This window comes from Bradyrhizobium jicamae (assembly GCF_018130215.1).
GTDB classification, from domain to species: Bacteria; Pseudomonadota; Alphaproteobacteria; order Rhizobiales; family Xanthobacteraceae; genus Bradyrhizobium; species Bradyrhizobium jicamae_A.
Genome location: NZ_JAFCKQ010000018.1, coordinates 55,840 through 111,833 on the forward strand (window position 1 = coordinate 55,840; position 55,994 = coordinate 111,833).

Annotated in this window: 56 protein-coding genes and 3 pseudogenes; 25 read left to right on the forward strand and 34 right to left on the reverse strand. The window is 60.5% G+C overall.

Features of this window, described 5'->3' with window-relative positions; translation table 11 throughout:
• Positions 1–198: 198 nt before the first annotated feature.
• From JQ586_RS20380 to JQ586_RS20415, 8 genes are all read right to left on the reverse strand, one after another.
• Entirely contained in the window at positions 199–807 is a 609-nt protein-coding gene (locus JQ586_RS20380) for a riboflavin synthase (RefSeq protein ID WP_212396395.1), read from the reverse strand.
• A complete protein-coding gene (gene ribD / locus JQ586_RS20385) occupies positions 807–1,958 on the reverse strand; it encodes a bifunctional diaminohydroxyphosphoribosylaminopyrimidine deaminase/5-amino-6-(5-phosphoribosylamino)uracil reductase RibD (RefSeq protein WP_212396396.1) in 1,152 nt (383 codons plus the stop codon). The genes JQ586_RS20380 and ribD overlap by 1 nt, the downstream gene beginning before the upstream one ends.
• Complete coding sequence (gene nrdR, locus JQ586_RS20390; protein WP_212396397.1) at positions 1,955–2,437, reverse strand: transcriptional regulator NrdR; 483 nt, start codon at positions 2,435–2,437, stop codon at positions 1,955–1,957. The genes ribD and nrdR overlap by 4 nt, the downstream gene beginning before the upstream one ends.
• A 39-nt stretch (positions 2,438–2,476) precedes the next feature.
• On the reverse strand, positions 2,477–3,778 hold the full coding sequence (gene glyA / locus JQ586_RS20395) for a serine hydroxymethyltransferase (RefSeq protein WP_212396398.1): 1,302 nt from the start codon (positions 3,776–3,778) through the stop codon (positions 2,477–2,479).
• A gap of 258 nt (positions 3,779–4,036) precedes the next feature.
• A complete protein-coding gene (locus JQ586_RS20400) occupies positions 4,037–4,978 on the reverse strand; it encodes an alpha/beta fold hydrolase (protein ID WP_212396399.1) in 942 nt (313 codons plus the stop codon).
• A gap of 240 nt (positions 4,979–5,218) precedes the next feature.
• A complete protein-coding gene (locus tag JQ586_RS20405; protein ID WP_212396400.1) occupies positions 5,219–5,458 on the reverse strand; it encodes a hypothetical protein in 240 nt (79 codons plus the stop codon).
• 1,481 nt (positions 5,459–6,939) lie between these two features.
• Positions 6,940–7,545 carry a DNA ligase gene (locus JQ586_RS20410; RefSeq protein WP_212396401.1) on the reverse strand — a complete coding sequence of 202 codons (606 nt, stop codon included), beginning with the start codon at positions 7,543–7,545 and terminating at the stop codon, positions 6,940–6,942.
• Positions 7,546–7,687: 142 nt separating this feature from the next.
• Positions 7,688–7,849, reverse strand: coding sequence for a hypothetical protein (locus tag JQ586_RS20415; protein WP_212396402.1), 162 nt, complete (start codon positions 7,847–7,849; stop codon positions 7,688–7,690).
• A 319-nt stretch (positions 7,850–8,168) separates the two neighbouring features.
• Between JQ586_RS20415 and JQ586_RS20420 the strand changes: the two genes are divergently transcribed.
• Positions 8,169–9,341 (forward strand): ABC transporter substrate-binding protein, encoded by a 1,173-nt coding sequence (locus tag JQ586_RS20420; protein WP_249147826.1) that lies wholly within the window; start codon positions 8,169–8,171, stop codon positions 9,339–9,341.
• A 302-nt stretch (positions 9,342–9,643) separates the two neighbouring features.
• Here JQ586_RS20420 and JQ586_RS20425 read toward each other — a convergent pair.
• A pseudogene (locus JQ586_RS20425) lies at positions 9,644–9,901 on the reverse strand (hypothetical protein); the annotation flags it as partial.
• A 451-nt stretch (positions 9,902–10,352) separates the two neighbouring features.
• On the opposite strand from JQ586_RS20425, the gene nhaD reads away from it, so the two are divergent.
• Entirely contained in the window at positions 10,353–11,627 is a 1,275-nt protein-coding gene (gene nhaD / locus JQ586_RS20430; RefSeq protein ID WP_212396461.1) for a sodium:proton antiporter NhaD, read from the forward strand.
• A gap of 575 nt (positions 11,628–12,202) precedes the next feature.
• Positions 12,203–14,047, forward strand: coding sequence for a potassium transporter Kup (locus tag JQ586_RS20435; RefSeq protein ID WP_212396403.1), 1,845 nt, complete (start codon positions 12,203–12,205; stop codon positions 14,045–14,047).
• 348 nt (positions 14,048–14,395) lie between these two features.
• Here JQ586_RS20435 and JQ586_RS20440 read toward each other — a convergent pair whose 3' ends face one another.
• Entirely contained in the window at positions 14,396–14,773 is a 378-nt protein-coding gene (locus tag JQ586_RS20440) for an outer membrane protein (protein ID WP_212396404.1), read from the reverse strand.
• A 499-nt stretch (positions 14,774–15,272) separates the two neighbouring features.
• A complete protein-coding gene (locus JQ586_RS20445) occupies positions 15,273–15,986 on the reverse strand; it encodes a response regulator (protein WP_212396405.1) in 714 nt (237 codons plus the stop codon).
• A gap of 516 nt (positions 15,987–16,502) precedes the next feature.
• Between JQ586_RS20445 and JQ586_RS20450 the strand changes: the two genes are divergently transcribed.
• The 5 genes from JQ586_RS20450 (at position 16,503) to JQ586_RS20470 (ending at position 19,734) form a co-directional block, all read left to right on the forward strand.
• Entirely contained in the window at positions 16,503–18,134 is a 1,632-nt protein-coding gene (locus JQ586_RS20450) for an outer membrane beta-barrel protein (RefSeq protein ID WP_212396406.1), read from the forward strand.
• 69 nt (positions 18,135–18,203) lie between these two features.
• Entirely contained in the window at positions 18,204–18,944 is a 741-nt protein-coding gene (locus JQ586_RS20455; protein WP_212396407.1) for an outer membrane protein, read from the forward strand.
• A gap of 13 nt (positions 18,945–18,957) precedes the next feature.
• A complete protein-coding gene (locus tag JQ586_RS20460) occupies positions 18,958–19,134 on the forward strand; it encodes a hypothetical protein (protein ID WP_212396408.1) in 177 nt (58 codons plus the stop codon).
• A gap of 30 nt (positions 19,135–19,164) precedes the next feature.
• A complete protein-coding gene (locus tag JQ586_RS20465) occupies positions 19,165–19,416 on the forward strand; it encodes a hypothetical protein (RefSeq protein ID WP_212396409.1) in 252 nt (83 codons plus the stop codon).
• A gap of 120 nt (positions 19,417–19,536) precedes the next feature.
• A complete protein-coding gene (locus JQ586_RS20470; protein ID WP_312016987.1) occupies positions 19,537–19,734 on the forward strand; it encodes a hypothetical protein in 198 nt (65 codons plus the stop codon).
• 472 nt (positions 19,735–20,206) lie between these two features.
• Here the strand turns inward: JQ586_RS20470 and JQ586_RS20475 are convergent, their stop codons facing one another.
• The 5 genes from JQ586_RS20475 to JQ586_RS20495 all read right to left on the reverse strand — a co-directional run bounded on the left by JQ586_RS20475 (position 20,207) and on the right by JQ586_RS20495 (position 25,905).
• Positions 20,207–21,226 carry a DUF2927 domain-containing protein gene (locus JQ586_RS20475; RefSeq protein WP_249147828.1) on the reverse strand — a complete coding sequence of 340 codons (1,020 nt, stop codon included), beginning with the start codon at positions 21,224–21,226 and terminating at the stop codon, positions 20,207–20,209.
• A 110-nt stretch (positions 21,227–21,336) separates the two neighbouring features.
• Positions 21,337–21,798, reverse strand: a complete 462-nt coding sequence (locus JQ586_RS20480; protein ID WP_212396411.1) for an EF-hand domain-containing protein — start codon at positions 21,796–21,798, stop codon at positions 21,337–21,339.
• Between the two features lie 816 nt (positions 21,799–22,614).
• Entirely contained in the window at positions 22,615–23,331 is a 717-nt protein-coding gene (locus JQ586_RS20485; RefSeq protein ID WP_249147830.1) for a response regulator, read from the reverse strand.
• Positions 23,321–24,862: a DUF4118 domain-containing protein gene (locus JQ586_RS20490; protein ID WP_212396412.1), complete on the reverse strand. Its 1,542-nt coding sequence runs from the start codon at positions 24,860–24,862 to the stop codon at positions 23,321–23,323. The genes JQ586_RS20485 and JQ586_RS20490 overlap by 11 nt, the downstream gene beginning before the upstream one ends.
• A gap of 440 nt (positions 24,863–25,302) precedes the next feature.
• Positions 25,303–25,905 carry a hypothetical protein gene (locus JQ586_RS20495; protein WP_212396413.1) on the reverse strand — a complete coding sequence of 201 codons (603 nt, stop codon included), beginning with the start codon at positions 25,903–25,905 and terminating at the stop codon, positions 25,303–25,305.
• A 284-nt stretch (positions 25,906–26,189) separates the two neighbouring features.
• Between JQ586_RS20495 and JQ586_RS20500 the strand changes: the two genes are divergently transcribed.
• The 4 genes from JQ586_RS20500 (at position 26,190) to JQ586_RS41565 (ending at position 29,926) form a co-directional block, all read left to right on the forward strand.
• Positions 26,190–26,723 (forward strand): hypothetical protein, encoded by a 534-nt coding sequence (locus JQ586_RS20500; protein ID WP_212396414.1) that lies wholly within the window; start codon positions 26,190–26,192, stop codon positions 26,721–26,723.
• A 368-nt stretch (positions 26,724–27,091) separates the two neighbouring features.
• Positions 27,092–27,751: a hypothetical protein gene (locus JQ586_RS20505; protein ID WP_212396415.1), complete on the forward strand. Its 660-nt coding sequence runs from the start codon at positions 27,092–27,094 to the stop codon at positions 27,749–27,751.
• A 766-nt stretch (positions 27,752–28,517) separates the two neighbouring features.
• Positions 28,518–29,015: a hypothetical protein gene (locus tag JQ586_RS20510; protein WP_212396416.1), complete on the forward strand. Its 498-nt coding sequence runs from the start codon at positions 28,518–28,520 to the stop codon at positions 29,013–29,015.
• A gap of 5 nt (positions 29,016–29,020) precedes the next feature.
• Complete coding sequence (locus tag JQ586_RS41565) at positions 29,021–29,926, forward strand: serine protease (RefSeq protein ID WP_409411004.1); 906 nt, start codon at positions 29,021–29,023, stop codon at positions 29,924–29,926.
• On the opposite strand, the pseudogene JQ586_RS20520 reads toward JQ586_RS41565, so the two are convergent.
• From JQ586_RS20520 to JQ586_RS20555, 8 genes and pseudogenes are all read right to left on the reverse strand, one after another.
• Positions 29,820–30,572, reverse strand: a pseudogene (locus JQ586_RS20520) (fumarylacetoacetate hydrolase family protein). The gene JQ586_RS41565 and the pseudogene JQ586_RS20520 overlap by 107 nt on opposite strands.
• A 143-nt stretch (positions 30,573–30,715) precedes the next feature.
• On the reverse strand, positions 30,716–31,975 hold the full coding sequence (gene fabF / locus JQ586_RS20525) for a beta-ketoacyl-ACP synthase II (RefSeq protein WP_212396464.1): 1,260 nt from the start codon (positions 31,973–31,975) through the stop codon (positions 30,716–30,718).
• A gap of 64 nt (positions 31,976–32,039) precedes the next feature.
• Entirely contained in the window at positions 32,040–33,023 is a 984-nt protein-coding gene (locus tag JQ586_RS20530; RefSeq protein WP_249147831.1) for an NAD(P)H-binding protein, read from the reverse strand.
• 33 nt (positions 33,024–33,056) lie between these two features.
• Positions 33,057–34,004 (reverse strand): alpha/beta fold hydrolase, encoded by a 948-nt coding sequence (locus JQ586_RS20535; RefSeq protein WP_212396419.1) that lies wholly within the window; start codon positions 34,002–34,004, stop codon positions 33,057–33,059.
• Positions 34,005–34,044: 40 nt separating this feature from the next.
• On the reverse strand, positions 34,045–35,205 hold the full coding sequence (locus tag JQ586_RS20540; protein ID WP_212396420.1) for an iron-containing alcohol dehydrogenase: 1,161 nt from the start codon (positions 35,203–35,205) through the stop codon (positions 34,045–34,047).
• A gap of 155 nt (positions 35,206–35,360) precedes the next feature.
• Complete coding sequence (locus JQ586_RS20545; RefSeq protein WP_212396421.1) at positions 35,361–35,555, reverse strand: hypothetical protein; 195 nt, start codon at positions 35,553–35,555, stop codon at positions 35,361–35,363.
• Positions 35,556–35,586: 31 nt separating this feature from the next.
• Positions 35,587–36,429 carry an alpha/beta fold hydrolase gene (locus tag JQ586_RS20550; protein WP_212396422.1) on the reverse strand — a complete coding sequence of 281 codons (843 nt, stop codon included), beginning with the start codon at positions 36,427–36,429 and terminating at the stop codon, positions 35,587–35,589.
• Positions 36,426–37,037 (reverse strand): TetR/AcrR family transcriptional regulator, encoded by a 612-nt coding sequence (locus JQ586_RS20555; protein ID WP_212396423.1) that lies wholly within the window; start codon positions 37,035–37,037, stop codon positions 36,426–36,428. Before JQ586_RS20555 ends, JQ586_RS20550 begins: the two co-directional genes overlap by 4 nt.
• 212 nt (positions 37,038–37,249) lie before the next feature.
• On the opposite strand from JQ586_RS20555, the gene JQ586_RS20560 reads away from it, so the two are divergent.
• From JQ586_RS20560 to JQ586_RS20580, 5 genes are all read left to right on the forward strand, one after another.
• Positions 37,250–38,359, forward strand: coding sequence for an efflux RND transporter periplasmic adaptor subunit (locus JQ586_RS20560; protein ID WP_212396424.1), 1,110 nt, complete (start codon positions 37,250–37,252; stop codon positions 38,357–38,359).
• Positions 38,359–41,469, forward strand: a complete 3,111-nt coding sequence (locus JQ586_RS20565) for an efflux RND transporter permease subunit (protein WP_212396425.1) — start codon at positions 38,359–38,361, stop codon at positions 41,467–41,469. The genes JQ586_RS20560 and JQ586_RS20565 overlap by 1 nt, the downstream gene beginning before the upstream one ends.
• 16 nt (positions 41,470–41,485) lie before the next feature.
• Positions 41,486–41,992, forward strand: a complete 507-nt coding sequence (locus tag JQ586_RS20570) for a TetR/AcrR family transcriptional regulator (RefSeq protein WP_312016988.1) — start codon at positions 41,486–41,488, stop codon at positions 41,990–41,992.
• 341 nt (positions 41,993–42,333) lie between these two features.
• Positions 42,334–42,648, forward strand: a complete 315-nt coding sequence (locus tag JQ586_RS20575) for an ATP-binding protein (RefSeq protein ID WP_409411003.1) — start codon at positions 42,334–42,336, stop codon at positions 42,646–42,648.
• 436 nt (positions 42,649–43,084) lie between these two features.
• On the forward strand, positions 43,085–43,345 hold the full coding sequence (locus JQ586_RS20580; RefSeq protein ID WP_212396426.1) for a hypothetical protein: 261 nt from the start codon (positions 43,085–43,087) through the stop codon (positions 43,343–43,345).
• Between the two features lie 146 nt (positions 43,346–43,491).
• Here the strand turns inward: JQ586_RS20580 and JQ586_RS20585 are convergent, their stop codons facing one another.
• Positions 43,492–43,929, reverse strand: a complete 438-nt coding sequence (locus JQ586_RS20585) for a hypothetical protein (RefSeq protein ID WP_212396427.1) — start codon at positions 43,927–43,929, stop codon at positions 43,492–43,494.
• A gap of 101 nt (positions 43,930–44,030) precedes the next feature.
• Between JQ586_RS20585 and JQ586_RS20590 the strand changes: the two genes are divergently transcribed.
• Entirely contained in the window at positions 44,031–44,231 is a 201-nt protein-coding gene (locus tag JQ586_RS20590; protein WP_212396428.1) for a hypothetical protein, read from the forward strand.
• Positions 44,232–44,885: 654 nt separating this feature from the next.
• Here the strand turns inward: JQ586_RS20590 and JQ586_RS40545 are convergent.
• A complete protein-coding gene (locus JQ586_RS40545; protein ID WP_249147833.1) occupies positions 44,886–45,053 on the reverse strand; it encodes a hypothetical protein in 168 nt (55 codons plus the stop codon).
• Between the two features lie 559 nt (positions 45,054–45,612).
• On the opposite strand from JQ586_RS40545, the gene JQ586_RS20600 reads away from it, so the two are divergent.
• Entirely contained in the window at positions 45,613–45,861 is a 249-nt protein-coding gene (locus JQ586_RS20600) for a hypothetical protein (protein ID WP_212396429.1), read from the forward strand.
• A gap of 123 nt (positions 45,862–45,984) precedes the next feature.
• Here JQ586_RS20600 and JQ586_RS20605 read toward each other — a convergent pair whose 3' ends face one another.
• From JQ586_RS20605 to JQ586_RS20625, 5 genes are all read right to left on the reverse strand, one after another.
• On the reverse strand, positions 45,985–46,200 hold the full coding sequence (locus JQ586_RS20605) for a hypothetical protein (RefSeq protein ID WP_212396430.1): 216 nt from the start codon (positions 46,198–46,200) through the stop codon (positions 45,985–45,987).
• 36 nt (positions 46,201–46,236) lie between these two features.
• Positions 46,237–46,584, reverse strand: a complete 348-nt coding sequence (locus JQ586_RS41570) for a hypothetical protein (protein ID WP_409334589.1) — start codon at positions 46,582–46,584, stop codon at positions 46,237–46,239.
• A 90-nt stretch (positions 46,585–46,674) separates the two neighbouring features.
• A complete protein-coding gene (locus tag JQ586_RS20615) occupies positions 46,675–47,172 on the reverse strand; it encodes a ferritin-like domain-containing protein (protein WP_212396431.1) in 498 nt (165 codons plus the stop codon).
• A 113-nt stretch (positions 47,173–47,285) separates the two neighbouring features.
• Positions 47,286–47,642 (reverse strand): PRC-barrel domain-containing protein, encoded by a 357-nt coding sequence (locus JQ586_RS20620; RefSeq protein ID WP_212396432.1) that lies wholly within the window; start codon positions 47,640–47,642, stop codon positions 47,286–47,288.
• A 708-nt stretch (positions 47,643–48,350) separates the two neighbouring features.
• Entirely contained in the window at positions 48,351–48,680 is a 330-nt protein-coding gene (locus JQ586_RS20625) for a hypothetical protein (protein WP_212396433.1), read from the reverse strand.
• 987 nt (positions 48,681–49,667) lie between these two features.
• On the opposite strand from JQ586_RS20625, the gene JQ586_RS20630 reads away from it, so the two are divergent.
• Both JQ586_RS20630 and JQ586_RS20635 read left to right on the forward strand, forming a co-directional pair.
• On the forward strand, positions 49,668–50,744 hold the full coding sequence (locus JQ586_RS20630; protein ID WP_212396434.1) for a flavodoxin family protein: 1,077 nt from the start codon (positions 49,668–49,670) through the stop codon (positions 50,742–50,744).
• Between the two features lie 116 nt (positions 50,745–50,860).
• A pseudogene (locus JQ586_RS20635) lies at positions 50,861–51,004 on the forward strand (cation transporter); the annotation flags it as partial.
• A gap of 10 nt (positions 51,005–51,014) precedes the next feature.
• Here the strand turns inward: JQ586_RS20635 and JQ586_RS20640 are convergent.
• The 3 genes from JQ586_RS20640 to JQ586_RS20650 form a co-directional block, all read right to left on the reverse strand.
• A complete protein-coding gene (locus JQ586_RS20640; RefSeq protein ID WP_212396467.1) occupies positions 51,015–51,737 on the reverse strand; it encodes a DUF72 domain-containing protein in 723 nt (240 codons plus the stop codon).
• Positions 51,738–51,879: 142 nt separating this feature from the next.
• Positions 51,880–52,395, reverse strand: a complete 516-nt coding sequence (locus JQ586_RS20645; protein WP_249147834.1) for an inorganic diphosphatase — start codon at positions 52,393–52,395, stop codon at positions 51,880–51,882.
• A 10-nt stretch (positions 52,396–52,405) separates the two neighbouring features.
• Positions 52,406–53,449, reverse strand: coding sequence for a YihY/virulence factor BrkB family protein (locus JQ586_RS20650; RefSeq protein ID WP_212396436.1), 1,044 nt, complete (start codon positions 53,447–53,449; stop codon positions 52,406–52,408).
• Positions 53,450–53,605: 156 nt separating this feature from the next.
• Between JQ586_RS20650 and JQ586_RS20655 the strand changes: the two genes are divergently transcribed.
• From JQ586_RS20655 to JQ586_RS20670, 4 genes are all read left to right on the forward strand, one after another.
• Positions 53,606–53,830 (forward strand): hypothetical protein, encoded by a 225-nt coding sequence (locus tag JQ586_RS20655; RefSeq protein ID WP_212396437.1) that lies wholly within the window; start codon positions 53,606–53,608, stop codon positions 53,828–53,830.
• A 170-nt stretch (positions 53,831–54,000) separates the two neighbouring features.
• Positions 54,001–54,645 (forward strand): phosphatase PAP2 family protein, encoded by a 645-nt coding sequence (locus JQ586_RS20660; RefSeq protein WP_212396438.1) that lies wholly within the window; start codon positions 54,001–54,003, stop codon positions 54,643–54,645.
• Positions 54,642–54,992, forward strand: a complete 351-nt coding sequence (locus tag JQ586_RS20665) for a DUF3147 family protein (protein ID WP_212396439.1) — start codon at positions 54,642–54,644, stop codon at positions 54,990–54,992. Before JQ586_RS20660 ends, JQ586_RS20665 begins: the two co-directional genes overlap by 4 nt.
• Positions 54,989–55,471, forward strand: coding sequence for a DUF3147 family protein (locus JQ586_RS20670; RefSeq protein ID WP_212396440.1), 483 nt, complete (start codon positions 54,989–54,991; stop codon positions 55,469–55,471). The genes JQ586_RS20665 and JQ586_RS20670 overlap by 4 nt, the downstream gene beginning before the upstream one ends.
• Positions 55,472–55,994: the final 523 nt, after the last annotated feature.

Sequence of the window (55,994 nt, forward strand, 5' to 3'; positions counted from 1 at the left end):
TCCGTTTCATTCTGGTACCGGCGCGTTTTGTAGTCGCCGGAGGCAGTGAAGCCAAGCAGGAATGCATCGAGCAACGTCATTCCGGGGCGATGCGCAGCATCGAATTATGGCACGCGATTGCGTGCCTGAGAATCTCGAGATTCCGGGTCTGGTCCTTCGGACCATCCCGGAATGACGTGCTACGTGACGGCTCCGCCGTCACTTCATCTCGGACAGCCGCGCTGCGTAGCGGGCCATCAAATCGACCTCGATATTGACCTCGCTGCCGGCCTTCCAACCGCCGAGCGTGGTCACGGCAAGCGTATGCGGGATGATCAGCACCGAAAAGGCCACGTCATCGACCGTATTCACGGTCAGCGACACGCCGTCCAGCGTCACCGAGCCCTTCGCCGCAACGAAGCGCGCCAGTTCGCGGACGGTTTTCAGCTCGAACCGCGCCATGTCGGGCAGGTCGTCGCGCCTGACGATGGTGGCGATGCCGTCGGCATGCCCGGCCACGATATGGCCACCGAGTTCGTCGCCGATCTTCAGCGCACGCTCGAGATTGAGGCTGGTTCCCTTCCCCCAATGCCTGGCCGTTGTCATGCCGAGCGTCTCGGCCGCGGCATCGACGTCGAACCAGGTCTTGCCCTCCTCCTTGCCGGAGGCGACCACAGTGAGGCAGACGCCGTTGCATGCGATCGAGGCGCCGTCCGCGATCGTGGTCTGGTCGTAGTCGCAGGCAATCCGCATCCGGTGCAGCTGCCCCTGCGCCACCTGGTTCAGGCGGGTGATCTCACCGACATCGGTGACAATTCCGGTAAACATTATGCGCGCTCGTAGATGTCCAGGCTGTCCTTGCCGAGCGTCTCGCTAGCACGAAGCCGGAAGGCCTGCGACTGCGTGATTGCGGTCAGCGGCAATGCGTCCAGCGCGGGAACACCGTCGGCGCCGACGCTATCAGGGCCGCGCAACAGCCAGATTTCGTCGACGAGGCCGGCTGCGACGAAAGATCCGGCGACCCGCGAGCCGCCCTCGACCAGGAGCCGCGTGATCCCCTTCTCCGAAAGCGCATGCAGCACGGCCGGCAGATCGAGCCCGGGCGGCGTCGCGCTCGCGGCCACCCGGATCACCTGCGTCCCGGCGGCGCCGAGCTTCACCGCGGCCGGCGCTTCGGCCAGATCCGATGCCATCACCCAGAGCGGCGTCTCGCGCGCGGAATGCACCAGGCGGCTGTCGCCGGAGATCCGCAAGGACCGGTCGAGCACCACCCGCACCGGGGAGCGCGCCGCCATGCCCGGCAGGCGGCAGGTCAACAGCGGATCGTCGGCCTTGACCGTGCCGATCCCGACCAGGATCGCATCGCACTGCGCGCGCAGCAGGTGCACGCGGGTGCGCGCGGCCTCGCCCGTGATCGCAACCGGTTTATGGTCCGCGGCGCCGATCTTGTCGTCAGCGGAGACTGCGAGCTTCAGGATCACATGCGGACGCTTGCTCCCGATGCGGCGGAAGTGCCCGGCATGGTCGCGTGCGGCCTCAGCCGCGCACAGCCCGACATCCACGGCGATGCCGGCGGCACGCAGCCTGGCGTGCCCGTTGCCGGCAACCTCCGGATTGGGGTCCTCGATCGCCGACACTACGCGGGCAAGGCCGGCCGCGACCACGGCATCGGCGCAGGGCGGCGAGCGGCCGAAATGCGAACAGGGCTCGAGCGTCACATAGAGCGTGGCGCCGCGGGCGGCCTCCCCGGCGCGCCTGAGCGCCTCGACTTCGGCATGCGGGCGTCCACCCGCTTGCGTCCAGCCGCGGCCGACGATCACGCCGTCCTTGACGATCACGGCGCCGACGGCCGGGTTGGGCCAGGTGCGCCCCTGCCCGCGCCGGCCGAGCGCAAGCGCGAGCTGCATGAACCGCAGGTCGGCCGCCTTCGCTTCCCTGGATTTTTGGGCGAACTGGTCTTCCAGGATGCGGAAGATCATTTTCGTAACGTCGCGACCCGCGGATCCTCTTCGCCGCTCAATTCACCGAGCACGGCTTCAAAATCCCTGGCCTCGCGGAAATTGCGGTAGACGGAAGCGAAGCGCACATAGGCGACGTCGTCGAGCTGGCGCAGATGCTCCATCACGATCTCGCCGATCGCCTCCGAGGACACCTCCGCCTCGCCGCCGCTCTCGAGCTCGCGCACGATGGTGGACACCATCTTCTCCAGCCGTTCGGAATCCACCGGCCGCTTGCGCAGCGAGATTTGCAGCGAGCGCACCAGCTTGTCGCGATCGAACGGCACGCGGCGGCCGTTGCGCTTGATCACGGTGAGCTCGCGCAGCTGCACCCGCTCGAACGTCGTGAACCGGAAATTGCAGGCGATGCAGACCCGCCGCCTGCGGATCACGGCGGAGTCCTCGGTCGGACGCGAGTCCTTCACCTGCGTATCAAGACTGTTGCAGCTCGGACAACGCATCCAACCCGACCTTTTGGCCTAACCCCAGGCTTGCAATCTCTACTGATAAATCGGGAAACGATCGGTGAGCGCCTTGACGCGCTCCTTGATCGCAGCCTCGACCAGCGGCGCCTTGCCATCGGGTGCCTGCGCCAGCGCGTTCAGCACCTCCGCGATCATGCCGCCGACCTGCTTGAACTCGGCAACGCCGAAGCCGCGGGTGGTCGCCGCAGGCGTCCCGAGCCGCAGGCCCGACGTGACGAACGGCTTCTCGGGGTCGAACGGGATGCCGTTCTTGTTGCAGGTGATGGCGGCACGCACCAGCGCCTTCTCCGAGACGTTGCCCTTCAGGCCCTTCGGCCGCAGGTCGACCAGCATCAGATGGTTGTCGGTGCCACCGGAGACGATGTCGAGGCCGTGGCTGCGCAGCGTCTCGGCGAGCGCCTTGGCATTCTCGACCACATTCTTCGCGTAGACCTTGAAGTCCGGACGCAGCGCCTCGGCGAACGCAACCGCCTTCGCGGCGATCACATGCATCAGCGGGCCGCCCTGGAGCCCGGGGAAGATCGCCGAATTCAGCTTCTTGGCCAGCGTCTCGTCATTGGTGAGGATCAGGCCGCCGCGCGGACCGCGCAGCGACTTGTGCGTCGTGGTCGTGGTGACGTGGGCGTGCGGCACTGGCGAGGCATGCACGCCGCCCGCGACGAGACCGGCGAAATGCGCCATGTCGACCAGCAGGTACGCACCGACCGAGTCGGCGATCTCCCGAAAGCGCTTGAAGTCCCAGGCCCGCGAATAGGCCGAACCGCCGGCGATGATCAGCTTCGGCTTGACCTGCTCGGCCTGCTTTTGCACCTCGTCCATGTCGATCAGGTGGTCGTCGCGGCGCACGGTGTAGTGCGCGGCCTTGAACCACTTGCCGGACATGTTGACCGGCGAACCGTGGGTGAGATGGCCGCCGGCCGCGAGATCGAGACCCATGAAGGTGTCGCCGGGCTGCAGCAGTGCCAGGAACACCGCCTGGTTCATCTGGCTGCCGGAGTTCGCCTGTACGTTGGCAAAACCGGCGCCGAACAGCTTCTTGGCGCGGTCGATCGCGAGGTTCTCGGCGACGTCGACCCACTCGCAACCGCCATAGTAGCGCGCGCCCGGATAGCCCTCGGCATATTTGTTGGTCATCACCGAGCCCTGCGCTTCCAGCACCGCGCGGCTGACGATGTTCTCCGAGGCGATCAGTTCGATCTCATGCCGCTGCCGGCCGAGTTCGCCCTTGATCGCGGCAGCGATCTCCGGATCGGCCTCGGCAAGCGTCGCATTGAAGAAGGAATCGGGCGCGGAAGCGGATTTGGGCGAAGAGCTCATCGGCGAAATATCTCCACCGCCGCAACCCTTTAGGCAGGATGCGGGCGGTCAAAAGTGGCGGTCGAAGCTGGTCCCAGAGGGTTATCACATCGCCCCGGAATGGCCAAGCGGTTGCGGTCCCCCGCCGCCAATTATGCCAGATATGGTGGGGATGGCGGGGATTTGCCAGTTTCCCGGCACCGACACATGTTGCTCCCTCCGGCCCCCCGGAACGGGGCCGTGTGGGCGCCTGCAAGAGCCGTACGCTCAAAATCCCGGTCAGTCCGAGTGTTTCGCCAGGAAGCCGAGAATGAGCCGTGCAATCTCGTCGTTTTGCTCATCGGGAGCGAAATGGCCGGCATCGAGCTGATGTATCTCGGCATCCGGCAGGTCGCGCTTGAAGGCATCTCCCCCCGGAGCAATGAACGAGGGATCGTTCCGTCCCCAGACCACCAAGGTCGGCGGCTTGTGCTCGCGCAGCCACGCTTGCCACGCCGGATATGCGGCAACGTTCGTCCGGTAATCATAGAGCAGCGCAGCCTGGATCTCGCGTTGGCCCGCTTTCGACAGATGGGCGTACTCGTCGGTCCAGGTGTCGGGATTGTAGCGGTCGGGATGCGAGGTGCCGAGCGTGTGGCGCGCTTCGGTCGCCGCCTGCGATACAAAGGCTTCGAACACTTCGGGATGCGCTTTTGGATCGGCCCAATATTGTGCAATGGCAGCCCATTTCTTGCCAAGCCCCTCCTGATAGGCGTTGGCATTCTGGATGATGAGAGATTGCACCCGTGCCGGATGCGCCATCATGATGCGAAAGCCAACAGGCCCGCCGTAATCCTGCAGGTAGAAGCTGCATTTGCTGACCTTCAGTTGATCGAGGAATTCGCCGATCGTGTTCGCCAGCTGGTCGAACGTGTAGGCATAGGATGACGGTGGCGGCGCATCACTCTGACCGAAGCCCGGATAGTCCGGGGCTATCAGATGATAACGTACGGCGAGCAAGGGAATGAGCGTATCGAACTGGCGCGAGGAAGACGGAAACCCGTGCAACAAGACCAGCGTCGGCGCATCCTTCGAGCCTGCCTCGCGATAGAAGATCTTGAGGCCGTCAATCGTCGTGCTGTGATAGGTCGTTGTCGCGGACGTGGATTCCAGCGCAGCAGCCTGCGCAGCATCAGCGGCGAGCAACGCGATCGCGGCCGCGAGAAAAGTCGGAATTTTCATGGGTGCCTCCGCATTCTCGTTTCGTTGCAAGCGAAAAAGCAGTGCAGGAGCATTGTATCGTAGACTGGCTCGAAAGCATCACAAGAATTTTGACATGATCGGGCCACGACGCGGCGCGAAAGGTTCTCGACCAGTCATCAGGCGTTCGTCGCGCCCCAGGGCGCGTACTCATTAAACGGCTGCGTGACCGACGCGGACATGGGAAGGGTCTGCTCCGGCTCCTGACCGGCTCGGTTGCAATCACACATCGTCATTCTCGCTAGGAAATGGTTCGTACAGCGTTCGCCGATCTGGAAAATCAATCGGAGCGAGAACCCTGTAGGGCTTGGGCTCGAAGACCGCGCGCAAGCGCCTTCGTCTTAAGGCGGCACGGACCTCGTCATACTGCCTGATAATTTCCTCCGCGAGACGCTTCGAATCCGCGATGGCGGCGTCTGCACGCGCGAACAGCTTGTCTGGGTGATCCAGAGCATTGCTCATGGGCGCTCCTCCGGTGATGCCTAGAAAACGCGGGGGGGGGGGGGATAGTTGCGGCTCGGGGGAACGAATCTGTGCGCTACCGGTTGAAATCCCGCTTTGAGTGATCGACTGGTTTCCTTCCGGCCTCAGCGTCCCCCGGCGCTGGGGCCGCTTCTTTTTGCGCGAGACACCCGCTGACATGCATATGTTAATGCGCGCGATCGATCGCGGGACGCAGTCTGTGATCATGACAAGCGAGCGTCACACGGACGGCGTAGAGCGCGCCTGCATTGCCTTCGCAGCGGCCTCCTTTGTTGTGCTCATTGTCTGCGTGACTTGGCTTTTCATGAGGTAGGGACGTAGAAACGCCGCTGGGGTTTAGACCTCAGATTTGATCCGTTCCTCCGCAGCCCCAGCGCTGGCCCCCTCGCGCTGGGGCCGTTTCTTTTGGACGCTCTACCCAGGGGCAATCAGGACATCGTCTGCAACTTGGTGTCACCCTATGCGTTCACAAACGTATGCCGGGTCGTGCAGCAAAGCGATGGACCGACGCTGAAGACCGCCGCGTCATTGAACTGCGGCAGGAGCGGAAGCATGTTGCCGTAATCGCCAAGCTGCTAGGCAGGTCGGTGGAAGGCGTTCGGCAGCGCATAATTGGGTTAGAGATGCGCGGTGCCGTGAAGCTGCTTGACCGCAAATACACGGACGATCGGCCTGTTTGAAGCTGCCTTGATCGTGCTCGCGCTTAAGAACGTTGAGTTTTGGAATGGAGGCTTCGGGAATCGGTGCCGAACTAGCGTCCAATGGTCATCCGAAGTGCGAAATAGGCCCCCGCACCGACGACCGCAGTGACGCCGAGTGCGAAGAGGACACGCGAGAGGTCAGCTGGTTTCGAAGATCGGATCAGGTTTCTTACTTACGACTAAGCCAAGGGCTAACCGGAATGAGGACAACGGTAACAGTCCGGCCAAACGCCGCTGTAACAGGTTTGTGTGGCCCGTGCCCTCAAGCGGCGCCTTCCCGGCGCTGGGTCGTTTCTTAGAGGCGGAAATAGAGCTAGTCGCGGTTCACGCGTGCCAGCATGAGCAAAGTGGGCGGGTGGGACCCTCGCTCCCTTGGGGACTGGAGCGGCGATCCCTATCGCGCGATGGTCGGGGTTTGGGATGGGCGGGTTGGCCAATCCGCATGACTATCGATCAGAGTAGAACCTAGAATGGCCGCGGCAATCGCCATTCCGAGCTAGCCCTAAAGTGCTCGCAATTTGGGAATTAACCCTACGACCGTATGTTGTATCGCTGGCAGCAGCTGCGGGCTCTGTCCCGGAGATCAAAGGTGGACCGAACCTCCACCCGGCTTCGCCCGGCGCATCTCCATCTCTCGTGCACATAGAGAAGGTGAGCGAAGCCGCCCACCAACAGGGGCGGCTTCGTCGTGTTGGCCTCACTTCGACGCGCCAATCACCGATATGGGCTCGCGCGGGGCACCGCGGCACTAGCGGGCCGTCATAGACGGTCGTCCAGCTTCCGGCCCATTGCTGGGTGCTCCCGATTTTTGACCTTGACCCAATCTTTTGAGCGGCCGGCGCGATAGGGGCGGTCGCTGCGCTTGGAGACCAGACCCTCCAATCCCATCAGGCATGCATGGCGATAGAGGTCGGGGCCGATCTCGCCTTGCTCGAAAGGTGCGAGGTGGATGCCGTCGATGCGGCGCGCGAGGATCCGGGCGAGATTGGTCTTTCGCAGGTGTAGAGGCAGCTTCCGTAGATCGTCGCCTTCGAGCACGAGAATGTCGAAAGCGTAGAGTTCGACCTCCGCGTTATGCATGCCCGAGTGCAAGCCGTCGAAGTCCGAGCGGCCATCAACGCCGAGCAGTACTGCCTCGCCGTCGAGTACGAACCGCTGGCAGCGGTTTCGCAGCGCGGCCTCGGTGATCAGGGGAAAACTTTTGCTCCAGTCGTGGCCGTTCCGGGTGAACAGGTGCACCGCGTGGCCATCGCGCATGACGATCAGCCGGTAGCCATCATGCTTCACCTCGTGCAGCCAAGCGTCGGTCGCCGGCACAGCCGCGCCAGCGGTCGGGATGCAGGGCTGATAGGGCGACTTGAGCATGCCCCCAAGATAGGTATCCGGGGCTGACTTTACGAATCCGCAGAGGAAGCGGCGGGCGCTGCGTCATCAGGCGAACAGATCCTTCCCGGGCCTAAGCCATCCTGACGAAGGTCCCGCTCTCGTGGATCGGCTCGAGCCAGCCCTACTCGATCGGGTATTTCAGGCCGGCGAAGTATTCGGCCGGCGTTGCCTTGTCGCCTAAGAGAAAGGGATCGTTGAGCCGTTCGATATAGATCCGGCCGTCCTGGACAGGATCGAAGGCGCGGGCGTGCGCCATCAGGCGCCGCGCGGTGCCTTTGCGCAAGTCGCGCCGCCAGAGCTTCCGGGTCGAGAGGCTCGCCGATCGGATTGGCCGCGAATGCAGGCCCGTTCATGAACTCGATCACGAGCCGATTATGTGGTGAGGCTGACTTGATATCGCCGATGACGAGGGAGCGCAGTTGATAAAGGTCGAGCTTGCTCAGCGTCAGATATACTGACTAATCGACGACATCGACAGGGTCATTAAAACCTGAGTAACATCCGGAGCAGCCGTTCGGCGGGTTCATTTTACCGAAAGGGATTAAGATGTACTCCGCGCTCCGACACCTTTGCTGTGTGGCCATTCTCACCGGGCCTTCGGTTTGAGCACGAACTCTCTCGGACAGACGTCGAAGCGCTACGACCCCGGCGCAAGCGACACTGAAATCAAGGTTGGAAACATCATGCCGTATAGTGGACCTGCGTCTGCTTACGGGATCTTCGGCCGCACTGAAACTGCGTACATCAGGAAGATCAATGCCGAAGGCGGAATCAATGGTCGCAAGATCAATTTCATTTCCTACGATGATGGATACTGCCCACCCAAGACGGTCGAGCAGGCGCGAAAGCTCGTCGAAAGCGACGAAGTCCTGCTCATCTTCAGCTCGCTAGGCACCCCAACGAACACCGCAATACATCAATACATGAATTCCAGGAAAGTGCCGCAGATGTTTGTCGCGACACGTGCGAGCAAATGGAACGATCCAAAACGCTATCCGTGGACGATCGGATTTGGCGTCAGTTACGAATCGGAAGCGAGGATCTACGCGGCTTATATCCTGAACAACTATCCCGGCAAGACCATCGGTGTGCTCTATCAGTACGATGATTTAGGGAAGGACTACCTGAAGGGACTCCATGAAGGTCTCGGCGACAAGGCGGGCAGCTTGATCACTGCTGAGGTCTCCTACGACGTCACCAACCCGACGGTAGAGCCCCAGGTCGTGCGCATCAAGGACACACACCCGGATATCTTCATCAACATCTCCACCCCGAAATTCGCCGCCCAGGCCATCAGGAAAATGGCCGAGTTGAATTGGAAGCCGGTCCACATCTTGGCTAGCGTATCGAATTCCATCGGAGCGGTGTTGCAGGTCGCGGGCTACGAAAATAGCCAGGGCCTGCTGTCGGCCTCACCCCAGAAGGACGTTGATGACCCCGAGTTGAGGGATGATCCAGGTGTCCAGGAGTGGCGGATTTTTATGACGAAATGGTATCCCGACGGGGATCAGAATGATGGGTTCACGAGGAATGGATGCTTGCTTGCGAAAGCGTTGGAGAGGGTGCTGCGGCAGTGCGGAGATGACCTTACGCGAGAGAACGTGATGCGACAGGCATCCAACCTCGATTTTGAGATCGGCCTCCTGCTTCCGGGAATCCGTGTCACCACAAGCCCGAATGACTTTGCTCCCATCAAGCAGTTGCAGATGATGCGCTTCATCGGCCGGAGATGGGAGCGCTTCGGACCGATCTTGGACTCGGAAAAGCTGACCTAGTGCCGCCGATCTGAAGTCCCTAGCTCCGTACTGTTGGAAGTCCAGCAGCGGGCCTCCAATCCTTCGCGAGTTGGGCGAATGCACGTCACCCGACTTGGCGGCAACATTGGTGCCACGCTTGTTCGCAGCCGTATTCCGCCATGAGATCGTTGAGGGCTGCGGATCTCTGCCCCAGCTTCGTCCCACCCGGGACACGCTTCGCGAGGCTTTGGTCATCTCTGGGTCAAACGCGTCGCTTCAACCGCTTGCCGGCTACTTCTGTTCTGCGTCCACAAGTGACATTGTTCGCATCCGATCTGACTTCATCGTTCTCCCGGCCACCAAACCGACGGCGGGTTCATCGCCGAGATCTTGTTGGTCCGCAGCGCGACGAGATGGCTCCGCTTGAACGGATGCCCACTCCGCCGCGAGCAGTCCTTGCAGCGCATGTACCGCTCGAGCTCATGGACCGGCGTCCATTTCGGTCGGCGGACGATGTCGAGCGCGACGGTCTGATGGGTCTCGCAGCCGAGGCACTTGACCTCGAGATATCGGTATCCGGCGTTCAGGGCATCGCCCAAGGGCAGGGGGTAGAGCTCGGATGGGAGGCCTCTTATGGAATCCCTATGCCGTGGGTCCGCTTATACCCTCGATTTCATATGCAATCAGATCCATTTGTCACAGTTGCGGAAATCGCGGCCGGGCCAAATGGAGACGGGTCATGCGTACGCAGGCTGTTATCCGGGAGGTGCATTCAGTTATGGCGGGATGGATGTCGACAAAGACCGTCCGCGTCTTGGTGTTGCTCGGCAGCCTTGTAATTCTTGCCATCGCTGTCAACGCGACAATAATCCTCCTCGACGGCAGGTATTAGCTGTTGAATAAGAGCGAATATCACTGACAAATCAAGAATGAGTCGCCGACGGCAGTGCGCCCCAGCCACAATGGAACTGCGGGGCAATTGGTCGCATAGCCAAGGCTATGCCGATGGCGAAAGAACCCTTCGGCTTGGTTCTCCTTTGGGGGCTTCTCTTGGTCGTCGCGCTCATTCTGATCTTTGTTGCCGCCTACCCCGTTATCGCGCTGGAGCATCCGCTTAAGATCAGCAAATCCGCCACGGCTCTATTCGCGGCGGGGTTGCTGTGGACAGTTTACGCGCTCTCGATTGGAGATCGCGGCCGCCTTGGGCATGAACTCGACGAAACCGTAACTGCGACAGCGCGCATCACGTTTTTTCTGCTGGGCGCGATGACTATAGTCGAAGTGATCGACGCGCATGACGGCTTCGCGCTGATCACCTCGCGCATCCGCAAGCGGGGAATGACAGGCTTGCTGTGGCTGGTATCTTGGGTGACTTTCTTCCTCAGCGCCGTCCTCGACAACCTGACCACGACCATTGTGATGGTCTCTTTGATGCGGAAGCTGCTCGACCGGAGCGACAACCGGTTGCTGTTCGCATCAGTGATCGTGGTAGCGGCGAATGCGGGTGGCGCCTGGTCGCCGATGGGGGACGTGACGACTACCATGCTCTGGATTGGTGGGCAGGTGACGGCGCTCGGAATCATCAAGGCGCTGCTTCTGGCGTCGGTCGTCAATCTTCTTGTTCCCCTGGTGGTCGTGATATTTGGTCTCAGGGGCATACCGTTCCAGGCTACTAGCACCAACGAGGCGTCTGATGTTCAGCCCTTCGAGCGCAACTTGATGCTCGTGCTTGGCCTTGGTGTTCTGATAGCTGTACCGGCGTTCAAGCAGGTCACCCACCTGCCGCCTTTCATGGGCATCCTGTTCGGGCTCGGTATTCTTTGGTTGGCCGGAGAAATCCTGCATCGGGATAAGCCACTGGAGCAGCGGCACAGACTGACGCTTGCGCATGCGCTCAGTCGCATCGATCTGAGCTCACTGCTGTTCTTTGTCGGAATCCTGTTTGCGGTTGCGACTTTGGAGCACGCCAAGATTCTCGAAGCGCTGGCGGGAACGCTGAATCGTGCGATTGGGCGTCAGGACGTTATCGTGTTGTTGCTCGGCATATTGAGCGCAATTGTTGACAACGTGCCGCTCGTAGCAGCGGCCATGGGAATGTATCCGCTCTCGCAATATCCGACGGACAGCCTCCTGTGGGAGTTCATGGCCTATTGCGCGGGAACCGGTGGCTCGATCTTGATCATTGGATCAGCTGCTGGAGTCGCGGCGATGGGTATAGAGAAGATCCAGTTCATCTGGTACATGCGCCGTATAGCAGGGCTTGCGGCTCTCGGTTACTTCGCTGGCGCAGTCGTTTACATCGTGCAGTTCAGGCTCACACATTGAGTGCTCGCTGCAATGAGGACGAGCGCCGTCGGCAGGCACGGCCCGAATATTTGGCGAGCGATTGTAGCGGTCAGAAGCGCTCGGGATTCAAGTCTCCCTTACCACCGTGCGATGGCGTGAGCGTAGGTAATCGCCAGTGCGAAGAGGGCCGAGCGCAATTGCAATCATCAGGGCGTCCATCATGGGAAGCCTCCTTTGCGCGCTATTATAATGTTATTGGCGCGCGACATTGGGCGGAGACATTTGCAGTAAGACAACGGCGCAACGATCCTTGCGCCATACGCATTCTCCCAATCCTTTCTTCGCGACTCTGCACATAAGTGTTCCAGATGGCCGCGCAGGCAAAGTTATAGGAATCTTATAAAGATTCTCTCCCTCAGTGGATGCGGCGAAGAGCCGGTTTAGGATCATTCGCGCTAGTTGTCGGATGACCATTTACACACAGCTTGGGCATGATTAGTGTTTTGCCCGGGAAGCCTGCAGGCGGAGGGGCGTCGATGAGCTTAGCCGCGGGGACCGGTGCGACCAGGCATGCGAAAGCACGACCTCGATTGGCGGCATCAGCGATCGCCTGCATGGGCGTTGTGTTCGGGGATATCGGCACCAGTCCACTCTACACATTGAATGTTGCGGTCAAATCGGCAAGCCCAGACGGGCATGTCATGCCGGAAGCGGTCATTGGCATCGTCTCGTTGATCTTCTGGTCCCTCATCATCGTCATTTCCATCAAGTACGCGATCCTCATCATGCGCGCAGACAACCACGGCGAGGGCGGCATTCTGGCGTTGCTAGCCTTGGCCAGTCCGCAACGCGCCAAATCCGACAAATGGCGAGCCGCGTTTATCGTCGTCGGCCTTATCGGCGCAACGCTGCTTTACGGCGACGGGACGATTACGCCCGCGATCTCCGTCTTGAGCGCGATCGAGGGCCTGAAGATCTATGCGCCGCAACTAAATCACGTCGTCGTGCCGCTGACCGTGCTTATCCTCAGTGGCCTATTCATTATTCAGCGCAAGGGCACATCCTGGATCGGCGGCTTCTTCGGACCCATCATGCTGGTCTGGTTTATCATTTGCGGAGTGCTTGGCATCGAAGGGATCCTTGCGAATCCCGGCATATTGGCCGCACTGAGTCCGCTGCCCGCGATCACCTATCTCTCGCATGCGGGCAGCCTGGCTTTCGTCGTTATCGGCGGCGCATTTCTCGCCGTGACGGGCGGCGAAGCGTTTTATGCCGACATGGGCCATTTCGGACCGCTGCCAATTCGCGTGGCCTGGTTTGCCGTCGCGCTGCCGACACTGACGCTCAACTATTTCGGGCAGGGCGCTCTGCTGTTGCTCGATCCTACTTCTCCTCAGGTTATCGACAGCCCGTTTTACGCTTTGGCGCCAAGCTGGGCGCTCTACCCTCTCATCATCCTTGCAACGGTTGCGACCGTGATCGCCTCGCAATCGATCATCTCCGGCGCTTATTCCATGACGCAGCAGGCGATCAGCCTCGGGTTTCTCCCGCGCATGAAAGTCGTGCATACCGAAGGTCGGGAGATCGGCCAGGTCTACTTGCCATTCGTCAATTGGGCGCTTGCCGCTGGAACGCTCGTCGCCACGATTGGTTTCGGATCGTCGGACGCGCTGGCCGGAGCTTTCGGCATCGCCGTGTCACTCCTTATGGTGATCACGACGCTGATGGCGACGGTCGTCGCGCTGCATTGGAGGTTTCCTCCTTATATCGTCTACACCGTGAACATAGCGCTGCTCGCGCTTGACACGCTGTTCTTTGCCTCGACCGCGTCCAAGCTGCTCGACGGCGGCTGGTATCCCTTGCTCATCGCCGTCGTTATTTCGTTCCTGATGCTGACCTGGAGAAAGGGTGAGCAGATCATGGATGTCGTGCGGCTCGAGATCCGCGAGCAGATCGATACGTTCCTCGAGAATCTGCGCAAGAACCCGCCGGTCCGGGTGCCGGGAACGGCGGTTGTGCTCGGGCGTTTGTCGAAGGGCATTCCACTGGCGCTTTCGCATAGCGTAAAATGCAGCCACGTGCTGCAGGAGAACCTGGTTCTGGTCGCCGTCTCGACGACGGAAGTCCCTCGTACACCGGACGAGGGGCGGGTCGTGGTTCAGCCCATCGCCGAAGGCATCACGCGCGTCGAACTGCGGTTCGGGTTCATGGAAGAGCCCAACGTACCGCGAGAACTCGACGCGGCGATGAAGCGCGGTGTGCTCGCGCCGTTCGATCTCAGCGCGGCGGTCTATTACACCGGTCACGAGACCATCGTTCCGACCGGCTTGCGCGCCGGCCTGCCGCGCTGGCGCGAAACGATATTCGCATTCATGCACCACAACGCGCAGCGCCCTGGCGCCTATTTCAAGATCCCGGGCAGGCAGGTCATGGAGGTAGGGGTCGAATTCGACATATGAGCGGATATTGAGCGACGACGCTGGGCTATCGTATCCACGGACTTGGGAAGGTCATGCGGGTGGATTGCGGCAAGTGTTCTCGGACTTGTCGCGGGCCTCAGTGACGTTGCGCAGAGGGAAACCGCCATCTCCTCGGCTGCGCTGCCGGACAAGAGCCAGTACAACGCGGTTCGATCCGGTCTCCACTGACCAGATGCGCGACTTCAACACCGACCGTCCACCCAAGGCCAACGGCCGTCCTCGGTCGACGCGGGACATTTCCAGTACGAGACTGCTGGCGCCGCCCGTTGAGCCGCAATACCTCTGGGCGAAGTCGGGGCTCAAGCGCGTTAGAACGAGGCTTGGGCCTCAGTATCTCGCGACCACCGGGCCATCCCAGTGGAACTTGTAGTTGATGCCGAGCTGAACGGTCTGTGCGGTCTGCTTGACGTTGAGGACCTCGCCGACGGTGGTGCCAGGGGCTGCGAAGTGCTGGCCTGAGGTGTCCTCGATCCACATGTAATTCCATTCCAGGAAGACCGACCAGTTTGGCGTGAACATCCATTCGCCGCCGACACCGACGGTCATGCCCGGCAGCCAGAAATTCGAGGATTCGAGCAGGGCGCCGCCCGGGAAGAAGACCTGGTTCTTGTTGTTTAGGAACGCGATGCCACCCTTGACGTAACCAAGGAATTGCGGCGTCCAGAGATAGCCGATCCGACCGGTCGCGGTGCCGATCGATCGCAAATTGTTGGCCTCTTCGCGATGTCGCGCCTTTGATCGCTACGTCCGACACTGATGGCGCTCCCGAGCGGTGCAAATGTGAGAAGCCGGTCGAGCCCGCAGACCGCATATCTTGGCGTTAGATCAGCAAAAAGCCCGTCCGAAGCCGGGGTTCGGACGGGCTCACTTGGAGTAAAACACGACGCCTTGTTCAAGGGCGGCGCGCATGAATCCTAGCACCGTCGCATCCCAACGCGACTCTCGAATATCATGCAGGCGGCGATTACGCTGTGAGCGTTATGCTTGATTGTTGCGCGGACGGCGTCGTCGACATGTCGGGACAATGACGGCGAACTTATCTTTTCGCGGTCGAAACCGGGGGAAATCGGGCGCATCGACAAGACCGACAGCAGTCCCATCGGCACAAATCCAGGCAGAGCAGGTAATTTCGCGACGAGAATATATTATTCCGCAACCCTTCATCGGCAGCGCCCATCGCAAGCCCTCAGCCGGCAAATCGACGTCATTCGCCGGGGCTGGTCTCGATACGGGAGTGCAGGCGATAACCGACACCTGACTCGGTGACCAGAAGCCGGGGATTGTTCGGGTCCGCCTCTATCTTCTGACGGAGCTTGCGCACCAGGGTTCGCAGATACTGGATATTGTCGCGCTGGTTTCCACTCCAGATATCTGCCAGCAGCTGGTCGTGCGTCACGACCAGCCCGAGATGCGTCGCCAGGATCTGGAGCAGGCGATACTCCTTTCGCGTCAACCGCATCTGGCGCTTGTCGAGGAACACGGTTCGGCTGACGAGATCGATCGACAGCGGTCCGGCCGAGATCACGGCGGTCCTGGTCGCGCTCCTCAGATAACGGCGCAGGGCGGCTTCGGCGCGCGCCAGCAGCTCCGCCATGCCGAACGGCTTCACCACATAATCATCGGCGCCGGCCCGCAGCAGCCGGACCTTTTCGTCCTCGGTCGACGTCACGGACAGGACGATGACGGGAACGTTAGACCAGGAGCGCAGCCGCTCCAGAACCTCGGCTCCGGGCATGTCAGGCAGCGCCAGATCGAGAATGACGAGGTCGGGCGCGTTGAACGTCGCGGCCTTCAATCCGTCAACGGCGTTTTCGGCCTCTCGCACTGAAAAGCCGTGAATCTCGAAGCCGGCCCGGAGGAACCGCCTGATCTTCAACTCGTCCTCAATCAGCAGGACGGCACGGCTGGGTGTGTTCATCAATTCTCGGCCGTCAGCGCCTTCGCAACAGAGCTGACATCTTGGAGAGCGTGCTTCGCGCCGGACGAGCCCGGCGGGACGCGCGTCGCGATGAACAGGTGTGTTCAATGCATAAGCATAGCGATGGGCGGCATATATCTTCGATGTGCAACGTCAGCGCTCTGCATAAAAAAAATGTAGTGGCGCGCCCGCGCGATGCGCGTTGACCTGATTTCGACGGCTGTAAGCTTCGCGTCATGTAGCGCAAAAGACACATCACGACACAAACAACTGCGGTTTGTCAGCGAGTTTCGCGCAAATGTCGTGTTTCTCGCTGCGCGTTTGAGCAGATCGAGATGCGATTGATGCTTCTGCGTGCAGACAGCGCAGGACGGCTCATTTGCGCTATTATTTTTCTACGGAAACGCGCGGCAAGCTGTATCGCTTTTTCCCTGCCTCACAACGAAAAATCGTTTCGAAGGTCAACGCTGCATCGCGAAAGCGCGTGCATCACTGATCGCAATGTGGGGCAGTAATATGAAAAGACTTCTTCTGGCAGGCGTCTCGTTGACCGCGTTCGGTCTGAGCAGCGTTGCGCAGGCGGCCGATCAATCGAAGGGGCCGTGCCCGTATGGTGGCGATCCCTACAAGAATTACAGCTGCCTCGACCCTTATCTCGGCACCGACTTCTTCAGCCGCTTCATCAACTACTACCGGCTCGAATGGGGACACGACGCCGCGCCCGCGGATCCCAAGGCGCCGCCTTCACGCCGGCCCGAGTCGGAAGTGCCGCCGGCGCCGGCCTCCACGCCGCCATATCCGTTCACCGAATGGCCCTATGGCGGCACCACCAGCCTTGGCGTGACGCGGACGAGCTCGGTCGACAGCCCGCTGATGACGGCGCTGTCGAACACGGCGGTCGGCCAGTGGCTGAACGATGCGCACATCCAGGTCTACGGCTGGGTCGATCCGGGCGGTAACCTCTCGACCAACACGGTACGCGGCGGCAACGCGCCGGCGGCCTACAGCTACAATCCTAACACCGTGCAGCTCGACCAGGCGGTGATCTACATCGAGCGCCTGCCCGACACGGTGCAGCGCGATCATGTCGACTGGGGCTTCCGCCTCGCGCCGATCTACGGCGAGAACTACCGCTACACGACGGCCTACGGGCTGTGGAGCTATCAGCTCCTGAACCAGAACAAGAACAACGGCTACGACATGCCGATGGCCTATGGCGAGGTGTTCATCCCGCAGGTGATGGACGGCCTGATGGTCCGGTTCGGCCGGTTTATCTCGATTCCCGACATCGAGGCCCAGCTGGCGCCGAACAACTACATGTACTCGCACTCGATGACGTACACCTTCGACAACTACACCAACACCGGCATCCAGGCTTCGCTCGCGGTCAACAAGAACTGGATCCTGCAAGCGGGCCTGGTGAGCGGTACCGAGGCCATGCCGTGGCATGTCGGCGCCACGATCCCTAATCCGATGCCGAACGCGCTCTATCCGGGAACCACAATGCCGAAGGATCCGGGCGCGGTCCCGAGCGTCACGCTCGGCGTGCGCTGGACCAGCGACAGCGGCAACGACGACGTCAACATCGTCGCCGACGGCATCAACGGCGGGCAGTGGGGCTACAACAACCTGCAATGGTACGGCTTCACCTATTATCACAAGTTCAACGATCAGTGGCACATCTCGATCGAGTCCTATAACGAGCATCAGAACAACGTTCCGAACCTGCTCAACCCGACGACGCAGGCGATCATCGCGGGCGGCGGCACCCCGTTCTCGCCACAATACATGCCGTTCAACGCGCCAGGCGGGGCGATCTGCAAGAGCGCGACCCCGCTGTCGTGCACCGCGAGTTGGCAGACGGCGCTGATGTACCTGAACTACAAGGCTTCGCCGCTCGACAACATCTCGTATCGTCTGGAATGGGTCGACGACTACGAGGGACAGCGCACGGGTACGAAGACCGCCTATCTCGAGACGGGCATCGGCTGGCAGCACTGGTTCTCGCCACAGATCGAGATCCGGCCTGAAGTCTCCTACTACAAGTCGCTGAACGCGTTTGCCTTCAACGGCAATGCCAACCTCGGCATCGCGCCGACCAGGAATTACGCGATCATCGGTTCGGCGGACATCATCATTCACTTCTGATGCCTGGCAACGTCACGGCGGCAACGCCTGCCGTGACGTCAGGTCAGACACATTCGACAGGGGTTAACAATGAAGCGATTTCTTTTCACCTCGGTCTCGCTCGTGGCACTTGGGCTGATGTCACCGGCGCTCGCCGCGGATCTCCCGATGTACACCAAGGCGCCGGCCGTCTCGCCAACCTACGACTGGTCCGGCTTCTATGCCGGCGTGTATGGTGGCGGCGGCTTCGGCAACCACAATCTCAACAACGCGCTCGGCCCCGCGGGCTTTGCCAACTTCACGATCAACTATGACTCGACCGGCGCCGTCGCCGGCGGCGAACTCGGCTACCAGGTGCAGAGCGGTGTGATTGTCGGCGGCGTCGAGGTCGGCGGCTTCTGGTCCGACATCAATGGCAGCGATCTCTCCCAGTTCAACGCCGGCACGCTGCCGATCGCGTCGGTCGATCAGACCAAGCTTAAGAGCGGAGCGACGCTGCTGGCGCGCGGCGGCATCGCCGTCGACCGCCTGCTGCTGTTCTTCACCGGCGGCGGGGTCTACGGCCAGCTGCAGCATACCAACACCGACCCGGTGTTCGGCGTCGACCAGTTCAACGCGAACCGGAGCGGCCTCGCGGCCGGCGGCGGCATCGCCTATGCGATCACCAACAACCTGATCGGCAAGTTCGAATATCGCTACTACGACTTCGGCACCTATCACCGTGACGCGCCGACCAACGGTCAGATTCCCTACAGCGTGGCCAATACCTATTCGGTCGTGACCGTCGGCCTCGACTACAAGTTCGGCGGGCCGGTCGTCGCCAAGTACTGACGCGGAGTGGGCGGTGAACGGTTCGGCACTCAGCCAGAAAATGCGGATCGTGATCGCGGTCGTGGTGTTCAGTGCGAGCAGCGCCGGATGCGCGGTCAATCTCGGCAGCACGACGAGTGAGAAGGCCGAGGGCAATACGCAGATGAGGTACTACGGAGGCCCGAAGTCTCCGATGTGGCAAGGTCAATAGCTCTGACCGGCATTTGACAGGAGGCTGATGATGACCGGCATTTTTGCCAGACGTGCACGATTGGGGTTTGCGGTTCTGTGTGGCGCGTTGCTGACGACCGTGGTCAGTGGCGAAGCATTCGCCAGGCACCACGGCGGGCACCTGCATGCCCGACTCCATACTCGCCACGCGTTCGCCAGTAGCCATGCGGAGCTGGCTTCGCGGCAGCCGTCCCAGCCAGGGACGCTGCGCTACTACGGCGGACCGAAATCACCGATGTGGCGCGCACCGGTCGAGAACTAGACGGCTGGACGCCGGCCAGCGCACGCAAACTGCGGCCGGGTTGCACGACCGTCGGCACGAGGAGCGCAGATGATCGGATGCAGAAAGGCGACCAGGACGCTGGCAGCTGCGGCGACGATCATGTCGTTGCTGATCGCGCCGGTGCATGCCCAGATCGGTCAAAATGGCGGGGCTTACCGCGGCCCGCCCGTCGTAGAGCGTCCGAAGATCGACGAAAAAGCCTACAAGGCTGCGCTTGATCGGATTCCTGATCCGAACAAGAAATACGATCCGTGGGGCGTCGCCCGCCCGACGGAGTCTGCCAAGGGCGCGAAGTAAGATCCTGCTAACCGAGGCGATGCTGACCGCATGGACGCGGTGTCAAAGCGCGTGTGGCGGTGCGAGAGAGCCGCTTTCATTACGTGGACCTGACAAGGTGCTGCTGGTTTCGCCGCGTAGCTATCCTGCTGATCTTTCAGGCAAAGCGTGACTGTTTCTTGCTCTTCTACGCAATCAGTATCAACATGGCAGCGCAAGGGACGACACGACGCCGAACAGAGCGATCGACAGGAAACATCCAATCGACACGGCCTGTCCCCTCTGGGCTCGGTTTGAGTTGTCTCGAACCGAATGGAGGCTGTCATGTCTAGATTCGTTGTTATCGTCGCTGGAACGCTCGCGGCTGTCGCGCTCCTGGCAAGCCAACCGGTCCAGGCTGGCGCGTCGGCCAGCGCGCCTTCAAAATATTCCGCCAGCCACCAGGTCACGAGCACGCACTCCACCCGGACGGCACGTGGCTCCAACGTCGGAATCACGGAATATTCGTCGTCGTCGGCGAGGAATTCATCGCAGACGCGTGGTAACCATTAGCCGGCGCCGTTCCGCCGGCTGACCGGACACTCGTCTCGGGCTGCGCGTCGGAGACGTGTCCGTCGGTTGCGCCGCGCACCGGATTGACGCTGCCGATCCATGTCCGCACCGCCGGCAAGACCTCGGGCAGGACGCGGTCGACCTCGGCCCGGGTCATGCCGGCGCGAACGCGCGGGTCGTACAGGGCGTTGAGCAGATACTGGTCGTAAACGTCGAAGAAGCCCATCTGGACGTCGTCGTTGAACATGGTCCAGGGAATGCTGCGGTCGTCGTTGATCGCGCCGAGTGCCTGCAGCAACTCCTCATAGGCGCAGTCGTAGAAAGTGAATTCGCCGGCATCGACCGGCAGGATCACTTCGGCACGCTGGATGCGATAGAGCTTGTCCTTGCCGATGCCCGACAGGCATTCGGGATTGAGCGACTGCTCGATGCGGGTTGCCTTGCGGCTGCCATAGCGCGCGCGAATGGTCTGCTTCAGGTCGCGCTCGGAAACGAGCATGACCGTGAAATTGGCGGCCTGGCGGTCATCGGTCACGGCCAGGTCGAGATGGTTTACGTGCGAGCGGATGTCGGCAATGACCGCCGATATTTCCGGACGGCGATCAGGCAGACCCTTGCTGTCCACGAAGATCCGGACCGGTCCATCGAACTTGCGAATGCGGTCGACGGGTCCGTCGAGTTGCAACTCGGCCTTCAGCGCGATCTTGAAGAACCCGTCCTTGATCTCGTCGTTGGTGAACTCCGTGCGCTCGGATGCCCGCCGGCTGCTGATGTCGAGATTCTCCGCATTCGCTGCCCTGCTGCCGATCAACGCCAGCATCACCGCGAACAGAATGCGCTTTCCGGGCATCTTGCGAAATATCATTGGAGTCCTCGGCTGGGCTTTCGCCCCACGCGCGGTGTCGCGGAGTTTTAAGCAAGTTTCGTACCGGTGCTGCGAACCCGCTGCGTGCCTCTGCATCTGCCGCGGGCGCAAAACATAACGCTTCCGGCATAGGAATTCGGCCGGGCCGGGGAGGGCTTGTTATAGGGATTTCGTAAATGCGGGCGTTCGGCGCGAGTGTGGACGTGTCAATGGAACCTGTCTCGCGGCCGCTCGGCCGGACCCTGCGGGCCCTTTGGCGCATTTGCTGCGTTCATCTCGTCGCCGGTGACGCGACAGTCGCCGTTGCGGTCGAAGCGCAAGATGAATGCGTTGGGCTTCTCGACGAACTCCTTTCGCGTGATCCTGCCGTCCTGATTTTCGTCGAAATAGCCGAAATCGGCATCCGCAAGGCTCGGATCGATCTTCCTGACGGTGGCGAATTCGGTCGGGTCGAGCTTGCCGTTGCGATTGCGGTCTGCCGAGGTGAAGGCGCGATCGGCAAAGCTATTCCATTCCTCGCAGGTGTAGACGCCGTCGTGGTTGGCGTCCCAGGCAGGTGGCCCGCTGCTGAACATGCCGTCGGTCGTTTGTGCGGGAGCGGCAGCGCTTCCCGTCAGAAGCAATCCGACGGCCGCGGCGATGCTGCGAAGGGACGTTCTGCGCGACAAATCCTTCTCCCATCTCAAGCGGCGCGGCAAATGCGCCTTGAGGGGATCATCTGCTGAAATCGGCATAGCAAATCGATATGCAACTGCGCTGCACTTCATAGCAAAATCATATTCAATGCAGAAAAACGAAGGAGAAGCACGGTGGCTGATGACGTAGTGCGCGACCGCCGCGGATCCCGCTGGGCAAGATGGGCGGCAGGTATTTCACGGTGCCTTCATCCGGTCAGGCACGGAGGCTATCCGAACCCATTATCTTGTCCCGTGGGATTTGCAGTCGATCCTCATGACTATTTCTTGTCCTGCGTTCTCAATCGGTCGCCGGGAAAAGCGTGCCTGAAGGGACTGTTCCCAGCAATGCATCATCCGCCGGCTATTTGGGGCCATCGCGCGGACCAACACAATCCAAGGGTGACAGACGGCAACTGTGACGCGCTTCTCCAGCTCGAACCGAGGATAAGCGACTTGCTTAAGGTAGGCCATGGCCTCGGTGCGTACCTCTCTGCAAGCGTAGGTAGCTATACGCGATCCCGAGTCGACCAGACATACAGAATGAACGCGGCGACCACGCCTAGCAGGATTAGCATCCAGTTCTGACCCTCGACGCCCAGGATGTGAAACGGTTGTATCAGAAATTGCACCGCGTGCCCCTTTTGTGAGCACCGTAGGGCCTTTTGCGCTGGAAATATATTATTTTTACATCAGAATCCCGCGCATCTTTCCAAACCGTCTTTGAGCTAAGCGGATCGCGGGTTGCACGAGGAGCATCAACGCAGGAATCCGGAGTTCAGTTGCAAGCGCGTCGGAACGGAAACAGCTCTAGTCGACCACGCTCGGCTCCAGCCGGTTCTCGAGCCGGTAGCCGACCCCCGATTCGGTGATCAACAGGCGCGGCTGATTGGGGTCGGTCTCGATCTTCTGGCGCAGCTTGCGCACCAGGATGCGCAAATACTGGATGTTGTCGCGCTGGTTGCCGGTCCAGATGTCCTTCAGCAGCTGATCGTGCGTCACCACCAGCCCGACATGCATCGCCAGGATGTGGAGCAGGCGATACTCTTTCCGCGTCAGCTTGATCCTGCTGTTGTTGAGCGAGACGGTTCGGCTCGCGAGGTCGACGGCGAGCGGCCCGACCGTGACAACCGGATTCTCCGTGGCGCTCTTGAAATAGCGGCGCAAGGCGGCGTCGCTGCGGGCCAGCAGCTCCGCCATGCCGAACGGCTTCACCACATAATCGTCGGCACCCGATTGGAGCAGGCGGACCTTCTCGTCCTCGTCGGACTCGACGGAGAGCACGATGACCGGAACGTTGGACCACGAGCGCAGCCTCTCGAGCGCCTCGCTGCCATGCAGGTCCGGCAGCCCGAGATCGAGAATGACGAGGTCAGGCGAATTGAAGGTCGCGACCTTCAGCCCCTCGGCGGCATTCTCCGCCTCGACGACAGAGAAACCGTGAATCTCGAAGCCCGCGCGCAAGAAGCGCCGGATCTTCGGTTCATCGTCGATTAGGAGGACGAGGTTGCTCGGCTTAGTCATCATCAATAGTGGCCAGATCCGAAGTTTGAAGTGCGGGAAGCAGGACCGAGGCCGTGGTGCCGAGACCCTTCCCGCGGCTCGTGATCTCGATGCTGCCGCTATGGGCCCTGACGAAGGTGGATGCGATCCAGAAGCCGAGCCCCGAGCCGGGGATGCTGGCCTGATGGCGCTGACTGCGGAACGATTTGCGGCCGATATGGCGCTGATCGTCCGGCGTGATGCCGACACCCTGGTCGACGATCGAGATGACGACGCGCCCGCGATCGTGCCGGGTCCGAACTGCGATCGTCGAGCCGGACGGGGAATATTTGGCGGCGTTTTCCAAGAGCTGGCCGCAGGCTTCCTCGATCAGGCCAGAATCGACATTGAGCAGCGGCAGATCGTCACCGAACGCGTTCTCGACGCGATGCGCGGCAAGCCTGCGGGCGCGGCCCTTCACCGCGGCGTTGACGATGTCGCGCGGATCCGACCATTCAAGACGCGGCGTCAGCCCGCCGGCGGTCACCCGCGTGGCGTTCAGGAGGTTGCGGATATGGCCGTCGAGATGGGTGACCTCGTCCGAGATCGCTTCCGTCAGCGAGCGGAGCCGCTCGTCGTCGCGCACCGCCGGCATGGTGTCGATAACGCTGACCGATCCCTGGATCGCCGCCAGGGGTGAACACAATTCATGCGACAGAGTGCCATGGAATGCATCGCGCAGCAGCTCGGCCTGCAGATGCAGCCTGGCGTCGTCCATCGCCTTGCCGATATCGAGCCGCTGCAAGGTCAGCGACACCTCTTCGAGGATCCCCTCGATCCGGCGGGTCCGGCTCTTGATCGTGTCGCGCGAACCGTGACCGACATTGATGGCGATGACGCCGTGGACCACCGTCTCCGAGCTGATCGCGCGCAGCAGCCAGATGTCCTGCGACGGAGTGTTGACCACGCTCCGGCCGGTTGCTCCGACACGCGCCATCATTTCCGCGACCGCCTCCAGCACGGCCGGAGGGGTGGGCGCCGATTCCGGCATCGATTCGAAATTGCCGTGGGTGGAAGCAACGAACAGTGCCGCGCGCGGTCCGAGCGTGTGGGCCAGATAATACCTGATGGCATCGATCAGGTCCGAGACCGTGAAGCATGCGGCGAGCCGCTTGGAGAATTCATAGAGATGCTGGATATCCCGCTCGCGCTGGTGCGACCGTTCGGTCTCGCGACGCAGGCGCGAAGCGAGATTGCTGGTCGCCAGCGCCACGACGAGGAACAGCAGGAGGTCGACGGCCTCCTGCGGGTTGTCGACCCGAAAGCTGTAGATCGGCTCGAAGAAGAAGAAGTCGGAGGTGGCTATGGCGGTCAGCGACGCGAGCGTGCTCGCCCATATGCCCCATCGTGCGGCCGCGAAGATGATCGGGATCAGATAGGCGATCGGGATCAGGCTCGCCGCGACCATCGAGTCGAGCACGAGCAGCACCGCCGTGACCAGGCCGATCGACCCAGCCGACAGCGCGAGCGGCAGCACGTCGATCCGCATGGTGAACGACGAGGGGTCGTCGGCCATTAACGTGACGCGGGGCTTCCTTTCGGCCCGACGCGCGCGTGCATCCGCGAGCCGTTGAAACAGGGGCAGAGAATAGTTCAAGAATACGGCCTTCGTAGCGAAAGACACCGGAAGATCCCTGCAGCGGCTCGTCAAGCCTGCAAGAATCCGCCCCCGGCAATATCCGACGTGAGCGCTGAAGACGAAGCCAAGTGCCGCTGACCGGCACGAACCTTCGCAACCCATTCAACTCCGACGGTCGGCTATTGTCTCAATGTCGCAAACTACCCAGCGCGCTAAGCATTCCCCAGATTCGAGTAGAAAATCTATGCTGTTGGCGCAGGCAGGAAATATAAAAGTAATAGCCGTGGAGCTCGAGATTGGTCAGCGATCGGCAACGCTGGGTTGGCACGCGCCAGACACGCTCAACCCTTCGTCCAGCACGGTGGTTTGCGGCGGGATCAGCGCCGATGCGGCCGGGCCATCGCGTCATCCGACTGGAGCAGGATACCGTTGACATAGCTCAGCGCCAGCCGTTCGCCGGCGAGTTCCGGCTTCGTCCGATACCAGTCGGGTTCGACCGCTGGATTGGTCCGGGGTGGCGTCAGTTTCGAGATGGCCGCCGAACTGATGTATTTGGGCGGATAGAGATAGAAGTCCATCAGCGGGGTCGGCGAGGCGCCGGCCTGTCGCTTCAGGACCGTGAGTGCTTTGGCGCCGGCCTCCGGATAGAGCGCACTCCAGCCGGCGAAATTGCTGGTCAGGATCTCCAGCGACAGGATCGCGGTCGCGATCTCGACAAAGCCCTGGTTGGATTTCTTCGCGCTGCGGGTCGTCGAGGCCTTTCTCAGCCGCTGGCGGAACTCATGATGCCGTTCAATGAACGGCCCAAGGCGGGCGCGCCACAGCATGTCGGGCAGGCACGCATAGCCATGTACGTCATGATAGCTCTCGATCAGGTTGCGGCACTGGCCGACCAGATCGGCCGGCAGGAATTTGAGATCGAGATCGTCGGTCCCGACCTTGGGAGCGACATCGCTTGCGCTGTTCAGAACGTCTGCCACGACGAGCTGTGCTCCTCCGAACCGAAGGGAATGATTCCGCTTGATCCGGGAGCCTAGCGATTGGCCCCATATACCTTCGATCGGTATTTGCGGCGATCTGCATAGCAATAAAATAGCCGGAAGCATCGGCCACACGCCTGTAAGCGCTGCCCGACAGTGCCAAGCCGATCATCGCCGCGGTCGATCTCATGTCGGTGGCGCGGGTGGCCCAAGATGTGCAGCGCGCCGTCGCCATGGACCGGATAATTTCGTGATAAGGCTGGATAAGGACAACGAGACGCCCGATGCCGATACTATCGAAGCCGAAGCACGAAATCATTGCCAACGCCCTTGCGTCAGGGAAGAGCCAAGCGGAGGCCTACCGGGCGGCCGGTTATGTCTATAAGCCGGCGAATGCGAGCAGGCTCTGCAGGAGGCCATCCATCGAAGCACGAGTTCGAGAGATCATTAGCGAGCGTGCCAATAGTGAGGCCAAAGCACGAGAAATCGGACTGGAGCGAGCCGCTCTTACGGAAGAGTGGATCATTCTCCGAGTGAAGCATGTGATTGATTTGTCGATCCGCGGGCTCCCGGTGCACGACCGGAGTGGCAACCCGACAGGAGTCTTCAAGCCCGATCTGGATGCTGCCATAAGCGGGTTGAAGCTGGCCGCGAAGATTGCAGGACTTCTCATACACAGACATGAGATTGACCAGGCCGGAGATTTCGCGCGAATGACGGATGCAGAGCTAGATCGGGCGTTGTTTGAACAGTTCAAAGCGCTCGGTCTGTCCGATCGCTCGTTAAAAGAGATTCGGGCATCCGCTTTTGCTGACTGATCAGCGGCATCTAAGCGTAGGTGATTCAGGTGGTGGTGGTTACGCGCGTCCGTCGCGACTTGCGACCTTATGGCAGGCCCGTAGAGATCCTCGCGAAGGAGGCTGGCCTCCCCCAACGGATCGATCAGGAAAATGAACCAGCGCGGCTGCTATAGGGCCTGCAAGGCACATTCAGGGCAGGATCGGAGACGTTGACCCGCGATGATCGCGGCCAACGGCATCTCCATTGCGCTGCTGGGGCGGCACTTAGAGATTAACCCTCTGCTCCCGATCTTGCCCGCTCTTCGTGCGCCGCAGTTGTTCTGCACCGAAGCGTTGTTGTAGCCTTTTGTGGTTTGGGGGCGCATAGGCGTCCTGGGGGATGAAGCATGATTCGGACTTTTCGTTCGGCTGTTCTTTTTTTCGTTGGCGTCGGGCTCTCCGGATGCATTACGACTTCCATGCAGGGGTACGCCGATCGAGAGCTGCCGGCGAAACGCGTTGGCCGCATCATCGCATATGTGGCTGCGCCCGGACCGCTAGCGGCGAGCATCCAATCAAACATTAGGGACGAAGCTCAAAAGCGCAATGTTGCAGCCGATGATGCATTGAACATCTTCCCACCTACCCGAAAGTATAATGACGCTGAGATACGAAAAGGTATGGCTGAAACTGGAGTAGATGCCGTTCTGCTCATCAACGTCGGCGATTCCGGAGTTCAACGGGAGTATGCGGGGACGATATTGTCGGGCCAATATTCGGGCACGTCGTCCGCGAACGGAACGATAAGCACGGCTGGGCTATCCTCCAATATCGCCGTAAACGGCACTTCCTACGGAACGATGACGACCACAGCCACCCCCACGTACAGATATCGACGTCAAACGAACTTTTCTGCACGCCTTATGGAGGCGTCGAGCGGTCGAAATTTATGGGTAGGGAATGGCCAAGTTGATGCTGGCGGGCTTTTATTCGTTGGAGATGGCGCCAATGCCTCCAGCTCAGTTTCTGCGATATTCGATGATCTAAAACAGAAGGGTATTATTTAGCTCGCGGTTGACCGCGCGAAGGTCAGGTCTCCTGGACGACGCTGCGGTCACCAGTTTCGGACCCGACTGATGTCCGCTCATCCTATCGACAGCGGCGCGACACCGGACATCTCATGGGGGCGAACTTGCGGCCCAGCGGTAATGGCGTCGTTGACCGGCCACATTTCTGGTACCGTCGTCAGTACCCGCGATCAGGGGACCGCGGCGATGCAATTTGACTTCCCAGCCATGAAGCCGAGGGATCGCTACGAACTCCTCCTCGGTACCGTCCTGCCTCGGCCCTTACCACTGTAACGACCCTTTCAGGCGACACGGCGTCCTTAATGCACCGTACAGCCTATTCAATGTGGTCAGTCACGACCCGCCCGCGCTTATGATTGCCGTATTGTCGCACGCGGAGGGGCGGCTCAGAACCGCCGCGACCTATGTCTTTGTGTATTTGCAACGCATTCTGCCCATCGGCCATCAGTTTCTTCGGGCCATGTGTGGACGGCTCTAGGTTGGCAAGGAGAATCTTCACTCTGCAGCATTGGTCGGAGCAGCCATGTATTCGGCCTATGAGCGCGGTTCACATGACCGCTAGCCAAATGCCCTCTGCGGATCAGGTCCCGGTCAAAAGCACGCATTCGAAGATGCGATGGCCTATGATGGTTTTCCTGATCGCCGGATCATTGCGCACAGTTGCCGTTTCAGCATGAAACATACCCGCAAAGGGTGTATTCCGCTTTAAATGCTATCGAAACTATGCTTTGCTTCGGCATCGCGCATGAGCTGCCGCGTTGAAGTCGATTCCGCCTCGGCCAACGCATTCGAAATTGAGGTAATCAAAATGATCGCGCTTCCGGCCGCGGCTTTTTCCTCCTTGGGACTTTTGATCGGGTCACTCGCTGGCCTGACGATATCCCCGATAGTTGTCGGCTTGATCACCGCCTTGTTCGCGTTTGTCGGCGGCTCAGCTGTGGCTTTTGTCGGTCAGCTCAACAGAGATCAGCTTCAGTTGGCTTCCGTCGCTGTTCTGTGCCTCTCAACATTCATGTTGGTTGGAGTAGTCGGCGGCTCACTTATCAGGGCAAACAATCTCTTTATTCTCAACCTGGATCAGCGTGCGAAGGCACAAGAGAATGCCGTATCGACTGGTAATAATTATATGCGACAGAACCTCAAGGCGTTGCGTGATGATTTAAAGTCGAGCTTGGCAGACGGACGCACTACGCTTGATGAGGCATGCGAAGAGCTTCGGACTGCTACAACGCAGGGCCGATGAAAATGATGCTCGCTCGCCTCGCAGCGATCATTTCGCTGGTCAATCTAATTGCACCTCTCCACGCTCAAGACAGGCAGGCACAACCCGAGCTGCGCGTAAAGGCTTTACCATACATCATTGCAAGCGATCCGCGAGGTGTAAGCGTAAGCCGGGGAAGTGGCGTGGTGGTAGACGCGCGTGGCACAGTACTTACGGCTTTGCACGTGGTTCAGGGCTCAAATCGTATCAAAGCAATTTTTCAAGGAGAGTTGGAGGACGTCGACCGCCAATTGACAGTTGCATGCGTCGTCCCGGAGGCTGATATCGCAGTGTTGCGACTGCCTCCTCGTGCTGAGGCGTACGAGTTCTATCCGCTTGTTCAACCTACGTGGAAAAGTTTAGCGGGCGACGCCGTTATAATTCCCGGTCATCCTTTGCAGCTTGGTTTGCAATGGATCAGGGGAGAACTTACGCAAAACGGATACATTCCGGCGCGAGCCATACAAGATCCTCAGCTGGCCAAACAACATATCCTCAATGAGAACGATCTTAGTCTATTGTTGCTTGTTGCAGCGACGCCGAATGGCTTGAGCGGTGCTCCGGTTTTGACGTGGGGCGGAGAGGTCGCCGCGATACTATCTGGGAGTTATGTTCAATCTGCTGGATTTTCATGGGCTTCACCAGTCGCTCATCTTAAAAGTCGTCTCTACCAGCCGCTTGAGAAGCCCGCGCCAAATGTCACCTGGCCCACCTACGTCTTTGCTGATCTTGGTCGGTTGCGCTCCTTGAACAGCTCGATCGTTGATGCCAGCCCCTGTCAGCAAGCTATCGACCGATACGACGAAAATAGGGACCGATCGGGGCGAAGCCGTCGAGCGTCTTGCCGACCATCCACTGACCACCTGTCTCGAGCTGCAGATCTCTCGAAGTGAAATCGTGGCCGACGGCATATCCTGCGACATAGGAGAGAGCTTCGTCGACCGAGACGTTGCTCGCCCTTCGGCCAATCACCACCACCAGTTCGGTTTCGTAATCGAACTTGTGGCAGATATCTCAAGGGGGAAGTTGGATCGTCGCCCGGTGCGGCGCGAGCGCATTGTTGTACTTGTTGAAGAGGATCGGCTGGGCAGGCGGTTTCGCGCCTGCCTCCTCTGCGTGTTCTCGGTAGTTTAGACCGACGCAAATGATCTTGCCCGGGTTCTTGAACAGGCGCCCGAATCTGATCTTTGACTCGTCCACAAAGGTGCTTTTCGCCGCGGGCGACTTCAGGGCAGCCTCCACCAGCGCCTTTAGTTCCGCATTTCCGCCCTTGGTGAGAAGCTCCTCAAGACTGAGAGGTGGCGAATATCTGAGGAGCTTCGACGCGGCGGCCACGTCGAGCACGCCGGCCTCCGTCTTCACAACAAGAGTCTCGCGTCCGTCCTCCCGGCGGATCGCCAACGCAGTAAGCTGGCGAGGTAGTTCGCCGCTCGTGCCGCTGTGTGACATTCTTTCCTCGGTAGCATGCACGCCAACGTTTGTTGTAGCCAAAGCAGCCGCGGCAAGGCCCGCCTTCATCAGTTTGCGACGTGACTGCATGATATACCTCCTAGGGGCAGCATTGTTCGTAAGACAGTTTGCGTTTGTTGGTTGAAACGCTCATAGGCCGCGAAAGCAAAGCGACCTGCAGGAGTTGTTGTCGCAAATCGCACCGAGCCTGCCATTCGTCCTGAACTTGGTCATTACCAACGTCGAAAGACGACGCTGGCGTTGACGCCTCCGAAGCCGAAACCGTTCGAAATCGCATGCTCCATCGTCATGCGTCTTGCCTCGCCGGCCACGATGTCGACGCCTTCCGCAGCTGGATCGCCATTTTCGAAGTTGAGAGTGGGCGGTGCGACCTGGTCCCGTAGCGCGAGGATCGTGAAGATTGCTTCCGCTCCCCCGGCTGCTCCGAGCAGATGACCGGTTGCCGATTTGGTCGCACTCACGGCAATTTTTCCGTCGCGGCCGAACACGGCTTTGATCGCTTCCAGCTCGGAGACATCGCCAACCGGCGTCGAGGTGGAATGGGCGTTGAGATGCTGGATGTCACCGGCCTTGAGGCTGGCCTGTCGCAATGCGCCTTCCATGGCACGGCGCGCCCCTTCGCCGTCTTCGGGTCCCGACGTGATGTGGTAGGCATCAGCCGTCGTTCCATAGCCGACGATCTCGGCGAGCGGTTTGGCGCCGCGGCGGATGGCATGTTCCAGCTCTTCAATGACGAGAGTACCGGCACCTTCGCCCATGACGAAGCCATCGCGGTCGCGATCGAAGGGGCGGGACGCTCGCGTTGGGGTTTCGTTGAAGCCGGTCGAAAGGGCGCGGGCGGCGGCGAAGCCGCCGAGGCTCACCAGATCGATGCAGGCTTCCGAGCCGCCACAAATCGCAACCTCGGCTTCTCCGGCCCGGATGAGGCGTGCGGCGTCGCCAATAGCTTGCACGCTTGCGGCGCAGGCGGTCACCGGTGTACCCAGCGGCCCCTTGAAGCCGTAGCGGATCGAGATATGGCCGGCGGCGAGATTTGCGAGGAAAGACGGCACGGTGAAGGGCGAAAGGCGCCTCACGCCGCGCTGATCGGTGGTGCGGACAGCCTCGACGATCGCCGGGAAACCTCCGATGCCAGAGGCGACTACGGTTGCCGTGCGTTCCAATGATTGCGCGTCTGGAGGGATCCAACCTGCCTGTGCGATGGCCTCGGATGCGGCGGCGAGGGCGAACAGGATGAAGCGATCCATCCTCCGCTGATCCCTGTGAGGAACGACCAGATCCGGATCGAATCCTCCATCTGCGTCGTTACACTTCGTCGGGACGATTCCAGCGACGCGCGCCGGAAGGACGGAAGCCCATTCCGGGAGCGCGGCAAGTCCTGAGCGGGCCGAGAGCAGCCGGGACCATGCCAACTCGCTGCCGCAGCCCAGCGGTGATACGAGCCCGAGTCCCGTGACGACGACACGACGCATGATCAGAGGGCCTTCGACATCGGCTTGGCTGGAGAAATTTGTGTCCCGGCAGCGAGCTGTGTGATCATGCGGCCTCCACTGCGTTTCGAATACGCGGATTTCGCTCGAGAGCCCATCGGACGGTCCTTGGAGCGCGTCCAAGCAACCTTTCAAGTTCGGCGTTGACGACGTCATAGCGTCCGCCTGCGACCAGGCGGGTGATGGTCTTCAGGTGCTCTGCGGTGTGCGGATTGCGAGAGGCCAGAGCACTGTTGATGTACGTCTCAATCCAGGCATCCAGATCCTGGGGCGCGTAGGAGATCTTGCGTCCGAGCGCGGCACCATAATCCCCCGCAAACCCGTGCATGTCCTTCAACTCCGGCCCGGTGAGCGCATATGACATCGATATGTGCGCCGAAGGATCGTTCAGGATTGTCGCGCAAATCTCCGCGACATCGTAGGCGGCGATCGGCGCGATCTTCTGTGTGCCAAAGGGCAGGTGGAGTTCGCCCGCACTCAGCAATTGCTTTAGCGGAAACCAGGAAAGGATCGGGTTCTCGGCGAACATGGTCGCTCGAATGTTGACGACGGGGAGGCCCGACCATTGCAGCGCCTGCTCCGATGCCCAATGGGCTCTCTGTTGCGGCGACCACTCGGAAACAGATCCCCCGAGCCAAGCGAGACGAGCCTCCCGCGCGGCGGTCATTCGATCGAAGGTCATGAAGGTCTGCTCAAACTCCGAGATGTTCACGAAGATCTCGATGTCGCCTTGTGCGCGCGCAGCGGCAGCCATCAGGATGGTTGCGTCGCTGTAGTAAGGATTCAGGCTCATGCTGAAGTAGACCCGCCGGCAACCGTTCAGGGCAGCCACGACATCGGCAACATTGAGGAGATCGCCGACGAACACCTGGGCTCCAGCCCGCCGGAGCGCCTCCGCCCGCTCGTCGTCCCGCCTCACGAAGGCACGCACCGGATACTGGTTCTCCAGCAGCATGTGGATGACCGTCCTGCTGACGGAGCCCACTTCGCCGCCGGCGCCGGTGATCAGAATTGGGGGGCGTTTCGACATTGACTTGTCCTCTTGGCTGACGCGCAGGACCGCTCAGCTTCTCAGGAAGCGGAGAATGTGGTTCAGAACGGCATCGGGTTGTTCAAGATGCAGGAAATGACCGACGCCGGGCATGACGACACGCTCGAGTCCATGCGTGAACATTGCTTCCATGCCGTCGCTGAGTTGCGCGGACATGCAGCCATCCTCCGTCCCATGCAGGTAGAGCGACGGGGCCGCAATTGGGCGGCTCGCGAGAGCCTCAAGAGCTTGTGCCGCCGGGTCGGATGGCGGGGTAAACAGTTGCCGGTAATAGGCCAGAGCCTGCGTCAGGACTCCGGGTTGGCCAAAGGTCTCGTTGAGCGCAGCGCGATGGGAACCTGCCAGCACATACCCCGGCGACCATTCTCGCCAGAGCCGGTCGAGCAATGCAAAGTCGTTGAGCTTAACCGCCGTTTCAGCCAGATGCGTCTGGAAGAAGAACATGTACCAGCTTCGTCGCTGCTGATCCCCGTCGGCAACGAACGCAGTGGGCAGACCTTTTCCATAGGGCACTGCCAGCCCGACAAGCTTTCGAACGCGCGTGGTATCGAGACTTGCCGCTGCGTAGGCTGCGCGTGCTCCCAGATCATGGCCGACGAGATCGGCTTGGTCGGCTCCCAGCGATTCGATGAGCGCTAATACGTCCTGACCTGTCGCCAAGGCACGGTACGACCCATCAGGTGCTGCGCCGCCGATCCAATATCCTCGTAGCGCGGGCGCGACTGCCCAATATCCTTCTCGCGCGAGGCGATCGAGAAAAGGGATCCAGCTCTGCGCATGATCGGGAAAGCCGTGCAGGCAGAGCACGAGGGGGCCATTTCCAGCCTCCAGTATCGGGAAATCGAGGCCATTGGCATGAACCGTCCGCCGGCGGATATGGCCGATGGCCGAAGAATTTTGTGGCGAACGCCGCGGAACATCGGCGTGCCGTTGTTCGGCGGAAGGAGCGGAGGTGATCATGGTTGGCGTTTCCCTTGCTCTCACTGCTCTACAGCCAATGCTACGCGGCGGTTCGCAGCAGATCGACGATGTCGGCTTCGTCTTTGAAAGGACGGGGATTGGCTTTTACGAAGCGATGATTGATGGCGATCTTGCTGATCTGATTGAACTTGTCTTCGCCGATGCCAACATCAGCGAGTCGGCCAGGTAGTCCAAGCCTGCGGGTGAATTGCGCAAAGGCATCTGCCGCCTCGTCACCCGGAGCACCCAGAGCCGCCGCTAAACGCTTCTGCGCATCCTCGGTGAATGGCTTATTGTAGCGAAGAAGGCTCGGCATGATGACAGGCGTGCAATAGTAGTGGGGAACGTCGAAGCTGCCGCCAAGCACGTGGCCAATCCCGTGACTGGCGCCCATGGGAATGCGTGCTTGCAGGCCAAAGGACGCGAGCCATGAGCCGTATTGACATAGTCGGCGCGCCTCCAAATCGTCCGGTTTCTCCAAGGTCCGGAGCATTCCCTGACGCAGAGTGCTGATGCCCGCCAGGACGACCTCGTCAGCTAAGGGAGTGCCGGCCGGCGAGCACAACGCTTCTATGCCGTGATCCATCGAGCGTGTGCCCGATCCCATCCAGAGTTTTGAAGGCGTATGAAGCGTGAGGGCCGGGTCGAGAATGATCGACACCGGCATCATTTGAGGATGAAAGAAGATCTGCTTCAGCTTCTGGCGCTCATCGGTGACGAGCGCTGCGGCGTTGTATTCGCCGCCATTCAGGGTGGATGGCACCGCGATCTGCCGAATTCTCGGCGACCGGAAGGGAGATTGGCTCACGCCCGGACCCATCGGAAAGGCATCGAACCCCGCTTCGTCGTGGATATCGTGCTCCATGGCCATGATGACGATCTTGGCTAGATCGACGGCTGAACCGCCGCCAACGGCCACGATCAGATCGGCGCGCGCCTCCTTTGCATGGAGGGCCACCTCGGCTGCTTGCTTGCGCGTCGTGTGCTGCGCAATCCCGTCAAAGGTCGCTGCGTGTTTATCGTCGAGCGTGCGGCGGATTTTCTCGATCTCGTCAGTCTTGGAATTCAAGGTCCGGCTAACTATAAGGAAGACGCGCTTTGCAGCGAGCCGCTCCGCCTCTTCGCCGACGGCTTCGGACGCGGCTTTGCCATAGATCACGCGATCGATTGCCGGAAAGTTGTGTGCACCATTCCTGCGCATTTCTATCCTCCCATTGGAAGTTGGCCGAAGTGGAGCTAATTATATTATGGTTGTCATTCTATTGACGCTCGGTATCACTGCAAGTTCCTTGAATCTTTTCTGGTGGTGATGGAAAAAACTAGATCGCGACAGTGCCTTCGCAGAGTCAGCGGCGTTCAAGATTGCAGCAGATGGACATGGTCGTCCGGCAACTCCACCGGCGTCGTTTGAAACTGGATCTGAAGGCCTTCAACCTCGCGCTCGAGCTTTGCGAGGCGTTCTTCCAGCCTGAACATGTAGTCGCCGCGCGGGTCGTCCATGCTGAGGGCGTCGGCCCATTCATTCACACCATGCCAAAAGCGTTTGAACATCGCTATGCACTCCTTTGATTGATCGGTCCGGTCATTCTGTCGCCAGTATCAACCTGGCCAGCTCCGACGGATTCTCGACAGCGGAGAAATGGCCGGTGTTCTTGAGCGTCACCATCTGGGGGGCAGGAAGCAGCGACCGTGTGCGTTCGCGTTCATTCGGCCGAGACCAATCGCTATCGCCATAAATGAGTGTCACAGGCGCCGAGATCTGCCGATAGTAATCGCGTGCTTTGCTCCAGGATCGCCAGCCTGCTAGCACCTTGCGTGCGACCCGCTTGTATCCCGGGCGGTGGGCTACTTGATCGAACTCCGCAAGCAGATCGGCCGGCAGTTTGCGGGGGTCGTGATACCCGCCACCCATGATCTTGCCGAGAATCATCTTGTTTTCGAGCGACGCATTCACTGCGCCGAGGAGCGGGATCTGCAAACTTCCGATGATGAGGTTCGCGAGCCAGTTGCCGCGCCGAATACCGTCCCCGTAGCGGGCCTCGTAATCGTAGGGGTTGATCGCGTAGACCCGCTTCACACGCCGCGGAAGCGAGGCCGCCACCGTAAGGGCCAATGCCCCGCCGATCGACTCGCCAACAAGCGTCACCTCCGAGAGGTTCAGCTCCTCGACGAAGCGAACGATGGCCTGCCTGAAGTAGGGTTCATCGAAGCTCGCGCCTGGATCTATTGGTGAGTGTCCGTGGCCCGGCAGGTCAACGGCGTACACCGTGTGCGATGTCGCGAGGAGGGGCGCGAGACTCCGGAAATATTCGAGCTGCGTGCGGATTGTATGCAAGAGGAGCAACGCGGGCCCGCTGCCGCTCTTTTGAAAACGTACGCTTAGCCTGTCCGATAGCTTCAGCAAGCTCGGTTTGAGTTCAGTCACGCTGAGTTCTCTGTGCTTTGAGGAGCGATCTTAGCGGCAGCGGCTTCGCGAACGTGTTCGACCGCCGCATTCTGAAAGGCCTGAGCGAGATCCGGGTCGTTCACTGCGCGCGATAGCGTCATGGCTCCGACCATTGTCGACAGAACGACCATGGCCTTCCTGTTGGAATCCTCGCCGTCGGTCTTGGGAAGCAACGGGCCGAGGACTTCGAGATAAGCCTTGATGCCCTCTTCGAACGCCGCTTTCACGCCGGTGCCCTGCCTGGCGGCGTCGGAGCCGAGCGCCACGACGGGGCAACCGTCCAGCTTTTCTTCGCGATGGCCCGCACTCAGGTAGAACGCGATCACCGCGCCAAGCGGATCATCAGGATTCTCAGCGATCGCCGCCGACCATCGTTCTGAGGCGCTCTCCAATGCGCGTCTGGACGCCTGTGCCGCCAAGTCCTCTTTGGAGTCGAACTGCTTGTAGAAGGCGCCTTGGGTTAGCCCGGCTCCCTCCATCAGGTCCTTCAGGCCGATGCCATCAAAGCCGTGCTCCCTGAAGAGGCGGCTGGCCGTGTTGATCACGGTCTGACGGTTCTCAGCAGCCTGAATGCGAGTTACCCGCATCGTGGACCTCCATTTGGATTTCGTTCGAACTCTATGTGCAATATAGCGTTCGAATGAAATCTATCAAGTAATGCGCCTAAAATTGGCTCCAGAGGGGGCGAAAAGCCCGGATTCCGGGGATCACATTCTCGTCAACGCCGAAATTTAGATTTCGATCGAACTCTAAATGATTTATAGAGTTCAAACGAAATCTAAATTGCATGGAGACGGCGATGAAAAAGAGCAGACTTGTGGCCTTGGCAGGTGTCCTGGTCGCGGCGTCCGGAGCAGCCGTCTTCGCTACCCTTGCCATTCCCGCTCATGAAGCTTCCGCAGCGCGTGACCCGAGGCAGGACCCGCCCCTGGTCAGTCTGGTGAGCGCCGCGCGGGTCAGCGGATCCGAACGCGGCTTCACAGGCACGATCGGCGCGAGGGTGGAAAGCAACCTTGGCTTTCGCGTCGCCGGTAAGATCGTCGAGCGGCTCGTGAATGTTGGTGAGCAGGTCAAAGCCGGACAGCCGCTGATGCGGATCGACGAAACCGACCTCCGCCTCGCGCTTACGGCGAAGCGCAACGCCGTTGCCGTGGCGCGCGCAACAGTCGTTCAGACGGAAGCTGATGAGCGGCGATACGCCAACCTGGTCAACGACGGATGGACTCCCAAACAGCGCTACGAGCAGGCGAAGGCCGCGTCGGATACAGCCAACGCACAACTCGCTGCGGCGGAAGCCGAGGCTAAGGTGGCCGAGAACCAGGCGACATATTCCGTCCTGGTGGCGGATGCGGACGGAACGGTCATGCAAACGCTTGGTGAGCCAGGACAAGTTGTCTCTGCCGGCCAGACCGTTGTCAGGCTCGCCCAGGCCGGTCCCCGCGAAGCGGTGGTCGCGCTTCCCGAAACAATCCGGCCGGCGATCGGCTCGGTGGCCGAGGCGAGCCTGTATGGGAGCGATGGACAGCGCTATACGGCGCATCTTCGGCAGTTGTCGGATTCCGCCGATGCCCAGACCCGCACCTATGAGGCGCGCTATGTGCTGGACGGGGAGGCTGCGGCGGCACCGCTTGGCGCGACCGTCACCATTCGGCTTGCGAGCCAGGAGACTCAGCCGGAAGTTCAGGTGCCGCTGGGAGCCGTCCTCGATGACGGCCGAAAGACCGGTGTTTGGGTCCTCGATACCGCTACCTCGGCCGTACACTTTCAGCCGATCAAGCTCGTGCGCGTGAGCAGCGAAAGCGCCGTGATCTCCGGGCTGAGCTCCGGTGATCGGGTTGTTTCGCTCGGCGCTCATCTCCTGCAGGAAGGCGCTCGTGTCAGGACTGCTTCTCAAGACAGGAGCAACTGATGCGCTTCAATCTTTCCGCGATCGCCGTTCGCGAACGGGCTGTCACCCTGTTCTTCATCATCCTGCTGGCCGCCGCGGGCGCTTATGCCTTCTTCATGCTTGGGCGCGCGGAGGACCCCAATTTCACCATCAAGACCCTGACGGTCACCACGGTATGGCCGGGCGCGACGGCGCGCGAGATGCAGGACCTCGTCGCCGAACCCCTGGAGAAGCGCCTTCAGGAGTTGACCTGGTACGATCGGGTCGAGACGACGACACGGCCGGGTTATGCGTATCTGACCGTTACGCTGAAGGACAGCACACCGCCATCCGTCGTCCAGGAGGAGTTTTATCAGGCCCGCAAGAAGCTCGGGGATGAAGCCCGCAACCTGCCATCCGGCGTGCTCGGCCCCTTCGTCAACGATGAATATTCAGACGTGAGCTTCGCTCTCTATGCCCTCAAGGCCAGGGGCATGCCGATGCGCGAACTCGCCAGGAAGGCCGAGGTGATCCGCCAGGAGCTCCTGCATGTGCCCGGCGTCAAGAAGATCAACATTCTCGGCGAACGTCCCGAGCAGATATTCGTCGAGTTTTCCTTTGCCAAGTTGGCGACCCTCGGCGTGTCGGCGCAGGATATCGTAGCCGCCTTGCAACGGCAGAACACCGTCACCCCGGCAGGCTCGATCGACACCAAAGGCCCGCAAGTCTTCATCCGGCTCGACGGCGCCTATGACAGCGTCCAGGCGATCGCCGACACGCCAATCGTCGCTGGGGGACGAACGCTCAAGCTCTCCGACATCGCCGAGGTCCGCCGCGGCTACGAGGATCCACCCACCTACATCATCAGACACCAGGGTGAGCCCACGATCATGCTCGCGGCGGTGATGCAGGAGGGCTGGAACGGTCTCGCGCTGGGCAAAGCGCTGGAAGAGAGGTCCGCAGCCATCGCGCGGACACTGCCGCTCGGGATGAAGCTCGAAAAGGTGACCGATCAGGCCGTCAACATCACCTCGGCGGTCGACGAATTCATGATGAAGTTCGCCATGGCGCTGAGCGTAGTGCTGCTGGTGAGCCTGCTCAGCCTCGGCTGGCGCGTCGGTATGGTCGTGGCGGCCGCGGTCCCTCTGACGCTTGCCGTCGTGTTCCTTATCATGCTGGAAACAGGCCGGTTCTTCGACCGCATCACGCTCGGCGCTCTTATCCTGGCGCTTGGTCTTCTCGTCGACGATGCGATCATCGCCATCGAGGTGATGGTGGTGAAAATGGAAGAGGGCATGGAGCGCATCCAGGCGGCGGCCTATGCCTGGAGCCATACTGCGGCGCCGATGCTGTCAGGAACACTCGTGACGGTCGCCGGTTTCCTGCCCGTGGGCTTCGCGCGCTCGACGGCCGGCGAATATGCCGGCAACATCTTCTGGGTCCTTGGATTCGCTCTTATCGTCTCGTGGATCGTCGCGGTGGTCTTCACGCCCTATCTCGGCGTCAAGATGCTGCCCGAGATCAAACCGGTCGAAGGCGGCACTCACGCGATTTACGACACACCGAACTATCGGCGGCTGAGGCGGCTCATCACCTTCGCCGTGCGCCACAAGTTCTTGACCGTCGGCATCGTCGCCATCGCCTTCGCGCTCTCCGGCGCCGGCATGGGCGCCGTCAAACAGCAGTTCTTCCCGACATCCGACCGCCCCGAAGTTCTGGTTGAGGTTCGTCTGCCGGAAGGCACCAGTATTGAGACGACGACCGCCGCTGTCGAGAAGCTCGAACATTGGCTGCATGATCAGCCCGAAGCCAAGATCGTCACGAGCTATGTCGGCCAAGGCGCTCCCCGCTTCTTCTTTGCGATGGCGCCGGAACTGCCTGATCCTGCCTTCGCCAAGATCGTCGTATTGACGCCAGACGCCGAGGCGCGCGAGGCGTTGAAGCACCGGCTTCGAGAGGCGGTGTCACAAGGGCTGGCACCTGAGGCCTATGTCCGCGTTGCCCAGCTTGTGTTTGGACCCTACACGCCGTTCCCGGTGGAGTTTCGGGTCATGGGACCCGACCCCGCGCAATTGTACGCGATCTCTGACAAAGCGCTCGACATCATGCGTGGCGTTCCAGATGTGCGGCAAGCGAATCGCGACTGGGGCAATCGCACGCCCGTGCTCCGTTTCATCCCGGACCAGGATCGGCTGAACCTGATCGGGCTCTCACCAGCGGAAGTGGGCCGGCAGCTCCAGTTCCTCCTGACCGGCACCGCAGTTACGCAGGTCCGTGAGGACATCCGCAACGTCCCCATCGTGGCACGCAGCGCCGGCGGAGAGCGGCTGGATCCGACGCGTCTAGCGGATTTCTCACTGATGAGTCGAGACGGTCGTCAGATTCCGCTCGACCAAGTCGGCCATTCGGAAGTCCGTTTGGAAGAGCCGATCCTGAAGCGCCGCGATCGTACACCCGTCGTCACGATCCGCTCGGACATTAACGAGGCGACCCAACCACCAGAGGTTTCCAAGGAGGTCATGACGGCACTTCAGCCCTTGATCGCATTTCTCCCGGTTGGCTATCGCATCGAAATGGGTGGGTCGATCGAGGAGGCCACCAAAGCTAATTCCGCGCTTTTTCTGGTCTTCCCAGCCATGATCGCCGCCACGTTGATCGTCATCATGCTGCAGGTGCGATCGTTCTCGACAATGGCGCTTGTCATGCTGACGGCACCCCTTGGCGTTGTCGGCGTAGTGCCCACATTGCTGGCCTTCAACCAGCCTTTCGGATTCAATGCCATTCTTGGCCTGATCGGGCTGGCCGGCATCCTGATGCGCAACACGCTGATCCTGACCGAGCAAATTAAGGAGAACCGAGCTGCCGGTCTTGACGACTATCACGCCGTGATCGAGGCCACGGTACAACGCACGAGGCCCGTGATCCTGACCGCGCTTGCCGCCGTGCTGGCCTTCATCCCACTCACGCACTCCGTCTTCTGGGGATCGATGGCCTATACCCTGATCGGCGGCACGGCAGTCGGCACGGTGCTGATCCTGCTCTTCCTTCCCGCACTTTACGCTGCGTGGTTTCGAATCAAGCCCACTGCAGATCAGGTCCATCATAATTCGGCGGAGCAACCGGAGTTACGCCCAGCATTGGCTGCCGAATAAAAGCTCGCTCATTTCGATGAACCGTCCGGTCCGAACGGAAACAGATTTCGACAAGGCGCGCGCGAGGATCCTGGAAGCAGCGGAGAAACAGTTTCGCCGCGTCGGTTACCATAGAACTTCGGTGGCCGACATCGCCGCCGAACTCGGCATGAGCCCGGCGAATATCTATCGGTTCTTTCCCTCCAGGGATGCGATCAACGAGTCCATCTGCGGGCGTCTCATGAACGAGGTTGCCGACATCGCCGTTGCGATCGCACGCACAAACGCGCCGGACCAGCTCCTGACCGCCGTTTACCGCCACAACAAGACGACGCTGGTCAAGGCAAAGTACATGCATGACCTGATTGTCGACGCTACGCGAGAGAACTGGGCGATCATTAAGTTGCATATCGAGCGGCTGGTGACGATCTTCGAGGCGATCATACGCGAGGGCATAGAAGCGGACGAGTTCAGGGTTGAAGATGCTGCGGAAGCCGCGCGAGCAGTCAGTTCGCGTTCACGCCGTTCTTCCATCCGATTCTGATCGAACACTGCGTTCAACACGGAGAAGATACGGAGGCAAGCCTGCGCGATCAGATCGGCTTTATCATAAAAGCCCTTCGGCAGGCCTGTCTAAGCAGGCGGGCGCTGGGTTGAAACATCGCTCCCGCGTGCTCGCCTTTCTGCGCAGACGACATAAAACGCCAGGACGTGGCGTCAGGCAGTTCTCTGATCAGATCTACGGGACTCCTGGCGTGCTTGTGCTGAACCGCGTGCGCAAAGTGTCGCCGAAGTGTGCCTTGTGACGAAACTTGTCGGAAAGCCGGATGCGGGAAAACTGCACGTCCGGTTTGATGAGCGGGGAGAGGAAACGGAACGCGTAAAGTGCCAAATTGTGCTTGCCATCAGAGGCCGTCCACATACGACGACTGGGGCACCCACACCCTCAATGATCAGCAGCGCCTTGATCTCCTCGAAATCTTCGAAGAGCGCTATAGGCGCAAATCGACCTTGATTACCGCCCAGCTGCCCGTTGCCCAATGGCACGACATGATCGGCGAGCCAACCATCGCAGACGCTATCCTCGACCGGATCATCCACAACTCCCACCGCATCGCTCTCGAAGGCGACAGCATGCGAAGGAAAAAAGCCGCACGCCCCTTGACCGACGTCGAAAACAGCGAAACGAATACCAACTGACTTCAACAACCAGGCAACCAAAAGCCAGCGCCGCCACGCTGTCCGCGATTTAGCGAAACTGCTGTCCGTCAGTTAGCGAAACCACTGTCCCGTTTTTGCGAAATACGCAGGCGGAGATCTCAACCTGCCTGTGAAGATTGTCAAAAGAAGAGCAGCCCGCGTCGCGCACCCACATCGCAGGGGCCTTGGCCGATCGGGGTTCGGCATGTACACCATCGCCGAAGACATTAGCGCGTCGTCCACCTGGCCGACCGGTCTGATTCACATGCTTTATGGCGGCTCGACCAGAACCGTGGTGAGAAGCCTGGCCCGCGGGATAGCCTTGCGGATCCTCAAGCGGGCTGCCCCCCGGGGTAGGGCTGGAAGCCCCCGGGCGGGCATTTTCGTCTGCGTAGGGGGCGCTTCGCGCTGTATAAGACCGAACGGCTGAAAAGCGATGAAAGCGATCGGCTGGTTGACCGTGCTGACCGGATTTCTGGGAGGGGCGGTCGGCCTTATTGTTTTTTTCAGGCATGGCACCTGGAAGCCGCTTGGAATCAACGCCCTCTGGGGCGGCGGCGACCTGCAGAGTGAGTGGATCGGCGTCAACAAGCTTGCAAACATCTTAGGAGACTTCCCAATCGGGATCGTGATCCTTCTTGCGAGCATCGTCGTCGTTAACCTCGGCATCATGGTGGTCGAGAGGGCAGACCGCTAGCCAAACCCCACTTAACATTCTTTATGGCGGCTGAGCTTGTATTGTGGTGAGAAGCCTAGCCCGCGGGATGCCGGACTTCCTGAAGCGGGCGAATGCTCACCCAGGGAGTTGATTGGCTCCCTTGGGTGGGCGTTTCTCGCGAGCAGTCAGATGGCGACCTCGAGCGCCTTCTCGTAGACCAAGACCTCGCCGGTGCGCAGGAAGCTCTCGTGCCCGAGCTCCGAGACCAGTTTGAAAATCCACACGCGGCGACCAGCGGGCGGGTGACCGTGCTCGTCCTCGTATCGGCTGGTGTAGATCTCGATGTCGCCCATTAGAACTGATCCACCACGCGCCTGAATGCAGAACGTCGAGGAGACAGATCTCGCCGTCGATCTCGAAGCGAGGATCATGGAGGCCGCCTCGACGATCCAGGGGTAGCGCCAGGTCCAGTCGAGCCCGGATCGCGAGAGCACCTTCACGTCTTTGCCGTCACGGATCAAGCGCCCGCGGTAGCCGTCGTATTTGATCTTGTGGATCCAGTCGGGGCCGGTCGGCACGACCTGTCTGGCCACCGGCTTACAAAGTTCGAGAGGTTTGCGCATGCGCGGTATCTAAGCACGCTAACGACAAAAGCGAGTCGATCGGGTTAGGAACAGCGCGAAAATCGCAGCATTTCAGACCGACACCGTCAAAGGAGGCGTTCATGTTTGTTGAGCCGCGGCCGAAGGGAAGAAAAGAAGGCGAGCCGATCGAGGATTTCGTAGTCGAGACCAAAGCCGATCAGCCGCTCGCGACGTTTCCGACGCAGGAGGCGGCGATCAAGTGGGCGAGGGAGCACAATCACACGCCGCACGTGGTGCGAACCAGACACCAAGCGAAGCCTGATCACTGGCGCGAGGTCTAGAGGTCCAGGGGAAGCTGTGCGCCGATCGGGCGTCCGATTTGGCTTCGATGAAGTCGCGCAGCCCTGGTGCGCACCGAGACAATCAGGTGCTGGCCTGTTTCCGGCGTCAGTGGCCTGGTTTGAAAACGGCGGCGGCTAATTTGTTCTTCAAGTGATCTCGCGGACGTCGCTGGGGCAGAGGTGCAGCGCCGTAACTTCTCACGTGGACAAGTTCGCCAGCAGCGCGGCTGCCCACCCCTCGGAACTGAATCTAAAACTCGATTGATCGCGTCATCAGGCCGTGCGACCGCCAGCCAAAGTCGTTGGTTCTGACTGTCCGTCATCACACGGACAATATATGCCACCGGATTGGCCATGCGTTCCACTCTATCGAATCTGCGCCCTGGCTCGATCAGCTTAGCTGCCACGCTGGGCTTTGTCGTGCATCTCATTTTGGGTCGTTGGCAAAGGGTAAAGCCGGGCTGCGAAGCCCCCAATTACATAGTTGAACAGGAACCGGGCACGCGCCTCAAAGTTATTAGGCCGGTTTGGAAAATTAGACGGGACCTTTGGCCTCAGTGTTTCCCCGGCGCTGGGGCCGCTTCTTTAGGGCGTCTAGCTCTTTGCGAATGCGGTCTCGGTGCTCAACGTGCTGCATTTGGCCAAGTAGAAGTTCTACAGCAGCTTCTTCGCCTCAACCAAACTGTGCCCGTGCCGGGCAAGCTCCTCGATCCGCTCCTCTTGCTCGGCGATATGTCGCTCGCCTTGGGCAACGTGCCGCTCGGCTTGCTCTAAATGGAGAACCTGCATCTCGCGATGCGTTATTTGATGATGGTCCGGCATGGCCGCGCTTCCCTTGCCTGCGCAGGCGGGAGCGCGCTCGGTCTCTAAGTCACCGACGCCTACGGGCAGAGCCTCGGCCGATGATGGGCACATCGGATCACGGTTCGATGTCAAAGGTCGGAACGAAGGCGAAAAGGAGACTTCCGTAGTTCGCCGAGGGTGGACGGAGCAAAACCCAGTCAGCGGTGCGGCCAACATCGCGCCTATGAACCGCGATCTGTTCCGCGACGCGCCGGTCTGTCAGCCGCGGAACTGTTCCGTATGTTGCGGGTTAGCGCCATCCTATCTTGACAGTCGCATCCTGGCCAGCCGCTTCTATGATCGAGACAAGTATCCGTCGAATCCTCCGGTCCCTGATCTGATAGAACGCTCTCATCAGCCTGAGGACGCTTCAGCGAAGTCAGCTTCCATGGGCGGCTCCCCTTCAGAACGACAAAGATCGCCCGCCTTCAACGTCGGCGCATTTACCTAGTTTAATGTCGCTGCCGACCCCGGACGTCGCGAATGTTGGGCCTTCAGGGGGGGCCCTTCGTTTTCGGTCGGATTCGCTCACGCGCTGGTGGATGGGCGCATCGTCGAGCTGCGCGTTCCCTATCCGATGGGCTTCTTTGCCAAGCAGATTGACGGCCGGATCGACGATCCCGCCACTGGCTGGAAAGACCGTGCATTATGGGTGACCTCCGGCAACCGCACTCCATTTCATATTGAGAGTATTGATGCGCTGGGCGCGCCGGGAGAAACGGACTCCACACGCTCGAGCCCGCTAGTGGTGCAGTTCCAGCTACGTCCGGGTTCATGGGTGCCCTAGGGTTCGTACGGACGCACGTAAGCGATGAACTCGTCAACAAGACCGCCCGGATTGCGAGGACCATCCGTGCCCATGGAACTCTCGAGCCCGAACTTTCGACGGCCGTCCGACGCGGTATTTGGCCTAGGCCGATCTCCGGATGATGAGATCTCGCAAGGCGACTTCGGCTGCGGCACGCAGGTCTTCAAACCCGATCTTTCCGGCGCCAGCTGTCCCGATCAACTGCTTGGCGACGTACTTTCGGCTTTCGTGATCGCCCCCGTATCTGGACAATCGGCGACAGGCTTCTTCGAGTGCCAAGTCCATTCTGAATAGGGTGTGCTGGTCGAAATTCTCCATCGGCGTCTCCCTGGGCGGGTCGCGGCTGGAAGGCTGTCACCGCCACATGGAAGGGGCAGCGCAGAGCGCCCTTTGGCCTATCCGCTTTAAGTCGTCTGGCGAGGTTTCGCCGCGCGTTGCGGCCTCGAGGAGCTTGGAGGCGACGAGCGCACGGGCGCCGGTTTCGTATTTGGATAGATTTTCGCAGACTTCGCTCAGAACCGCGCGCAAAAGCGCAGTCGTTTCGCGATCGAACATCGGACAGGCCTCCCCATCGGTCATTTGAGCAATCCTAGAGGCGCGCGGCGTGTTCCAGAATTCAAGCATGTTAATAGGGCCGAGAATTTGGATTCTGCGGTGCAGCGAAGTTGTCTCCTTGGTCGCTTCGCGCCAACCGTCCGCCATCCGGAACCGCCGAACTCCGCTGCCGGAGGTCCACCCTGGAACGCAAACGTGGGTGCTTCCCCGGCGGCGGTTCAATGACCCATGACTGCTTCAGGCCGCTTCGGCCTCGGCATTGACGACACTCTTGGCAAGAGCGGTCAGCGCCTGATCCGTCTTCTTCTCCTCGTCCAGCGTTTCCTTCAGAAGCTTGACGGCGTCCGAGAGGCCGAGTTCATCCGCCCAGGTGATAAGTGTACCGTAACGGGAGATCTCGTAGTGCTCGACCGCCTGGGCCGCGGCGAGAAGGCCGGCGTCGAGCGCAGGCGCTCCCTTGTACTCGGTCATGATTTCCTTGCCTTCATCGAGAATGCCCATGATGGCATCACAGGTCTTGCCTTGGGGTCGGGCTTCGATCGCCTCGAATACAGATTCCAGTCGTTCAATCTGTCCCTCGGTCTCCTCCTGGTGCTTCTCGAACGCTGCGCGCAATTCGTTGCTCTGTGCGGCCTTGGCCATCTTGGGCAGGGCGCTCAGAATCTTCTTCTCGGCGAAGTAGATGTCTTTGAGGGTGTCATGGAAAAGGTCTTGCAGGGTTTTGGGTTTGCTCATGGTGTGCCTCGAGATGATAAATCGACACGACAAGCCGCGGCGCCCCGCGGGGTTCCTACGCAAAAGCCCGGCGCTGATGGCGCCGGGCTTTCATAGGTACGGATGATCTGGCCTTACCAGTAGGGTGAGGCTTGATAGTAGTCGTAGACGCGCCGATCGTTCTCGCGAGTCCAGCTCCAGTCGTTATCGTTGGTGTAGCGCGGCGCTTTGTCCAACCGGTCCTTGGTGATGCTGGTACGATATCCGCCGAGGTTGGTATCATAGGTTAAACTTGACCACGGCGTCGGATAGTGATCATCGCCAATGCCAAGGAAGCCACCATAGCTCAAGACTGCGTAGGCGACCTTGCCCGACACTTTGTCGATCATGACGCGCTCGACGCTGCCGATTTTCTGCTGGTCTGCCCCATAAACGGCGGTCCCTTCGACCTTGTCGCTGCCGATAAGATTCCCTGTCTCGCGTTCCGCCATTATTCTCTCCTGGGATTGCATGGTTAGGACGTCAAAACGCGAGCTCAACGAGCTCGTTTCTAACGACCAGAATATGTCGCTGAGGATCAGCCCAGCAACCGCCCCGGCGTCGGCCCCTCAATCTGAGCATCGATGCCGCGGCGAGCGTCTTCGGCGCGCGCCTTCTCAGCAAACCGCCTCCTGATAATCGTAAGCCGGTTGCTTACCGCAACTTCGGTTTCGCCCGATCTTTCGAGCGATCTCGCGCTGCGTCAGTTGCGTCTCGCGGACAAACTGCAACAACCGCTGCTCGTCCTCCGAGGACCAGGACCTGGCTGGCATTGCGCCCCTTCGAAATTGTCCCAGCTTAAAATGCCAATGATGATGGCCGATTCGGATTCGTGCCTCTGTCCAATTTTGTACAGTGTCCTAATTTCGCGTTCCCTAGGTCTAACAGGGTAACGCTTTCGACTTAGGCGTTGAGTTCTGGGCAGCCCAAAAGATGGGGATGGACAACCCCGCGTTTTTGGCGGGAGCGCGTTGGCCTAAATCAATCAGGTACAAAATCGTGCTCAAATCCTCCGAGGATCGCTGAGGAGTACGACCGTTTAGCAGATGCACCAAGCAGCAACTATCGCGCGTCGACGGTGAAGCCAGGCCAGTAGACTCAGCTAAACAGCTGAGCCCGCCAATCGTGGCGAACTTTTTACTTCTGCTTTATCGCGGGATCTAGGACAGCGGCCTCATCCGATCAAAAAGGTTTCTGACCTCGCTCAACCGCAGCTTGGTGCCCTTCGGCATATGATCCAACAGCAGGCGCCGCGTCCGCACAATGATTTCGACGCGCCGGATGTAGTGATACGCAGCATGATAGGTCTGCGCGGCGGCGACGAACTCTCGTACTGCCTCGGGCGGGATCTCAATTGTCTTCCTCTGGATTGGCATCCGCAATCCGGGCAAGAAACGGCCTGGGAGTTTCGGGCGACGAGTGCTGGCGCCATACCTCTCGGTTTGGCTAGGAGGCCCGACAAAAATGCGCGCGCCGAGATAGTTCAGCACTCACCTATGTGATCGATTTTCGAAGGGCTCTGGAGAATAGGGAGTAGCCCGCCAGTGGTGGCTGTTCGCCGCTGGCCGGTCGCCCAGGTTCCGGCGTCCACACCCTTCGCTTCCTTTTCAGGCCGGCGTCTTCGCGTCTGGCTTCGACAGAAAACTTTCGATCTCAGCGGCTCGTTCAGCTTGGCGTGCCTTGCTTAGAAGTTGGGTGCGTTCCGCGCTGTCGACGGGCAGGTTCTCTGCGCGCCTCCGTGCGCTTTCCATAAGCTGATGAAGTCGGTAATTTAGAGAAGTTGTCTGCTTCACTCGGTTGCGTTTCTTTACCATCGATCTGCGTCTGCTTACTCGTTGAGTGACGCAATCAAAACGGCGATGCCGAGACGATGCATTTAGATATGCTAATCGCTCGCCGCGAATTCCGGCCAACACGAGGAACCATTTTTTTTCAGGAAAGCGGGATCATCGTGACAAGCACGGGACAAACTATGACAAATTCACTGTGTGATTCAACGACCTCCGCACCACGGAGGCAGCTCTACCCTTACGTAGATGAATAGAACTCGATGGCGAGCGGCCAAGATTGAAGCCGCGCACAGGTTGGCTGCTCTCACGATGTTTTACCGCAGCGGCAAATTCCTCGCGTCAGGCTCAGGTTGCTGGGGAGGATCAGCCTTTTCCATTCGTTGTTCTTTGAAACCCGGCAGGGGCCGTCGCAAGGCGGCCCCTTTTCATCAAAGGTTGAAACTAGCCAGCGCGGCAGTTGCGGTCCCGGCATCGTTCTTCCAAGGGTGCTGGGATTGCGTCGGCGGGCCGCGGCCTGCTAGGAGCGTACATGAACTTTGGCGTCTTGCGTATCGTGAGCCTTCGCTCTGCCGCTTGACAGAAGCCGGCTTGTTCCAGGCAAAGCTGGGGCTTCTCCACAACCGCGCTTAGGAACCGGGCACGTCACCTCAGGTTGGTCGGAATTGAGCAGCCCATCGAGGAGCCAGCATGACTGAACCGGACGTTCGCACGGGGATGCCGCCCGTCAAGCTGTCGCGTGAGGAATTCGAGAGCCGTTACAAGAGCCGATTCGCCGATCCTGCCTTCACCCCGCTCAAGCGGGAGCTTAATGCGATCGTCGATGCGGCCTGGGACGCCTACAGCCATTCTCGCAAGTCGCCGGTGACGCGGAAGGCGGGCGCCGGCTTTTCCGACCCCGACTATGATCTTGCGGTGGATTGGTTGGCGGCGCGCGCCGCGATCGTTGAGGCGCAGCGACGGCACGATGAGGCGGGTGCGACGCCGCGCATCCTCATCATCAACGGTTCGGCTCGCAGCGAGCATACCTGCCCCGGCGAGATGTCCAAGACCTGGCGCATGGTCAAGCTCGCTGAGCCCGTCTTCACCGAGATGGGCCTTACCGTCGATATCCTCGACCTCTCGCGCCTGACCTCTGAGTTCGGCAAGACAATTCACCCCTGCAAATCCTGCGTCTCCACCGCCATGCCGCTCTGCCACTGGCCATGCAGCTGCTATCCGAACTATTCGCTCGGTCAGACCGGCGACTGGATGAACGAGATTTATCCGCTCTGGGTGGCCGCCCACGGTATCCTGATTGTGGCGCCCGTGAACTGGTATCACGTGCCGGGCGGCCTCAAAGCGATGATGGATCGGCTGGTCTGCGCCGACGGCGGCAACCCGGATCCGACCTCGACGCACGGCAAGAAGGCAGTTGAGGCCAAGGCGCTGGAGCTGAAGGGCTGGCCGTATCCGCGGCATCTCGCCGGCCGCCACTTCGGCCTGATCGTTCATGGTGACAGTGTCGGCGCCGAGGGCGTCCGACGAGCCTTGTCCGACTGGCTGACGGACATGCAGCTGGTCTCGGCGGGCCGTTTCGGCGAGGTGGACGGGTACGTCGGCTACATGGATCAATATGCGACCTCTCACCAGGAGTTGGACGAAGATCGCGAGTTTCAGCAGGAGGTGGTGAACGCAGCCAAGGCGCTTGGCCGTGCTGTGAAACTCGCCCGGAGCGGGCGGTTTGAGGATCCCGGGGCCGAACTTTCGGATCTGGCTCCGAAATAGCGAATGCCGAGCTCACTTCTGAGGGTCGCAGGCTGGTTCGCGCCGGCCGATTGAGGATTTTCGTGGTGAGCAAGGCGGCGGAAGGATCGTCGAAGATCATCGTCTAGGCCGCGCTCATCGGCAACGTCCTTGTTGCGGAGATCAAAATCGGAGCTGCGGCCTGGACCGGCAGCTCGGCGATGATGAGTGAGGCGGTGCACTCGATGGTCGATACCACCAATGAGGTGCTGTTGCTCTACGGTTACCAACGCGCAAGCCGGGCCGTTAGCGTCAGAGCATCGCCTTCAGCTTCAGCGCGTCGGCAGGGGCCGCGCTCTTCTGGTCGTTGTCGAAATAGATGTAGACATCGCAGCCCTGTCGCTTCCAGGATCTGATGCGCTGCGCCCATTGCATCAGCGTTGGCAGGCCATAATGACCGTGATAGCGGCCATTCGGGCCGTGACCGCGCACATAGACGAAGTCCGCCGTGCGCTTCCATGGCGCCGGCGCGTCGTGATGGTCGGAGAGGCAGAGTGAGATGTTTTCATCAGCAAGCATTCGCAGGATGCGGGGCTGGTACCAGCTCGGGTGACGAAATTCGAAGCTGTAACGCCGCGTCTTCGCCAGCAGCTTGAAGAACGATGCGAGCCTGTCGGCATTTGCTTCAAATTGCGGCGGCAGCTGAAAAAGAATCGGTCCGGCCTTGCCGCGCAAAAAGGACATGCGATCTTCCAGCAGTTCGAGGCTGTTTTTGCTGGCGGCCGACAGACGCTTCCAATGCGTGATGAATTTGGATGCTTTCCAGGTGAAGACGAAGTTTTCTCCGGTCTGATCCCGCCATCCCTTCACGGCTGTCGGTGTCGGCGTCCGATAGAACACGCCGTTGAGCTCGGTCGTCTCGAACTGGCTGGCGTAGTAGCGAAGTTGCTCCTTCAGTGGCAAGCCTCCCGGGAAGAAGGGGCCGCGCCAGGAGTCGTAGTGCCAGCCGGAAGTGCCGATCAGGACGCGTGCCATGTCTGTAGGCCTTCGTTGGTCGCGATGATTTGAGGCCGTAGCGCAGCGAAGAACGCCCGCGCGTAAAATGGGAGTGGAGGTGTCCGTGATTGGCAGGATCCCGCCGCATACCGGGTCGGAGCCATCATCGTACCAACGCCACCTAACGCCGCGACGTTGACAGTCGCTTGATCTTTTTGATTGCGTGCCCGGGTCCACGCCAACCGAGAAACTCCAGCTTCTTGTCCTCGAGCGCATCCGTTGCCAGAAAGAACTGTTCCAATTCCTCGCGTGCGCGCGACGGAAGGTGGCGGATGTCCTTCAGATCGGTCTCGAGAGGTGAGCGGTCCGGCACTGCGAACACGCGATCGTTTCTTTCCTTCTTGCCCTTTTTCGTCTGTTCGACCTCGAGGATGCCGACCGGCACACACCGCAGCACGACGCCGGGATAGGTCTTGGCGTCGTGGATCACGAGTACGTCGAGTGGATCGCCATCTTCCGCCGCTGTGGATGGGATGAAACCCCAGTCGTATGGATAAGTGAGTCCGGTCATCAATGGCTTTGCGAGCGTGAAGACGTCGAACTCGGGATCGAAGTCCATTTTGCAGGAGCTGCCGCGAGGGGTCTCGATAACGGTGTAGATGTGCTTCTTGTCAGCCCATGTCGGCAGCTTCATCATATTCGTCATGTCACCCGCCTCGTGTCGCACCGACGCTGCCGGTCATCCGTGCTCCTCGCGCGTCCACCGGTATCGTCGATTTCGTCGAGTCATCCCGTGCGGCCTGATGTTCCGACTCGGCGTCGATCTCGGCGCCGAGCAGCACGACAATGGCCGAGATCCACAGCCAGGTCATGAAGCCGACGACAGCTCCCAGCGAACCGTATGTCTCGTTGAACTTGCCGAAGTTGGCTGCATACCAGGAGAACAGTCCGGAGCTGGCGAGCCAAAGTAGAGCGGCCAGCGCGCTTCCCCGTGTTATCCATCGCCATTTCGCCGCCTCGCGGTCGGGACCGTAGCGGTAGATCACTGCCAGGGCGAAGGTGAGGATCAGAAACATCGCCGGCCATCGTCCGATACGCAGAAGCAGGTCGGTTCCTGTCGAAAAGCCGACATATCCAAGGACGACCGGGACGACCACAATCGACCCGAGTGCCGCCAGCACGAACACGATTCCGCTTATAGTAAGGCCGAGCGAGATCGCGTTCAGTTTGACTAAGCCGCGCCGTTCCTCCTCGCCATAGACGATGTTCAGCGTGTCGAACAGTGACTTCATCGCCGCATTGGCGCTCCAGAGCGAGATGGCCAGGGCGATGAGGAAGGTCAGCCCGAGCGCTTGAGACCCTTTGGACGACACGCGCGTGAGCTGCTCGCGTGTCACGTCGACGGCACCACCGGGCAGAAAGCCGGCGAGTTGGTCCAGATGCCTTGTTATCGTGGTTGGATCTGCGAACAGGCCGTAAATGGAGACCAGCGCGGCGATGGCCGGGAAGATGGCAAGTATGCCGTAATAGGTCATTCCGGCGGCAAGCGCCATGATCCGGTGCTTGGATATGTTCGCATAGACCCGCATCACGACGTCTTGCCAGCCGCGTGCCGGGATTTCGGCGGGCGTATTGGCTTCGCGCACGAGATTTGCTTCACCGTCACCTGCGCCATCGGCGCGTGGCGAGCGGACTGGGACGGCGCGCGCGGACGGTCGGTTCGTCGGGAGGAGATATTCCGCGGCGAGCATGACGCCGATCAACGCGAGAAGAAACCGGGGACTCCAGCGGTCGACCAGAGCGGTGGCATTCGGATTGGTCCGCCTGTGCATCCTTCGTCAATTCCTCTCGTCTCATCCCGCTCCACGGTGTCCTGCCAACCACATCTCAAAAATCCTCTCCATGCCTTGGCTTTGCACCTCCGGCTCGGCCCTCCGTTCTTCGAGATCTTCAGCTTTGCCAACTCGGCCCAGGTAAGCGGTGGCTGCACGGTGGGCCATCAGGATCCTGTTGCTGTGGCCACGATCAACCATCATCGTCAGGTACTGATCGAGAAAGGCTCCAGCATCGAATTCGTCGCGAAGCTCGCCGCGCCGTGCGAGCAAGTTGAACGCGATGTCGCAGGCCGCTGAAGCAGCCCGTCCGTCGAAAACGCTGTGTGTCTTCCGGAGCATGTAAATAAGGGTGCGCGACGCGGGATTGTTCCTAAGCCGCACGGGCGGGACTCCGGGAACCGACATGACGGTAAGATGAACCCGCGGCGCCCAGTCGCGTTGGTCATACTGATGCAAGGTCTTCGCTCATGGACATAAGCGTTAGAATTCCCCCTCATTGCCGGAGCCGTCCATTTCCGATCACTGTCCGGCCGATCAAAATCGATCTCAGAATTGCCAAGGCCATCGCGCGCAATGCCGATTGCGTACCGGAAGAGGTAGCACGGGTCTTGACTTGGGGCGCAGACGAGAAGGTCCTGCTGCTTCTGGCAGCGGCCGGCTGGATCGCGTCACGCGCTAGCGGCGAGCCGGTCCGGCGCGCCGGCAACCACGTCCTGTTGGTCTCGGCCGCCAGCGCCTTGTTGCCGCACGGCCTGAAAGTCCTGTTCGATCAGACTCGTCCCGATCGACGGACGATCGTCGGACACTTTCATGGAGTCCCATTCTCGGGCAAACCGGAGGACGCCTTCCCTTCCGGCCACGCGCTGCACATGGGCGCACTGGCCTCCGCAGCGGGCCCCTTATCGAAGGGCGCTCGTGAGGCGATCCGAGCGCTGACAGTTGGCCTGTCCCTGACGCGCATCATGGTCCTTGCGCATTGGACGAGCGATGTGGTGGTGGGATTTGCAGCCGGAGCGGTTCTCGAGCGGTTGCTGCGCCTTTGGACCGGTTATCCGCTTCGACAATCAGGGGAACACGATCAACGGCGCAGGCTCCGGAACAAAGCGAAATGACCGAATACGTCGTCCGTTTCCTGATCGGCGGCGCCGTGGTGTCGGCGTTCGCCATGCTCGGTGACGTCTTGCGGCCCAAGAGCTTTGCCGGTCTGTTCGGTGCTGCCCCGTCGGTTGCGCTCGCGACGCTTGGCATCGCCGCATACCAGCACGGCCCGACCTATGCGGCGCTGCAGGGGACGGCGATGATGGCGGGTGCAATCGCGCTCGCCGTCTATAGCGTCGTCGTCTGCCAGCTGCTGATGCGGACGCGGCTGCGCGCTCTCTCTGCCACGCTGCTCGCACTTGTCGTCTGGCTGATAGTTGCCTTCGGTGTGTTGAGTCTCGTCGGAGGAGGACAGACATGAGCCCGGTCCGCTTTTCCTTGTCGGCCTTGAGCGAAGGCCGTTGGTATGAACACGTGATCCGGTTCGTTCTCGGCGGTGCCGTGACGACCTTCACCGGATACATCAGCAGCCGCTACGGTGCCTCCGTCGGTGGAATATTTCTTGGCCTTCCCGCCATCTTCTGTGCCAGTGCCACGTTGATCGAGAAGCATGAAGTCCGGCGCAAACGGGAAGCTGGATTCGCCGGCGCGCGGCGCGGTCGGCAGGCAGCGGCACTCGATGCGGCCGGGGCGCCGCTCGGCGCGATCGGCATGCTGTGCTTCGCAAGCGTCTTCGCTTTGCTGGCACGTAGCAACATACCGATCGCCTTCATGGTCGCGTCGTTCGCCTGGGTCGTCACTTCGATCGCTGCCTGGTATCTGCGGCGCAAATCGCGGTTGGTGCGGAGCAGCCGCATCGGGAAGAAAGCCGGAGGCTCCGCGCATTCGCGAGGCGGCTGACGTCTTGCGGGGTAGTACAGGATGCTGAAGAGGCGGACGTGTCCGCGGGCTATTCATCAAGGAGAACCGATCCGGCAACTGCAAAACTTCCAGCCGGTCTTTGGTGCTCATCGAGGCCTTGCCATTCGCCAGCATCGATTTCAACGCAGGCGACACGGCCAATTCCCGAGCACTTATCTGCCGTGTCCTTGTTCGCGTGCAGAGGGCCGGCCGTCTCGCCCGCGATGCCCGGATAAATATTGATCCATCCTCTGATGCGCTTGGGGGTGGCCAGTTCCTCGACCGAGGTCGTTCGCCGTCAGGTCGGCGTAGAAGGAGCCGTCCATGTTCCACGAACAACTGGACTCCTCCACCCAGCCGACTGCCTGCTCGCCGGGCGCCATCGCTTCGTTGATGGTCGCGACATATGCTCGTTGACCGTTCCTCGTCCTGTACTGCTTTCCGGCGACGAGCTTCATCACACCATTTCTTGATGCGGCCTTTCTCAACGTGCACGGAGGGTTTTAGTTCGCGTCGCACCGCC

Bases quoted from the DNA above. Each gene is read 5' to 3' on its own strand.
- JQ586_RS20670 (WP_212396440.1), top strand. From the start codon at position 54,989: ATGAGCCCGGTCCGCTTTTCCTTGTCGGCCTTGAGCGAAGGCCGTTGG.
- JQ586_RS20455 (WP_212396407.1), top strand. From the start codon at position 18,204: ATGAAGCGATTTCTTTTCACCTCGGTCTCGCTCGTGGCACTTGGGCTG.
- JQ586_RS41570 (WP_409334589.1), bottom strand. From the start codon at position 46,584: ATGGCGGACGGTTGGCGCGAAGCGACCAAGGAGACAACTTCGCTGCAC.
- JQ586_RS20665 (WP_212396439.1), top strand. From the start codon at position 54,642: ATGACCGAATACGTCGTCCGTTTCCTGATCGGCGGCGCCGTGGTGTCG.
- fabF (WP_212396464.1), bottom strand. From the start codon at position 31,975: ATGCGTCGTGTCGTCGTCACGGGACTCGGGCTCGTATCACCGCTGGGC.
- JQ586_RS20435 (WP_212396403.1), top strand. From the start codon at position 12,203: ATGGGCGTTGTGTTCGGGGATATCGGCACCAGTCCACTCTACACATTG.
- JQ586_RS20535 (WP_212396419.1), bottom strand. From the start codon at position 34,004: ATGATCACCTCCGCTCCTTCCGCCGAACAACGGCACGCCGATGTTCCG.
- JQ586_RS20485 (WP_249147830.1), bottom strand. From the start codon at position 23,331: ATGATGACTAAGCCGAGCAACCTCGTCCTCCTAATCGACGATGAACCG.
- JQ586_RS20580 (WP_212396426.1), top strand. From the start codon at position 43,085: ATGAAAGCGATCGGCTGGTTGACCGTGCTGACCGGATTTCTGGGAGGG.
- JQ586_RS20450 (WP_212396406.1), top strand. From the start codon at position 16,503: ATGAAAAGACTTCTTCTGGCAGGCGTCTCGTTGACCGCGTTCGGTCTG.
- JQ586_RS20490 (WP_212396412.1), bottom strand. From the start codon at position 24,862: ATGGCCGACGACCCCTCGTCGTTCACCATGCGGATCGACGTGCTGCCG.
- JQ586_RS40545 (WP_249147833.1), bottom strand. From the start codon at position 45,053: ATGCCGGACCATCATCAAATAACGCATCGCGAGATGCAGGTTCTCCAT.
- JQ586_RS20475 (WP_249147828.1), bottom strand. From the start codon at position 21,226: ATGCAGAGGCACGCAGCGGGTTCGCAGCACCGGTACGAAACTTGCTTA.
- glyA (WP_212396398.1), bottom strand. From the start codon at position 3,778: ATGAGCTCTTCGCCCAAATCCGCTTCCGCGCCCGATTCCTTCTTCAAT.
- JQ586_RS20585 (WP_212396427.1), bottom strand. From the start codon at position 43,929: ATGCGCAAACCTCTCGAACTTTGTAAGCCGGTGGCCAGACAGGTCGTG.
- JQ586_RS20400 (WP_212396399.1), bottom strand. From the start codon at position 4,978: ATGAAAATTCCGACTTTTCTCGCGGCCGCGATCGCGTTGCTCGCCGCT.
- JQ586_RS20660 (WP_212396438.1), top strand. From the start codon at position 54,001: ATGGACATAAGCGTTAGAATTCCCCCTCATTGCCGGAGCCGTCCATTT.
- JQ586_RS20465 (WP_212396409.1), top strand. From the start codon at position 19,165: ATGACCGGCATTTTTGCCAGACGTGCACGATTGGGGTTTGCGGTTCTG.
- JQ586_RS20565 (WP_212396425.1), top strand. From the start codon at position 38,359: ATGCGCTTCAATCTTTCCGCGATCGCCGTTCGCGAACGGGCTGTCACC.
- JQ586_RS20590 (WP_212396428.1), top strand. From the start codon at position 44,031: ATGTTTGTTGAGCCGCGGCCGAAGGGAAGAAAAGAAGGCGAGCCGATC.
- JQ586_RS20605 (WP_212396430.1), bottom strand. From the start codon at position 46,200: ATGGAGAATTTCGACCAGCACACCCTATTCAGAATGGACTTGGCACTC.
- JQ586_RS41565 (WP_409411004.1), top strand. From the start codon at position 29,021: ATGCTCGCTCGCCTCGCAGCGATCATTTCGCTGGTCAATCTAATTGCA.
- JQ586_RS20540 (WP_212396420.1), bottom strand. From the start codon at position 35,205: ATGCGCAGGAATGGTGCACACAACTTTCCGGCAATCGATCGCGTGATC.
- JQ586_RS20470 (WP_312016987.1), top strand. From the start codon at position 19,537: ATGTCGTTGCTGATCGCGCCGGTGCATGCCCAGATCGGTCAAAATGGC.
- JQ586_RS20555 (WP_212396423.1), bottom strand. From the start codon at position 37,037: ATGCGGGTAACTCGCATTCAGGCTGCTGAGAACCGTCAGACCGTGATC.
- JQ586_RS20530 (WP_249147831.1), bottom strand. From the start codon at position 33,023: ATGTCGAAACGCCCCCCAATTCTGATCACCGGCGCCGGCGGCGAAGTG.
- JQ586_RS20615 (WP_212396431.1), bottom strand. From the start codon at position 47,172: ATGAGCAAACCCAAAACCCTGCAAGACCTTTTCCATGACACCCTCAAA.
- JQ586_RS20570 (WP_312016988.1), top strand. From the start codon at position 41,486: ATGAACCGTCCGGTCCGAACGGAAACAGATTTCGACAAGGCGCGCGCG.
- JQ586_RS20410 (WP_212396401.1), bottom strand. From the start codon at position 7,545: ATGCTCAAGTCGCCCTATCAGCCCTGCATCCCGACCGCTGGCGCGGCT.
- JQ586_RS20545 (WP_212396421.1), bottom strand. From the start codon at position 35,555: ATGTTCAAACGCTTTTGGCATGGTGTGAATGAATGGGCCGACGCCCTC.
- JQ586_RS20500 (WP_212396414.1), top strand. From the start codon at position 26,190: ATGCCGATACTATCGAAGCCGAAGCACGAAATCATTGCCAACGCCCTT.
- JQ586_RS20405 (WP_212396400.1), bottom strand. From the start codon at position 5,458: ATGAGCAATGCTCTGGATCACCCAGACAAGCTGTTCGCGCGTGCAGAC.
- JQ586_RS20560 (WP_212396424.1), top strand. From the start codon at position 37,250: ATGAAAAAGAGCAGACTTGTGGCCTTGGCAGGTGTCCTGGTCGCGGCG.
- JQ586_RS20380 (WP_212396395.1), bottom strand. From the start codon at position 807: ATGTTTACCGGAATTGTCACCGATGTCGGTGAGATCACCCGCCTGAAC.
- ribD (WP_212396396.1), bottom strand. From the start codon at position 1,958: ATGATCTTCCGCATCCTGGAAGACCAGTTCGCCCAAAAATCCAGGGAA.
- JQ586_RS20650 (WP_212396436.1), bottom strand. From the start codon at position 53,449: ATGCTCGCCGCGGAATATCTCCTCCCGACGAACCGACCGTCCGCGCGC.
- JQ586_RS20510 (WP_212396416.1), top strand. From the start codon at position 28,518: ATGAGCTGCCGCGTTGAAGTCGATTCCGCCTCGGCCAACGCATTCGAA.
- JQ586_RS20645 (WP_249147834.1), bottom strand. From the start codon at position 52,395: ATGATGAAGCTGCCGACATGGGCTGACAAGAAGCACATCTACACCGTT.
- JQ586_RS20445 (WP_212396405.1), bottom strand. From the start codon at position 15,986: ATGAACACACCCAGCCGTGCCGTCCTGCTGATTGAGGACGAGTTGAAG.
- nrdR (WP_212396397.1), bottom strand. From the start codon at position 2,437: ATGCGTTGTCCGAGCTGCAACAGTCTTGATACGCAGGTGAAGGACTCG.
- JQ586_RS20640 (WP_212396467.1), bottom strand. From the start codon at position 51,737: ATGGCACGCGTCCTGATCGGCACTTCCGGCTGGCACTACGACTCCTGG.
- JQ586_RS20620 (WP_212396432.1), bottom strand. From the start codon at position 47,642: ATGGCGGAACGCGAGACAGGGAATCTTATCGGCAGCGACAAGGTCGAA.
- JQ586_RS20505 (WP_212396415.1), top strand. From the start codon at position 27,092: ATGATTCGGACTTTTCGTTCGGCTGTTCTTTTTTTCGTTGGCGTCGGG.
- JQ586_RS20630 (WP_212396434.1), top strand. From the start codon at position 49,668: ATGACTGAACCGGACGTTCGCACGGGGATGCCGCCCGTCAAGCTGTCG.